The sequence below is a fragment of the Benzoatithermus flavus genome (assembly GCF_037908215.1).
Taxonomy (GTDB): Bacteria; Pseudomonadota; Alphaproteobacteria; order Geminicoccales; family Geminicoccaceae; genus Benzoatithermus; species Benzoatithermus flavus.
This window is the reverse complement of sequence record NZ_JBBLZC010000019.1, coordinates 1-56421: the sequence shown is the minus strand read 5'-3', so window position 1 is coordinate 56421 and position 56421 is coordinate 1. Positions and strand designations below refer to the sequence as shown.

51 protein-coding genes and 3 pseudogenes (1 of these 54 only partly in view) are annotated in these 56421 nt (G+C 68.8%); 35 read left to right on the top strand and 19 right to left on the bottom strand.

The annotated features are described in order from the left end of the window. The 4 genes in view from U1T56_RS17285 to U1T56_RS17270 are tightly spaced (at most 20 nt apart) and all read left to right on the top strand, a layout consistent with a single transcriptional unit that may run on beyond the window. On the top strand, nucleotides 1-521 hold the 3' end of the coding sequence (locus U1T56_RS17285; protein ID WP_418160733.1) for a hypothetical protein. Its footprint begins 682 nt before the window's first position; 521 of the gene's 1203 nt are visible here — the last part of the coding sequence; its start codon lies beyond the left edge, outside the window; the stop codon is at nucleotides 519-521. After that, on the top strand, nucleotides 518-1708 hold the full coding sequence (locus U1T56_RS17280; protein WP_418160732.1) for a glycosyltransferase: 1191 nt from the start codon (nucleotides 518-520) through the stop codon (nucleotides 1706-1708). Before U1T56_RS17285 ends, U1T56_RS17280 begins: the two co-directional genes overlap by 4 nt. Continuing rightward, the gene (locus U1T56_RS17275) at nucleotides 1705-2865 is read left to right on the top strand and encodes a CDP-alcohol phosphatidyltransferase family protein (RefSeq protein ID WP_418160731.1); all 1161 of its coding nucleotides are present in this window, start codon (nucleotides 1705-1707) and stop codon (nucleotides 2863-2865) included. The genes U1T56_RS17280 and U1T56_RS17275 overlap by 4 nt, the downstream gene beginning before the upstream one ends. A gap of 20 nt (nucleotides 2866-2885) precedes the next feature. Further along, complete coding sequence (locus U1T56_RS17270) at nucleotides 2886-3638, top strand: phosphocholine cytidylyltransferase family protein (RefSeq protein WP_418160730.1); 753 nt, start codon at nucleotides 2886-2888, stop codon at nucleotides 3636-3638. Nucleotides 3639-3783: 145 nt separating this feature from the next. Here U1T56_RS17270 and U1T56_RS17265 read toward each other — a convergent pair whose 3' ends face one another. Both U1T56_RS17265 and repA read right to left on the bottom strand, forming a co-directional pair. Then, the gene (locus U1T56_RS17265) at nucleotides 3784-4788 is read right to left on the bottom strand and encodes a ParB/RepB/Spo0J family partition protein (RefSeq protein WP_418160729.1); all 1005 of its coding nucleotides are present in this window, start codon (nucleotides 4786-4788) and stop codon (nucleotides 3784-3786) included. Continuing rightward, nucleotides 4785-6032: a plasmid partitioning protein RepA gene (gene repA, locus U1T56_RS17260; RefSeq protein ID WP_418160728.1), complete on the bottom strand. Its 1248-nt coding sequence runs from the start codon at nucleotides 6030-6032 to the stop codon at nucleotides 4785-4787. Before repA ends, U1T56_RS17265 begins: the two co-directional genes overlap by 4 nt. Before the next feature lie 796 nt (nucleotides 6033-6828). On the opposite strand from repA, the gene U1T56_RS17255 reads away from it, so the two are divergent. From U1T56_RS17255 to U1T56_RS17240, 4 genes are all read left to right on the top strand, one after another. Further along, entirely contained in the window at nucleotides 6829-7971 is a 1143-nt protein-coding gene (locus U1T56_RS17255) for a replication protein RepA (RefSeq protein WP_418160727.1), read from the top strand. A gap of 62 nt (nucleotides 7972-8033) precedes the next feature. Beyond that, complete coding sequence (locus U1T56_RS17250; protein WP_418160726.1) at nucleotides 8034-9023, top strand: magnesium and cobalt transport protein CorA; 990 nt, start codon at nucleotides 8034-8036, stop codon at nucleotides 9021-9023. 37 nt (nucleotides 9024-9060) lie between these two features. Continuing rightward, complete coding sequence (locus tag U1T56_RS17245; RefSeq protein WP_418160725.1) at nucleotides 9061-9594, top strand: hypothetical protein; 534 nt, start codon at nucleotides 9061-9063, stop codon at nucleotides 9592-9594. 56 nt (nucleotides 9595-9650) lie between these two features. Next, entirely contained in the window at nucleotides 9651-10706 is a 1056-nt protein-coding gene (locus U1T56_RS17240) for an AbrB family transcriptional regulator (protein WP_418160769.1), read from the top strand. 9 nt (nucleotides 10707-10715) lie between these two features. Here U1T56_RS17240 and U1T56_RS17235 read toward each other — a convergent pair whose 3' ends face one another. Beyond that, on the bottom strand, nucleotides 10716-11846 hold the full coding sequence (locus tag U1T56_RS17235; protein WP_418160724.1) for an iron-containing alcohol dehydrogenase: 1131 nt from the start codon (nucleotides 11844-11846) through the stop codon (nucleotides 10716-10718). A gap of 55 nt (nucleotides 11847-11901) precedes the next feature. Continuing rightward, nucleotides 11902-12516 carry a DedA family protein gene (locus U1T56_RS17230; RefSeq protein WP_418160723.1) on the bottom strand — a complete coding sequence of 205 codons (615 nt, stop codon included), beginning with the start codon at nucleotides 12514-12516 and terminating at the stop codon, nucleotides 11902-11904. Between the two features lie 118 nt (nucleotides 12517-12634). On the opposite strand from U1T56_RS17230, the gene paaX reads away from it, so the two are divergent. The 5 genes from paaX (at nucleotide 12635) to paaD (ending at nucleotide 16262) form a co-directional block, all read left to right on the top strand. After that, a complete protein-coding gene (paaX, locus tag U1T56_RS17225; protein ID WP_418160722.1) occupies nucleotides 12635-13540 on the top strand; it encodes a phenylacetic acid degradation operon negative regulatory protein PaaX in 906 nt (301 codons plus the stop codon). 120 nt (nucleotides 13541-13660) lie between these two features. Continuing rightward, the gene (gene paaA, locus U1T56_RS17220; protein ID WP_418160721.1) at nucleotides 13661-14647 is read left to right on the top strand and encodes a 1,2-phenylacetyl-CoA epoxidase subunit PaaA; all 987 of its coding nucleotides are present in this window, start codon (nucleotides 13661-13663) and stop codon (nucleotides 14645-14647) included. 31 nt (nucleotides 14648-14678) lie between these two features. Continuing rightward, the gene (gene paaB / locus U1T56_RS17215) at nucleotides 14679-14966 is read left to right on the top strand and encodes a 1,2-phenylacetyl-CoA epoxidase subunit PaaB (RefSeq protein WP_418160720.1); all 288 of its coding nucleotides are present in this window, start codon (nucleotides 14679-14681) and stop codon (nucleotides 14964-14966) included. Nucleotides 14967-14976: 10 nt separating this feature from the next. Beyond that, nucleotides 14977-15750 carry a 1,2-phenylacetyl-CoA epoxidase subunit PaaC gene (gene paaC / locus U1T56_RS17210; protein ID WP_418160719.1) on the top strand — a complete coding sequence of 258 codons (774 nt, stop codon included), beginning with the start codon at nucleotides 14977-14979 and terminating at the stop codon, nucleotides 15748-15750. A 5-nt stretch (nucleotides 15751-15755) separates the two neighbouring features. After that, a complete protein-coding gene (gene paaD / locus U1T56_RS17205) occupies nucleotides 15756-16262 on the top strand; it encodes a 1,2-phenylacetyl-CoA epoxidase subunit PaaD (protein WP_418160718.1) in 507 nt (168 codons plus the stop codon). Here the strand turns inward: paaD and U1T56_RS17200 are convergent. The 4 genes from U1T56_RS17200 to paaG are packed head-to-tail and all read right to left on the bottom strand — an operon-like array spanning nucleotide 16249 to nucleotide 19584. Next, nucleotides 16249-16935, bottom strand: a complete 687-nt coding sequence (locus U1T56_RS17200) for a TetR/AcrR family transcriptional regulator (RefSeq protein WP_418160717.1) — start codon at nucleotides 16933-16935, stop codon at nucleotides 16249-16251. The genes paaD and U1T56_RS17200 overlap by 14 nt on opposite strands. Before the next feature lie 53 nt (nucleotides 16936-16988). Further along, nucleotides 16989-18299, bottom strand: a complete 1311-nt coding sequence (gene paaK / locus U1T56_RS17195) for a phenylacetate--CoA ligase PaaK (protein WP_418160768.1) — start codon at nucleotides 18297-18299, stop codon at nucleotides 16989-16991. Nucleotides 18300-18343: 44 nt separating this feature from the next. After that, nucleotides 18344-18790: a hydroxyphenylacetyl-CoA thioesterase PaaI gene (paaI, locus tag U1T56_RS17190; protein WP_418160716.1), complete on the bottom strand. Its 447-nt coding sequence runs from the start codon at nucleotides 18788-18790 to the stop codon at nucleotides 18344-18346. Then, nucleotides 18787-19584: a 2-(1,2-epoxy-1,2-dihydrophenyl)acetyl-CoA isomerase PaaG gene (gene paaG, locus U1T56_RS17185; protein ID WP_418160715.1), complete on the bottom strand. Its 798-nt coding sequence runs from the start codon at nucleotides 19582-19584 to the stop codon at nucleotides 18787-18789. The genes paaI and paaG overlap by 4 nt, the downstream gene beginning before the upstream one ends. Before the next feature lie 140 nt (nucleotides 19585-19724). Here paaG and paaN point away from each other — a divergent pair, with 140 nt between their 5' ends. From paaN to paaE, 9 genes are all read left to right on the top strand, one after another. Continuing rightward, complete coding sequence (paaN, locus tag U1T56_RS17180) at nucleotides 19725-21392, top strand: phenylacetic acid degradation protein PaaN (protein ID WP_418160714.1); 1668 nt, start codon at nucleotides 19725-19727, stop codon at nucleotides 21390-21392. 67 nt (nucleotides 21393-21459) lie between these two features. Further along, on the top strand, nucleotides 21460-22611 hold the full coding sequence (locus U1T56_RS17175) for an ABC transporter substrate-binding protein (RefSeq protein ID WP_418160767.1): 1152 nt from the start codon (nucleotides 21460-21462) through the stop codon (nucleotides 22609-22611). A gap of 9 nt (nucleotides 22612-22620) precedes the next feature. Further along, nucleotides 22621-23493: a branched-chain amino acid ABC transporter permease gene (locus tag U1T56_RS17170; protein WP_418160713.1), complete on the top strand. Its 873-nt coding sequence runs from the start codon at nucleotides 22621-22623 to the stop codon at nucleotides 23491-23493. Further along, complete coding sequence (locus tag U1T56_RS17165; RefSeq protein ID WP_418160712.1) at nucleotides 23493-24434, top strand: branched-chain amino acid ABC transporter permease; 942 nt, start codon at nucleotides 23493-23495, stop codon at nucleotides 24432-24434. The genes U1T56_RS17170 and U1T56_RS17165 overlap by 1 nt, the downstream gene beginning before the upstream one ends. Further along, a complete protein-coding gene (locus U1T56_RS17160) occupies nucleotides 24431-25219 on the top strand; it encodes an ABC transporter ATP-binding protein (RefSeq protein WP_418160711.1) in 789 nt (262 codons plus the stop codon). Before U1T56_RS17165 ends, U1T56_RS17160 begins: the two co-directional genes overlap by 4 nt. Before the next feature lie 4 nt (nucleotides 25220-25223). After that, entirely contained in the window at nucleotides 25224-25925 is a 702-nt protein-coding gene (locus U1T56_RS17155) for an ABC transporter ATP-binding protein (RefSeq protein ID WP_418160766.1), read from the top strand. Nucleotides 25926-25951: 26 nt separating this feature from the next. Then, on the top strand, nucleotides 25952-28042 hold the full coding sequence (locus U1T56_RS17150) for a 3-hydroxyacyl-CoA dehydrogenase NAD-binding domain-containing protein (RefSeq protein ID WP_418160710.1): 2091 nt from the start codon (nucleotides 25952-25954) through the stop codon (nucleotides 28040-28042). Beyond that, the gene (pcaF, locus tag U1T56_RS17145; RefSeq protein ID WP_418160709.1) at nucleotides 28039-29244 is read left to right on the top strand and encodes a 3-oxoadipyl-CoA thiolase; all 1206 of its coding nucleotides are present in this window, start codon (nucleotides 28039-28041) and stop codon (nucleotides 29242-29244) included. The genes U1T56_RS17150 and pcaF overlap by 4 nt, the downstream gene beginning before the upstream one ends. Nucleotides 29245-29270: 26 nt before the next feature. After that, nucleotides 29271-30350 (top strand): 1,2-phenylacetyl-CoA epoxidase subunit PaaE, encoded by a 1080-nt coding sequence (gene paaE / locus U1T56_RS17140; protein ID WP_418160708.1) that lies wholly within the window; start codon nucleotides 29271-29273, stop codon nucleotides 30348-30350. Here the strand turns inward: paaE and U1T56_RS17135 are convergent. Both U1T56_RS17135 and U1T56_RS17130 read right to left on the bottom strand, forming a co-directional pair. After that, nucleotides 30292-30630, bottom strand: a complete 339-nt coding sequence (locus tag U1T56_RS17135) for an AbrB/MazE/SpoVT family DNA-binding domain-containing protein (RefSeq protein WP_418160707.1) — start codon at nucleotides 30628-30630, stop codon at nucleotides 30292-30294. The two genes, paaE and U1T56_RS17135, sit on opposite strands and share 59 nt — an antisense overlap. Nucleotides 30631-31249: 619 nt before the next feature. Beyond that, entirely contained in the window at nucleotides 31250-32905 is a 1656-nt protein-coding gene (locus tag U1T56_RS17130; RefSeq protein ID WP_418160706.1) for a flagellin N-terminal helical domain-containing protein, read from the bottom strand. Between the two features lie 387 nt (nucleotides 32906-33292). On the opposite strand from U1T56_RS17130, the gene U1T56_RS17125 reads away from it, so the two are divergent. The 3 genes from U1T56_RS17125 to U1T56_RS17115 all read left to right on the top strand — a co-directional run bounded on the left by U1T56_RS17125 (nucleotide 33293) and on the right by U1T56_RS17115 (nucleotide 38458). Then, the gene (locus tag U1T56_RS17125; RefSeq protein ID WP_418160705.1) at nucleotides 33293-33631 is read left to right on the top strand and encodes a nucleotidyltransferase family protein; all 339 of its coding nucleotides are present in this window, start codon (nucleotides 33293-33295) and stop codon (nucleotides 33629-33631) included. Between the two features lie 368 nt (nucleotides 33632-33999). Then, nucleotides 34000-36042: an NAD(+) synthase gene (locus tag U1T56_RS17120; RefSeq protein ID WP_418160704.1), complete on the top strand. Its 2043-nt coding sequence runs from the start codon at nucleotides 34000-34002 to the stop codon at nucleotides 36040-36042. 109 nt (nucleotides 36043-36151) lie between these two features. Continuing rightward, nucleotides 36152-38458: a glycoside hydrolase family 15 protein gene (locus tag U1T56_RS17115; protein ID WP_418160703.1), complete on the top strand. Its 2307-nt coding sequence runs from the start codon at nucleotides 36152-36154 to the stop codon at nucleotides 38456-38458. Here U1T56_RS17115 and U1T56_RS17110 read toward each other — a convergent pair. Genes U1T56_RS17110 through hmgA form a run of 5 tightly spaced genes read right to left on the bottom strand, consistent with a single transcriptional unit; the run spans nucleotide 38434 to nucleotide 43626 of the window. Then, the gene (locus U1T56_RS17110) at nucleotides 38434-38673 is read right to left on the bottom strand and encodes a DUF2783 domain-containing protein (protein WP_418160702.1); all 240 of its coding nucleotides are present in this window, start codon (nucleotides 38671-38673) and stop codon (nucleotides 38434-38436) included. The two genes, U1T56_RS17115 and U1T56_RS17110, sit on opposite strands and share 25 nt — an antisense overlap. Further along, entirely contained in the window at nucleotides 38670-40280 is a 1611-nt protein-coding gene (locus U1T56_RS17105; RefSeq protein ID WP_418160701.1) for an FAD-dependent oxidoreductase, read from the bottom strand. Before U1T56_RS17105 ends, U1T56_RS17110 begins: the two co-directional genes overlap by 4 nt. Nucleotides 40281-40308: 28 nt before the next feature. Next, a complete protein-coding gene (locus U1T56_RS17100; RefSeq protein WP_418160700.1) occupies nucleotides 40309-41271 on the bottom strand; it encodes an MBL fold metallo-hydrolase in 963 nt (320 codons plus the stop codon). Continuing rightward, the gene (locus tag U1T56_RS17095; protein WP_418160699.1) at nucleotides 41268-42302 is read right to left on the bottom strand and encodes a fumarylacetoacetate hydrolase family protein; all 1035 of its coding nucleotides are present in this window, start codon (nucleotides 42300-42302) and stop codon (nucleotides 41268-41270) included. Before U1T56_RS17095 ends, U1T56_RS17100 begins: the two co-directional genes overlap by 4 nt. 13 nt (nucleotides 42303-42315) lie before the next feature. Beyond that, entirely contained in the window at nucleotides 42316-43626 is a 1311-nt protein-coding gene (gene hmgA / locus U1T56_RS17090; protein WP_418160698.1) for a homogentisate 1,2-dioxygenase, read from the bottom strand. Nucleotides 43627-43821: 195 nt separating this feature from the next. Between hmgA and U1T56_RS17085 the strand changes: the two genes are divergently transcribed. Further along, complete coding sequence (locus U1T56_RS17085) at nucleotides 43822-44283, top strand: MarR family winged helix-turn-helix transcriptional regulator (RefSeq protein ID WP_418160697.1); 462 nt, start codon at nucleotides 43822-43824, stop codon at nucleotides 44281-44283. Nucleotides 44284-44758: 475 nt separating this feature from the next. On the opposite strand, the gene U1T56_RS17080 is transcribed toward U1T56_RS17085, so the two are convergent. From U1T56_RS17080 to U1T56_RS17070, 3 genes are all read right to left on the bottom strand, one after another. Further along, the gene (locus U1T56_RS17080; RefSeq protein WP_418160696.1) at nucleotides 44759-45865 is read right to left on the bottom strand and encodes an NADH:flavin oxidoreductase/NADH oxidase; all 1107 of its coding nucleotides are present in this window, start codon (nucleotides 45863-45865) and stop codon (nucleotides 44759-44761) included. Between the two features lie 64 nt (nucleotides 45866-45929). Next, nucleotides 45930-47786: a dihydroxy-acid dehydratase gene (gene ilvD / locus U1T56_RS17075; protein WP_418160695.1), complete on the bottom strand. Its 1857-nt coding sequence runs from the start codon at nucleotides 47784-47786 to the stop codon at nucleotides 45930-45932. 112 nt (nucleotides 47787-47898) lie between these two features. Beyond that, nucleotides 47899-48303, bottom strand: a complete 405-nt coding sequence (locus U1T56_RS17070; RefSeq protein ID WP_418160694.1) for a hypothetical protein — start codon at nucleotides 48301-48303, stop codon at nucleotides 47899-47901. A gap of 629 nt (nucleotides 48304-48932) precedes the next feature. Between U1T56_RS17070 and U1T56_RS17065 the strand changes: the two genes are divergently transcribed. From U1T56_RS17065 to U1T56_RS17045, 5 genes and pseudogenes are all read left to right on the top strand, one after another. Then, the gene (locus U1T56_RS17065; RefSeq protein WP_418160693.1) at nucleotides 48933-49445 is read left to right on the top strand and encodes a helix-turn-helix domain-containing protein; all 513 of its coding nucleotides are present in this window, start codon (nucleotides 48933-48935) and stop codon (nucleotides 49443-49445) included. After that, nucleotides 49403-49770: pseudogene (locus tag U1T56_RS17060) on the top strand (sterol desaturase family protein); the annotation flags it as partial. The gene U1T56_RS17065 and the pseudogene U1T56_RS17060, both read left to right, overlap by 43 nt. Beyond that, nucleotides 49767-50081 (top strand): MocE family 2Fe-2S type ferredoxin, encoded by a 315-nt coding sequence (locus U1T56_RS17055; protein ID WP_418160692.1) that lies wholly within the window; start codon nucleotides 49767-49769, stop codon nucleotides 50079-50081. The pseudogene U1T56_RS17060 and the gene U1T56_RS17055, both read left to right, overlap by 4 nt. A 107-nt stretch (nucleotides 50082-50188) precedes the next feature. Further along, nucleotides 50189-50491: pseudogene (locus tag U1T56_RS17050) on the top strand (substrate-binding domain-containing protein); the annotation flags it as partial. A 49-nt stretch (nucleotides 50492-50540) separates the two neighbouring features. Then, nucleotides 50541-50939: pseudogene (locus U1T56_RS17045) on the top strand (FAD-dependent oxidoreductase); the annotation flags it as partial. 66 nt (nucleotides 50940-51005) lie between these two features. Here U1T56_RS17045 and U1T56_RS17040 read toward each other — a convergent pair. Then, nucleotides 51006-52178: a LacI family DNA-binding transcriptional regulator gene (locus tag U1T56_RS17040; protein ID WP_418160691.1), complete on the bottom strand. Its 1173-nt coding sequence runs from the start codon at nucleotides 52176-52178 to the stop codon at nucleotides 51006-51008. Between the two features lie 431 nt (nucleotides 52179-52609). Here U1T56_RS17040 and U1T56_RS17035 point away from each other — a divergent pair, with 431 nt between their 5' ends. The 4 genes from U1T56_RS17035 to U1T56_RS17020 all read left to right on the top strand — a co-directional run. Beyond that, nucleotides 52610-53548 (top strand): sugar ABC transporter substrate-binding protein, encoded by a 939-nt coding sequence (locus U1T56_RS17035; RefSeq protein ID WP_418160690.1) that lies wholly within the window; start codon nucleotides 52610-52612, stop codon nucleotides 53546-53548. Nucleotides 53549-53631: 83 nt separating this feature from the next. Continuing rightward, nucleotides 53632-54810, top strand: a complete 1179-nt coding sequence (locus U1T56_RS17030; protein ID WP_418160689.1) for a Gfo/Idh/MocA family protein — start codon at nucleotides 53632-53634, stop codon at nucleotides 54808-54810. Nucleotides 54811-54868: 58 nt separating this feature from the next. Further along, complete coding sequence (locus U1T56_RS17025; RefSeq protein WP_418160688.1) at nucleotides 54869-55810, top strand: sugar phosphate isomerase/epimerase family protein; 942 nt, start codon at nucleotides 54869-54871, stop codon at nucleotides 55808-55810. Between the two features lie 429 nt (nucleotides 55811-56239). Continuing rightward, a partial coding sequence (locus tag U1T56_RS17020; RefSeq protein WP_418160687.1) for an ATP-binding cassette domain-containing protein occupies nucleotides 56240-56421 on the top strand: 182 nt, incomplete at its 3' end.

Here is a 56421-nt window from a genome sequence, read left to right as displayed (position 1 = left end):
CCTCCTGGGCGCGGCTGGGCGAGGCCGTGCTCGACTTCTTCCGCCGCAACCCGGCCTGGAACCTGATCTTCGCCCCCCATGTCGTGCTGTTCCGCCGTCATCGCCGGCACGGTGCCAAGCTGCCGCGCTGGGCCCGGACCGCCCCCAACATCCTGATCGACACCGGCAGCGAGCGCTCGGCCGACATGACCTACATGCTCGCCGCCGACATCTATCTCGGTGACGTCAGCAGCCAGGTCTACGAGTTCCTGCTCCGGCCCCGCCCCTGCATCTTCCTCGACGCGCACGGCGTCGCCTGGCGGGACGATCCGAGCTACCTCCATTGGACCATGGGCGACGTCGTGCGCGACGTCGGCCGCGAACTGGGCCCAGCGCTCGAGGCAGCAGCGGCCCGCCACGCCGGCTACCGGCCGCACCAGGAAGAGCTCTTCGCCTACACCTTCCACGAGGAGCCGGGCAGCACCGCGGCCGAGCGCGGTGCCGATGCGATCGCGCGCTTCCTTGCGACGGGCCGAGCATGAACGAGATGTCGGCCGATCGGCCCCTCTACCTCGCGGTCGCGATCTGGGGCCTTACCATAGGCGGCGCCGGCCGGCGCATCCTCACCCTCGTCAACGGCTTCGCCGCGCGCGGCCATGCCGTGGATCTCCTGGTCCTCGAGCCCACGGCCCCGCTCACGGCCGAACTCGCACCCGCGGTCAGGCTCGTGCCGATGGTGCCGCCGCGATGGCTCCTGCCCTTCTGGCCACGCGGGCGGCGTACCCGGATCAGGCTCGCGGCCCCGCTGCTCGCGGCCTATCTCCGCCGCCACCGACCACAGGTGCTGCTCTCGGGTGCGAGCCACATGAGCCTCGCCTGCCTCCTCGCGACCCGACTCAGCGGCAGCAGCGTGCCGCTGGTGCTACGCGCGAGCAGCCATCTCTCGGCCTCCGCCGGTGCCCGTGGCGGCATCGGCGCCCGGCTCACTCGGCTACTCCTTCCCGCTGCCGCTGCCGTGGCCGCGGTCTCGACCGCGGTGGCCGATGACATCCGGCGCCATACTCGGATACCGCCAGATCGCATCGTGGCGCTCCCCAACCCGACCGCGACCCCGGATCTGCCGCTGCGGGCGGCGGCGCCTCTCGATCATCCCTGGGTGGCGCCGGGCGCACCGCCGCTGATCCTGGCCGTGGGCCGGCTCGTGCCCGAGAAGGACTTCGCGACACTCCTGCGCGCCTTCGCGCTTGTCCGCGCCGCTCGGCCGGCACGGCTCGTCATCCTGGGCGAAGGTCGGGAGCGGGCAGCGCTGGAGCGGCTCGCCGCCGAGCTCGGGCTGACGGCCGATCTTCTCATGCCGGGTTACGACCCCAACCCTCTGCGCTGGATGGCGCGCGCCGCGCTTCTGGTGTCGAGCTCACGCTGGGAGGGCATGCCCGGTGTGATCATCGAAGCGCTCGCCGTCGGCTGTCCCGTGGTCGCCACCGACTGCCCCGGCGGCTCGGCCGAGATCCTCGGCAACGGCGTTTGGGGTCGCTTGGCGCCGGTCGCCGACCCACCGGCCCTCGCCGAACAGATGCTAGCCGCGATCGCCGAGCCATCGCCCACCGATCTCATGGTGCGCGCCCGCGCGTTCGATAGCGAGGCCGCGACCCTCCGCTACCTCGCTTTTCTCGAGCGTGTGGCTCGGCCCAAGAGAGAAAGCCCGCACCGGACACAGGAGGAAGCTTGACGCCAGCCACCGATACACCGGCATTCGCCGTGATCCTGGGCGAGGAGGACGGCCGGCTCTGGGGGATGACCACGACCGAGCGGCATCGCCGCCTCTGCACCCGGCTCGGCATCGGACGGGTCGTCTCCTCGGATGGCGGCCCGGCACCGCAGCTTCTGCTGCGACGCGATTTTGCATTCGACGCGAGCCTGCTCAGAGCGCTGTCGAGCCGCCCTGGCACGGTGCTGATGGCACCGGACGCGACGGGGACGGACCGGCCGGTCGCAGCGCACGTCATGGGCGAGGCCGCTTCGCTCGTGAGCGCCATGATCCACGCCGGCCGGCTCGACCCCGCCCGGCTGCCGGCCGGCATCGCCGTCGAGCACCCCGAGACGCTGGGCCCCGGCTTCGATCGCGTCCTGCGCAAGCGAGCGAAGCCCTTCGCCCTGCACGTCACCCCGGCCACGCGCCGGGCGGTGGAGTGGCGCAGCTTCCGCGAGGCCTATAAAGGGGCGACGGACTTCGTCACCAAGTATCTGTGGCCTCTCCCTGCTTTTCATGTCACCCGCTGGTGCGCCGAGCGCCGGCTGACCCCCAACATGGTGACGAGTGTCGGTTTCGTCCTGATGCTGCTCGCGACGGTCCTGTTCTGGCAGGGCCATCTTCTGCTCGGGCTGCTCCCGGCCTGGATCATGACCTTCCTCGACACGGTCGACGGCAAGCTCGCCCGCTGCACGTTCCAATCCTCGCGCTGGGGCGACGTGTTCGACCACGGCGTCGACCTCCTGCATCCGCCATTCTGGTGGCTCGCCTGGTGGCACGGGCTGAGCCTGGTCGAGCCCGCGGCACCGCAAGGCCCGCTGTGGGCAGCGCTCCTCGTCATCCTCGTCGGCTACGTCCTGCTGCGGCTCGAGGAAGGAACGTTCAAGCTGCTGTTCGGCATCCAGACCCATATCTGGCGACCGATCGACTACCACTTCCGCAGCATCACTGCCCGACGCAACCCGAACCTCGCCATCCTGACCGTGGCAACGCTCACGGGCGCGCCGGCCGAGGGCTTCCTCGTCGTCGCCGTCTGGACCGTCGTCTCCGTTCTGTTCCACGCGCTGCGGCTGCTCCAGGCCGGGCTCGCACGGCGGACCGGACCCATTGTCTCCTGGCTCGATGCCGCTGCGTGAACCATCGGAGGAGAGACCGCATGAAGGCCATTATCCTGAGCGCCGGCCAGGGCTCGCGTCTCCTGCCGCTGACCGCGAACCAGCCGAAATGCCTGCTGCGCCTGGGCGAGAGGACGATTCTCGCCACCCAGGTAGAGGAGCTCGCCGCCGTCGGCGTGCGCGAGATCCTGGTGGTGACGGGTTTCTGTGCCGGCGCGGTCGAGCGCGAGCTCGAGCATCTAGCGCGGCCGGGACTCACCTTGCGCACGCTCTTCAACCCGTTCTACGCCGTGGCCGACAATCTCGGGAGCTGCTGGATCGCCCGCAACGAGATGGCCGACCCGTTCCTGCTCGTGAACGGCGATACGGTGTTCGAACGCGCGATCCCGGCCCGGCTCCTCACGGAGGCGACGAGCCCCATCACGCTCACGATCGACCGCAAGGCGGCTTACGATGGCGACGACATGAAGGTCGTGCTCGACGGCACGCGGCTGGTCGAGGTAGGCAAGAATCTCGGCACGGAGCGGATCGATGGCGAATCGATCGGCATGTCGCTCTATCGCGGCCCTGGTCCACGCCTGTTCGTGCAAGCACTCGACGATCTGATGCGCGGGCCTGCCGGCACCCGCTCCTGGTACTTGCGGGCGATCGATCTCCTCGCTCGGCGTGGACGGGTGGGTGTCGTGAGCATCGAGGGGCTGCGCTGGAGCGAGATCGACTTCCCGCACGACCTGCACCGTGCCAGTGCCCTGTTCGCGCAGCCTGCGCGCCGGGCACTCCTGTCGGCGCTCTGAAGCGCCCGATTCGCAAGCCACGAGCCGGATTCCGAGCCGGGTTTTCTCCGGTCCGAGTTTTCTCGAGAAAACCGATCGCCCTCTCCGCTGCCGGCCCGACGACGGCATCCGTCGGGCCGGCGTCATCAAAAGGCGAACCCGCTCCTCAATCGCCTGCGGGCTCGACCGCCACGTCCAGCCCGCATTTCTGGAGCAGTCGCGGCAACTGCTCGAACAGACGGTCGATCGCCTCGGGCGGGATACCGGCGGCGAGACGCAGGATCGGCCTGCCGTCGTGGTCGGCCAGCCGCACCAGCACCTGCCCCGTGCGGCTGCGAATCACCCGGTCCGATGGCCTGCCCGCTCCAGATGCAGCCCCCTGCGGCCGCCCCGCCAGCGCCCGGCGCAGGTGCCGTAGCCTGTCCGCCGGCGGATCGGACGGCCGAATGGCGTCGATGGCGCCGCGCAAGCGCAAGCGCGCCTCCGGCTCGGTGAGCTGGCGAGCGAGCTGCGCGCCGTCGGCGATGGTGAGAATGCGCGGATCACCCAGCGCCTCGACCAGCTCGACCGGCAGCTCGGCGAACTTCAGCAGGCTCGAGAGATGCCCTTTGCTGATGCTCAAGGCCTCCATGAGCTCCTGTCGGGTCATCAGCCCGCTGTCGATCACGCTGCGAATCTGAACGGCGCGCTCGAACGGCGAGATGTCCTCGCGCGTCTCGTTCTCGCGCACCATTGCGACCAGCAGCTCGCGGTCGTCCGCCGCGATCCGCCGTGCCAACACCTTCCGGCCGAGCCTGCGGCACGCCTCGACCCGGCGGTGACCAGCCACGATGTCGTAGCCCGAACCGTCGGACGATGGCCGGACCAGGATCGGCACGAGCTGGCCGCGCTGGAGGATGTCCTGCACCAGCTCGTCGAACGCCGCACCCTGGAACGCCGCGGCGTGGCGGTCGCGAAAGCGGGTCGTCCGCAGCTCGCCCACGTCCAGCTCGAGCAGCACCTGGCCGTTGCGCTGCAGCCGCTCGAGCTCGGCAGCGCTGTCCTGGAACACCGTCTCGATCTGGTTGACGATCGGCACCATCGAGCGCACGGCACCGCTCGCGCCCCGCCGCGCACTGCCCAGGGTGCCGATCGCATCGTCGAGGGCCGCCATCCGTTCCTTTCGGCTCATCGCACGCTCTCCACGATCTGCGGCCGGCCCCAGATGCTCCAGATCACCCGCTCGATCTCGGCGTTGACGTTGTTGAGATATTCGAGCCCGCGCTCGTAGGTGCGGCGGTTCATGTCGGCGGATTCGAGCTCGTAATAACTCTGCTTGAGATTGCCGGCATTGTCCAAGCCTGTCGTCAGCGCCATCCGGTTCTCGAGCAGCGTGTCGGCGAACACGGCCGACATCCACTTCACGAGCTGGCTCTGGTTGGCATCGGCGATGGCGTACTTCGACACGAGCAGACGGACCGCATCGAAGGTCTTGACTCGCCCGCCTTCCGCCTGGGCCAGGGTCGAGAGCGTCTCGTAGACCATGCGGAAGAACCGCCCCGCCGAGGAGAAGTCGAGCATGGAGGGCGGGATCGGGACCAGAAGGAAGTTCGCCGCCATCACCGCGTTGATCGAGAGATAGCTCAGGGAGGGCGGACAGTCGCACACCACCACGTCGTAGCGGTCGTCGATGCTCGGCAGGGCATCGGCCAAAATCCGCCAGAAGCGCAGCTCGCGCTGCTTGATCTGTCGCACCGGCAGCTCGAACTCCGTGCTGTAGAGGCCGAGATTGGCCGGGATCAGGTCGAGCCCGTCCCAATAGGTCGGCCGCACCAGGTCGTGCAGCGAAGCCGTCCGCACCCCATCGTCGAGCGTGAACAGCCGGTAGAGCGTGTCCAGCCGATCGAACTCCTCGTCCGGGACATGGCCGAACATCGACGTGGCGCTCGCCTGGCTGTCGAGGTCGACGAGCAGGACGCGGTAGCCCTGCAACGCCAGATACTGCGCGAGGTGGACGGAATGGGTGGTCTTGGCGGCACCGCCCTTGAAGTTCGCCACCGTCACCACGGCGAGCTTCTCGCCGCGCTCACGCTGACGGCCGACCCGATAACGCGGGTCCTTGGTCGCCGCGAACAGAAGACGCCGGATCTCGTTGACTTCGGCCAGCGTGAAGGCACGACGGTTGTTGCCGCCCACCACGGTACCCTGCGGAAAACCCTTCTGTCGCACGAGGCCCCTGAGGTGGCTCTCGGAAATGCGCAGGAGCCGCGCCGCCTCGGGGGTGGGGAAGAGACGCAGCTTCTTGTGCTGATCGGGATGGGACTGAACCTCGATGATCTTGCGCTGGATCTCGTCGCAGCCATCGGCATGATCCACGAAGATCTGGAGAGCCGCTGCCGTCGTGCCGTCGACGGCCTGCTCGAGTCTAGCCGCCATGGAGCCTCCGCCGTTGAAGATCGGCTGGATTGCCGTGCATTTCGATACTTTCCTAGCGGGATGACGCTCCTGCAGGCGATAGCGTAGCGAAGCCGAGTGTCGAAAAACTGCGTTGAAGTGCCCAAAAAACCTCAATCGTGCTGCCGACGGTGTGCTCGAACGACGAGCTCCGGCCGCAGCGTCACCAGAAGGCGAGCGTTTCGGGTGTGCGGCCGAACGCCTGCCGAGCGACTCTCCTACAAGCCCTGCGCATCAAGTTGCGCCCACCCAACGGCCCTCCTATCGGGATATTTTTTGATTCCGATTCTTATTATCGGTATGTGTCACCAAAAGGCGGGCGCGGCCGTCACCAGAAGGCGGTGGACAACGAGCCAAGCCTTTGATTCCACGCACGCGCCGAAACGTGTTGCCGTCACCAGAGAGCGAATCCGGCGTCACCGGGCGACGGTGGAAAACCGGCGAGCGTCACCAAAAGGCGGTGGACGACGCGATGGTCCGAGCGCTCGCCCGCGGTGCACCGCCCGGAAGCCCGCCAGAGCAGGTGGGCAAGGGGCTCTGGCGTCACCAAATGGCGAATCAGTCCGGCGGCGCACGCAGCGCGGTGAGCTTGCGACCGGGTGACTTCTAAAAAGCCGTCCGATGCGATCCGGCAGGGCGCAGCCCGCCCGCGAGCGGCGCGATCGTGCGGCCCCCACGACCGTCTTCTGCCCGACGGCGTCCGGAGGCCGTCACCAAACGGCGAATGGATCGCCGGCTCGGTTGATGTTAAGTCGGCTTCTAGCACCTGGAGGCGCTCATGAAGCTCCACGACCTGGTCCTTCAGCACGGGCGTGACGCAGCGCGGGAGCTGGTCCCATCCGAACAGCGGCATTTGGTCGATCTCGCGGCCGCGGTCCTGGGTGACGAGAAGCTCAGCCTCGCCTATCTCTACAGCGGCTTCGCCATGACCGGTCTGCCGCACCGCCGGCTCGCTTCCGACGATCAGGTCTGGAAGCGGGACAATGGCCGGTTCAGCCTGATCGTGGAACCGGGCGTCGTGCTCGACGAGCGCGGCGAGCCCGTTCGCTACGGCGTGCCCTACGGCTCGCGCGCGCGCCTGATCCTGCTCTACCTCCAGTCCGAGGCCATCCGCACGAGCTCGCGCGTCATCAGCCTCGGCGCATCGATGCACGACTGGATGGAGAAGCTCGGCGTCAATCCCGGTGGCACGAACTACAAGGCGATCCGCGAACAGGCGCGCCGCCTCTCCGCCTGCACGATGACGGTCGGCTGGCGCGGGCAGGGCGGGGTGAGCGGCTTCAACCGCGCCTCGATCGTCAGCGCCATGATGTTCGTGCCGCGGCGCTCGGACGGCCGGCAGAGCGCCCTCTGGGACGAGACCGCCGAACTCAGCCACGAGTTCTACGAGGCGCTGCGCCAGCATCCCGTGCCGGTGAGCGAGGCCGCGATCCGCTGCATCCAGAACTCCTCGGCCGTGATCGACGTCTATATCTGGCTCTGCTACCGCCTGCGCGATCTCAAGCGGTCGATCGACGTGCCCTGGCCGGCGCTGCATGCCCAGTTCGGCAGCGAGTACAAGACGCTGCGCCAGTTCCGCGCCAAGTTCAAGGAGATGCTCGCCGAGGCGCGCGCCGTCTATCCCGGTGCCGAGGTCGAGGTGACCCATATCGGCGTGCGGCTGCATCCTTCCGTGCCGGCCGTGCAGCCCGTCCTGGTCGGCGAGCAGCGTTCCATCCCGCGCGCGCCTCGCGTCGAGGAAGGGACCGCGCTCCGGCTCAAGGCGGCGACGGTAGCGCGCTTTCGCCAGCTCTATCCGGGTCTCGACTTCGAGCATTTCGAGCAGCGCTGGATCGCGGCGCAGGTGGGAAGGCCCATGCCGCGCGATCCCGATGCGCAGTTTTTGGCCTGGATGGCCGCCTGCCAGCGCCGCAGGGCCTGAGGCCGGAGAGCGGCCAGCGGACCGGGCTCCGGGCAGGACGAGAGCGCAAGGAGGTCGGTCCGATGGGCAAGGTGATCGCCGCTGCCGCCTACAGCGCCGGCCGCAAGGTGGCCGACATCGCCGTGGAAGAGAGCGGCGCCTGGGCCGCGCGGCCCGGCCATTTCGTCTGGATCGGCATCGAGGCGCCCAGCGAGCGCGACCTGCGCCAGCTCCAGGCCCAGTTCGGCCTGCACGAGCTCGCGATCGAGGACGCGCTCAAGGCGCATCAGAGGCCCAAGCTCGAGACCTACGGCGACACCACCTTTCTCGTGCTGCGCACCGCCTTCCTCGAGGAGGGCCACATAGCGCTCGGCGAGACCGAGATTTTCATCGGCCACGGCTACGTGATCTCGGTCCGTCATGGCGCCTCGGCCTCCTACCGCGAGGTCCGGCAGCGCGCCGAAGCTGCGCCCAAGCAGCTTGCCCACGGCGAGGACTACGTGCTCTATGCCCTCGTCGACTTCATCGTCGACAACTATCTCGTCGTCGTCGAGCGGCTCGCGGCAGAGATCGAGGCCCTCGAGGAGCATGTCCTCGAACCTTTGGACGAGGCGAGGATCGCCCGGATCTACGAGCTCAGGCGCGAGCTGCAGAAGCTGCGGCTGGTGGCGGCCCCCGCGGTCGAGGTCTGCCGCCGGCTGGAGCACACCGATCTGCCCGGCATCGACGTCTCGTTCCGGCCCTATTTCCGCGACGTCGTCGACCATGCGAACCGGGCGCTCGAGCAGATCGATGCCTTGCGCGAGATGTTGGGCTTCGCCTTCGAGGCCGCGCTGCTCATGGAATCCTCGCGCCAGAGCATCGAGGCCACGCGCCAGAGCGAGGTCAGCCGGCGCCTCGCCGGCTGGGCCGCGATCCTGGCGGTCCCGACGGCGATCGCCGGCCTCTACGGGATGAACTTCGACCATATGCCGGAGCTGCACTGGCGCTACGGCTATCTCGCCGTGCTGCTGGTCATCGCCGTGACCTGCATCGTTCTGTTCAACCGTTTCCGCCGCGCCGGCTGGATCTAGGATGATGACGAGGGCCGAAGGCAGCAGGAAAGACGGGATGGGCGAGAGTGGCTCGAGGATCAGGATCAACCGGGCGCCGGTGCTGACACTCTGGGCCGCGGTCGTGGCGGAGCGGCTCGGCTTCGACCGCGGGACCGCGCTCACGCTGGGCCAGGCGGTGGCCGGGATGAGCGCTTACGCCAAGGGCGTGTCGCTCGGTATCATCGAGCCTAAGCCCGATCTCGTGCGCGAGCACGGCGAGCGCCTCGCCGAGGGCGAGCGCCTCTACGTGGATCTGCTCGGCCGCCCCGTGCCGGTGGTACGGACGGCGGAAGGTATCCGCGCTTTGAACAAGGGCAAGCCCGGCCGCCCCGCGGCGGTCGAGCGCTATCTCGAGGGTAAGTTCAAGGACCGCCTGGAGGAGGCGCGGGCCGCCATGACCGAGCTCGCCGCGACCTACCCGCCCGAGGAGCTCAACCGGCGCGGCTTCAGGCTCTACGAGTCGTTCCGGCCCGCCGTGCCCGCCGGCGAGCGGGGCTGGGGTGCCGCGGGCGAGCTCGACCTCGACCGGATCCGGGCAGCCAGGGCGTGAAGTGGTGGCGTCTCTTTTCTGGCAGCCGCACGTCGGCAGCCGTCGGCACGGGTCGGCTGCGCACTCTCACGTCGTGGGCCGTTCTCCTTGTCCTGTCGCTGGCGTTGGCGTTCACGCTCCAGCGCGCCGGCCTGCCGGCGGCGTTTCTGCTGGGAGCGCTGCTCGTGGCCATGGCCCTTGCCCTGAAAGGGATCGACCTGCGCCTGCCGCGCTTCTCCTTTCTCGGCGCGCAGGCGCTGATCGGCTGCATGATCGCGGAAGCCGTCACGGGCTCGATCCTGGCGACGGTGGCGCAGGCCTGGGCGGTGATGCTGCTCACCGTCGCCACCACGATCCTCGCCGGCGGCATCGTCGGCTGGGGGTTGACGCGGCTCGAGGTGCTGCCCGGCACCACCGCCGCCTGGGGCTCCTCGCCCGGCGCCGCCTCGGCGATGGTGGCAATGGCGGAGGAGTACGGTGCCGACCCGCGCCTCGTCGCCTTCATGCAGTATCTGCGCGTGGTCGTGGTGGTCCTGAGCGCGTCCCTGGTCTCGCGCCTGCTGCTCGGGCAGGCGGCTCCGGCCATGGTGCCGGCCGGCGAGCCCTGGCTGCCGCCTCTCCTGCCGTTCGTGGCAACCCTCGGCATCGCCGCCATCGGTGCCGTAGCGGGGCGTTGTCTGTGGATTCCGGCCGGGCCTCTGCTGCTGCCGATGGCGATCGGCGCCGTACTCCACGTCGCCGGCATCGTGGCGATCACGCTGCCGCCCTGGCTTCTCGGGATCGCGTACCTCGCCCTCGGCTGGTACGTGGGCCTGCGCTTCGATCTCGAGGTGACGCGCTACGCCGTCCGCGCCATCCCGCGCCTTCTGCTCGCGACCCTGGCCCTGATCGGCCTGTGCGCGCTCTCGGCCTGGCTCCTCACCCGCTTTCTTCCCATCGACGGCCTCACCGCGTTCCTCGCGACCAGTCCGGGCGGGCTCGACTCGGTCGCGATCATCGCCGTCGGCAGCAATGCCGACGTGCCGTTCGTGCTGGCGATCCAGACCTTGCGGCTGTTCCTCGTCGTCCTGGTCGGCCCACCGCTCGCCCGTTTCATCGCACGGACGGCGCCGCGCCGGCATGGGCCGTGCTGACCGGGCGGCCTAAGGCCGCATCGATTCCTCGAGCAAGGCCAGGAAGTCGGCCTCGCTCGCCGGCCGCGGGTTGGTCGCAGCGGAATGGTCGAGGATAGCACCCTTCGCGATCGCCGGCAGGCAGCTTTCCGGCACGCCCATTGCCGCGAGGCCGGCCGGGATGCCGAGGCGCCGTGCGAAGCCCGCGAAGAAGTCGGCGAGCGCGACGCCCTCCGGAAGCCCCAGGAGCCGCTGCATCGTCTCGTACTTCTCCTTCGCGTGCCCGGCGTTGAAGCGCAGCACCGCCGGCAGCAGGACGGCGTTCAACGTGCCGTGGTGCAGGACCGGTTCCTTGAGGCCGCCCAAGGGGTGGGAGAGGGCGTGCACGGCCCCCAACCCTTTCTGGAAGGTGAGCCCGCCTTCGAGGGCGGCCATCATCATCTCCTGCCGGGCGGTCCGGTCCTGGCCATCGGCCACCGCCCGCTCGATCCAGCCCACCGCACGGCGCAGCCCGTCGAGTGCTATCGCTTCCGCGGGCGGGTTGTAGCGCGGCGAGAGATAGGTCTCGATGCAGTGCGTGATGGCATCGAACCCGGTGGCGGCGGTCAGGTGCGGCGGCAGGCCCAGGGTGAGCGCCGGATCGCAGATCGCCACCTTCGGGATCAGGTGCGGGCTGATGAACCCGAGCTTGCGCCCGTCGCGCAGCGTGAGCAGCGCCGCGCGCCCGACCTCGCTGCCGGTACCCGCCGTGGTCGGCACCGCGATCACGGGCGCCACGTTCGCCGTGATCTTCGGGATGCCGCCAAGGATCGCGGCATAAGGCGCGAGCGGCCCCGGATGGGTGGCGAGCAGCGCCACACCCTTGCCGAGGTCGATCGGCGACCCCCCACCCACGGCGATCACCCCGTCGCAGCGCTCCGCCCGATAGAGTGCGAGCGCCTCCTCCACGGCCTCCTCGGTCGGGTTGCCGGGCGTCCCGTCATAGACCACGGCATCCACACCGCAGGCCCGAACCACCTCGGTCGCGATGCCGGATGCCGCCACACCTTTGTCGGTCGCAACGAGCGGCCGGCGCACATCCAGGCCCGCCATCGCCGCAGCGAGCTCGTCCAGCACCCCGAACCCGAACTTGATGTGCGAAAGATAGAAGATGTCCGCCAAAGCCCGCCTCCCTCGCACGAACCGGTGTCTCGTCGCCGATGGCGACCGAGCCTCCTTAGCGGGCGGACCGGCGCAAGAACAGTCCACCGCGCCGACGCAGAAGCCAGATCAGGCCACCGAAGGCCGCGAGCGGGAGCAGAGCGAGCCCGGCCCGGCCGGTCCAGGCTCCCAGCCGTTGGGCCGTGTCGCCGAGGAGATAGCCGGCCAGCACGTGGAGCATGGCCCAGACGATGCCGCTCACGACGTTCCAGAGCAGGAAGGTGCGCCAGCTCATGGCCGAGAGACCGGCAACGAACGGGACGATGCCGCGGATCGGGCCTATCACGCGGCCGATGAAGATGCTCTTGTCGCCGTGCCGCGCGAAGAAGGCCTGGCCCTTCGCGAGGTGGACGGGGTCGAGCCAGCGGCTGCCCGGACGGAAGAGGTGCCGGCCGCGCGTGCCGAGGCCGTAGCTCAGTCCGTCGCCGAGAATAGCGCCCACGGCCGCGAAGCCGATCAGGCTGCCGACCTCGAACATGCCCTGCGAGGCGCCGATCCCGGCGAGAACGAGAAGGGCCGACATCGGCACGACGACACCGGCGAGCGGGATCGCCTGGGCGGTCGCGAGCGCCAGCACGGCCGCGTAGCCCCATGTGCCGAGAAGCTCGCTCGGGGGTGGCAGGAAGCTCAAAGCGGCATCTCCGTTCGATCCTCGAAACTCGGCTTCTGCCCGATCGCCGGCGTTTGGCAAGAACCTTCGGCAAGGGACCGCAGACAGCGATCCGGATCGTTGCTATAGCCCGAACGCCATGGATGCCCCCACCGTACCCTCGTTCTCGACCTCGCTCGCCCGCCTGCTCGCGGAATACCCGCAGCGGGTCTGGTCGCTCGTGATCACCATCTTCGGCGACGCGGTGGCCCCGCGCGGCGGGGAGCTGGCGCTGGCCTCGCTGCTCGCGATCACCGCCGCCTTCGGCATCCAGGATGGTGCGGTGCGTACGGCCCTCTCGCGCCTCGCGAGCGACGGCTGGATCGAGAGCCGCCGTCGCGGCCGCAACAGCTATTACCGTCTCACGGCGACGGGTCAGGCCGAGTTCGAGGTCGCAACGAAGCGGATCTACTTCGCCGAAGCCACGGCCTGGAACGGCGACTGGCATGTGGTGATCCTGAGTCCCGACGGCAACGGGCGCGATCCGACGCGCGAGCGGCTGCAGCGCGAAGGCTATGCGGCATTGACGCCCGGCACCTACGTGCGGCCGCTTCCGGAAGGTCGGGAGCCGGCCGTGGTCCCGGGGGAGGGGGTGCTGCTCTCCTTCCGTGCCCAGGCCGAGGATCTCGCCGCCGCCCGCGTGCTCGCGGCACGACAATGGCCGCTGCCGGAGCTCGCCGCCGCCTACCGGCAGTTCATCGCCCGCTTCGCTCCGCTCGGCGAGGCCGCCTCACTGGCACCGCCCGCGGACCGGCTGACAGCGCTCGTGGCGCGCGTGCTCCTGATCCATGCCTACCGGCGCATCGTCCTGCGCGATCCGCAGCTCCCGCCGGCACTCCTGCCCGAGGACTGGCCGGGACCGGAGGCACGGCGGCTGTGCGGCCGGCTCTACCGCGTGCTGCTGGAGCCCTCGGAACGCTGGCTGGACGAGCACGGCCGCAACGAGAGAGGCCCTCTGCCGCCGCCGGTGCCGAGCTTCTTCGAGCGGTTCCGCGGGTCCGGCTGAACCGGACCGCCCGTGCGGGCGGCTGCGGGCGATAAAATGTTACATGATGCATTGAAAATTGCGCGATCATGTTATATATCGTGGCGCAGAGCAGCGTGCCCCGAGGGAGGCCCGAAAGCCATGTACACGCAGGCGCTCAACACCCGCGATCTCCAGCCGGTGCAGAAGGAGGACCCGGAGCGCCTCGCCCGGTTCCAGGCGAAGATCGACGCCGAGCAGAAGATCGAGCCCAACGACTGGATGCCCGAGGCCTATCGTCGCACCCTGATCCGACAGATCGCCCAGCACGCACACTCCGAGATCGTCGGCATGCTGCCCGAGGGCAACTGGATCACCCGCGCCCCCAGCTTGCGCCGCAAGGCGACCCTGCTTGCCAAGGTCCAGGACGAGGCCGGCCACGGCCTCTATCTCTACGCCGCCGCCGAGACCCTGGGTGTGAGCCGCGAGGAGCTCGTCGACCAGCTTCTGGCCGGCACCGCCAAATATTCCTCGATCTTCAACTATCCCACGCTCACCTGGGCCGACATCGGCGCCATCGGCTGGCTGGTCGACGGGGCCGCGATCATGAACCAGGTGCCGCTGCAACGCTGCTCCTACGGTCCTTACGCCCGCGCCATGGTGCGGATCTGCAAGGAGGAGAGCTTCCACCAGCGGCAGGGCTACGAGATCATGCTGACGCTGTGCCGCGGCACGCTCGAGCAGAAGGCGATGGCGCAGGACGCGCTCGACCGCTTCTGGTGGCCCGCCCTCATGATGTTCGGGCCGTCCGACAAGGACTCGGTCCACACCGCCCAGGCCATGGCGTGGAAGATCAAGCGCTTCACCAACGACGAGCTGCGCCAGAAGTTCGTCGACGCCACCGTGCCCCAGGCGCATTATCTCGGGCTCACGATCCCCGACCCCGATCTCCGCTTCAACGAAGCGACCGGACACTGGGAGTTCGGCGAGATCGACTGGCAGGAGTTCCAGGAGGTGCTGCGCGGCAACGGCCCCTGCAACCGGCAGCGCATGAAGCAGCGCCGGCAGGCGCACACCGAGGGTGCCTGGGTGCGCGAAGCGGCCGCGGCCTACGCCGAGAAGCGCAAGGCGCGGGCCGCTGCGGCCTGAGCCCCGGTACGAGCGATCAGGGAAGACGACCATGAGCGAGAAACCGATGCCTCTTTGGGAGGTATTCGTCCGGGCGCGCAACGGCACGGCACACCGCCATTGCGGCAGCGTGCACGCGCCCGACGCCGAGATGGCGCTTCAGGCCGCGCGCGATCTCTTCACCCGCCGCGGCGAGGGCGTGTCCTTGTGGGTGGTGCCGTCCTCGGCGATCGTGGCCTCGGACCCGGCCGAGAAGGACATGCTGTTCGAGCCGACTGCGTCCAAGATCTACCGCCACCCGACCTTCTACGAAATTCCCGAAGAAGTCGGGCACATGTGAGGCCGCTGCCATGAGCGAGACCGGAAACGGCAGCGAGCTGCCGCTGTTCACCTACACGCTGCGGCTCGCCGACAACGCGCTCGTCCTCGGCCATCGCCTGAGCGAATGGTGCGGCAAGGCGCCGATCCTCGAGGAGGAGATGGCGCTCGCCAACATGGGCCTCGACCTGATCGGGCAGGCGAGGGCGCTCTACACGTACGCCGGCGAGGTCGAGGGCGAGGGCCGCGACGAGGACGCGCTGGCCTATCGGCGCGACGCTTTTGCGTTCCGCAACCTGCTCCTGGTCGAGCAGCCCAACGGTGACTTCGCCTTCACCATGGCGCGGCAATTCCTCTATGCCGCTTTCGCCCATCCTTTCTACCGCGAGCTCGTGGCCTCCAGGGATGCTACGCTCGCCGCCATCGCTGCCAAGGCCGAGAAGGAGCTCGCCTACCATCTCCGCCATGCGGGTGAGTGGCTGGTGCGGCTCGGCGACGGCACGGAGGAGAGCCACCGCCGGGCCCAGGATGCGCTCGACGAGCTCTGGATGTACACGGGCGAGATGTTCGAGGTCGACCAGGTCGAGCGGGCGCTCATCGAGCGTGGCATCGCGGTCGATCCGGCGCGGATCGGGCCCGAGTGGGACGAGACGGTGAGCCACGTGCTCGCCGAGGCCACGCTGCAGCGCCCGCGCGACGGCTGGATGCAGACCGGCGGCCGCAATGGCCGGCACTCGGAGTATCTGGGCTACATCCTGGCCGAGATGCAGTTCCTGCAGCGCGCCTACCCGGACGCCCGCTGGTGAGCGCCATGCCGATCGCGACGGCGGACCGGGAAGAGCTGCAGCGGCGGGCCTGGGCGGCCGCGGCCGCGGTCACCGACCCCGAGATCCCGGTGCTGACGATCGAGGATCTGGGCGTTCTGCGCGCCGTCCGGGTCGAGGACGGCAGGGTCGAGGCCGTGATCACGCCGACATACTCGGGCTGCCCGGCCATGAACGCGATCGCGCTCGAGGTCGAGCTGGCGCTGCGCCGGGCCGGCTTTACGGACGTCGCGGTGACGACCGTGCTGCAGCCGGCCTGGAGCACGGACTGGCTCTCGGAGGAGGGCCGGCGCAAGCTCGCGGCCTACGGCATCGCCCCGCCGGTGGGGCGGGCCGGCGGGCGCCGGGCGCTGTTCGGCGAGACCGAGGTGCTTTGCCCGCGCTGCGGCAGCAGCGACACCGAGCGGATCGCCGAGTTCGGCTCGACCGCCTGCAAGGCGCTCTATCGCTGCCGTGCCTGCAAGGAGCCGTTCGACTACTTCAAGTGCCACTGAGGGCCGGGCGGCGTTCGCTCGGGGCCGCCTTGCGCCGCGGCTGCGCCGCGGCCGCCGGCCGTGCCGCGCCCGCTGCGGATGAATGAAGGCTGCCGGCACCTTCGAGCAGCAGCTTCACCGCGAGATCGGCATAGTCCTTGCGGCTGAGCGGGCCGTTCTCGCGGAACCAGAGATAGTGCCAGTTCAGCATGCCGAACAGCGACATCGTCACCGGCTTCAGCAGCCGGTGGTCCGCGACGAGGCCCGGCACGCAGGCGGCGATCGCCTCGGCGAACCGGGAGACCAGCGCCCGCTCGAGCGCCTTCAGCTCGTCCTGGCGCTCCGGTGCCAGGAGCGAGAGGTGGTTGATCTGGACCTTGTGCTCGGCATCGGCCTCCCGGTAAGCCTCGAGTAGGGCTTCCGCCATGGCGAGAAGGCGTCGCTTCGGCTCCCGCTCGCCCGCTGCCGCCTCGACCGCGCTCAGCAGCTCCTCGAGGTGGGTGCGGATGACGTCGTAGAGCAGCGTCTCCTTGTCCCGGTAGTAATGGTAGAGGAGTGCCTTCGAGACGCCGCAGGCGGCAGCGACCATGTTCATGGAGGCGCGATCATAGCCGTGGGTGGCGAACAGCCTCGCCGACGGCTTCAGAATCGAGCGGCGCTTGTCCTCGTAGTCGCTGGCGCGCGTTTTCGCCATGACGGCTGATGTCCACTTCCAAGCTGCAAAACGAACCGGCCGGGCCGGTTCTATCAATCCTTGGGCCGCCGATCGACGATCCGTTTCGCCTTGCCGGCCGAGCGCTCGATCGAGCCCGGATCGCCGACATGGATGCGAGACGAGATGCCGATATAGCTCTTGACGTGATGCGCGAGTTCGGCGGCCAGCACTTTCCGGCTCGCCTCGTCGGCATGATCGGGCAGCACCTCGACATGGATCGTGAGGCAGTCCAGCCGGCCCTCGCGGGTGAGTTCGATCAGATAGTGCGGAGCGAGGCCCTTGCACTTGAAGATCTGCTCCTCGATCTGGCTCGGGAACACGTTGACCCCACGGACGATCATCATGTCGTCCGAGCGGCCGGTGATCTTCTCGATCCGCCGCATGGTGCGCGCCGTGCCGGGCAGGAGCCGGGTAAGGTCGCGCGTGCGGTAGCGGATGACCGGTAGCGCTTCTTTGGTGAGCGAGGTGAACACGAGCTCGCCCTTCTCCCCCTCGGGCAGGACCTCGCCCGTCACCGGATCGATGATCTCGGGGTAGAAATGATCCTCCCAGACATGGAGACCGTCCTTGGTCTCGATGCACTCGCTGGCGACGCCGGGCCCGATCACCTCGGAAAGGCCGTAGATGTCGACGGCATGCATGTCGAACGCCTCCTCGATCTCCTGGCGCATGGCGTTCGTCCAGGGTTCGGCGCCGAAGATCCCGATCTGGAGCGAGCAGAGCCGCGGGTCCTGACCTTGCGCTTTGAACACGTCCAGGATCGCCAGCATGTAGGAGGGGGTGACCATGATGATCTCGGGGCAGAAGTCCTGGATCATCTGCACCTGCCGTTCGGTCATGCCGCCGCTCATCGGAATGACCGTGCACCCCAGCCGCTCGGCACCGTAATGGGCACCGAGGCCGCCGGTGAACAGGCCGTAGCCATAGGCCACGTGCACCTTCATCCCCGGCCTGCCGCCCGCGGCCCGGATCGAGCGCGCCACGACCTCGGCCCAGGTCTCGATGTCCTTCTTCGTGTAGCCCACCACCGTGGGCTTGCCCGTGGTGCCGGACGAGCCGTGGATGCGCACGACCTGCTCGCGCGGCACGGCGAACATGCCGAAGGGATAGGTGTCGCGCAGATCCTGCTTGGTCGTGAACGGGAACTTGGCGAGATCGGACAGGTCCTTGAGATCGTCCGGATGCACGCCCGCGCTGTCGAACCGCTGCCGGTAGTGCGGCGAGTTGTGGTAGGCGTGGTTCAGGGTCCAGCGCAGCCGCTGGAGCTGCAGGTTCCGGAGCTCGTCGCGCGAGGCGATCTCGATCGGGTCGAGCTCCTCGCGCCTGGGCGCCAGATCGGCGATCCGCTTCGTCGGCATGGTCGACCTCCCCGTTTTCTCTCGGCGGCCTAGCGGGCGCTCTCCTCGACCAGCCGCCCGCCGATGGCGCGCGAATGGCCGCGGAACTCGGCGATGATCTCGCCGCTCGCGTTCGTCACCCGGATGTCGTAGATGCCCGACCGTCCGCTGCGGCTGCGCTCGACCGCGTGCGCGGTGAGGCGATCGCCGAGCCGGCCGGGCTGCAGGAACGTGATCGAGCAGTGCTGTGCCACCACCTTCTCGCCGTAGGTGTTGCAGGCGAAGGCGAAGGCGCTGTCGGCGAGCGTGAAGATGAACCCGCCGTGCATGATGCCGTGGCCGTTCACCATGTCGGGCCGCACGGTCATCGCCATCTTGGCTTCGCCGGGGGCGACGAACTCCAGCTCCATGCCGAGCCCTTGCGAGGCCGCATCCTCGGCCCACATGGCATCCGCGCAGGCGCGGGCGAGCGCTTCCGGGCTCATGCGGTCGCTCATGCCCGCCTCCCGGTGAAGCGGGGTGTCCGCTTCTCCATGAATGCGCGCACGCCTTCCGCGTAATCCGGCGTGCGCCCGGCCTCGCGCTGGAGATCGCGCTCGAGGTCGAGCTGCTGGTCGAGCGTATGGGTGTTGGAGGCGTCGAGCGCCCGGCGGATCAGCACGAGGCCCACCGTGGGCTGGGTCGCGAGATAGGCGGCGAGCTTCTGCGCCTCCTCCATCAGCCGCTCGTCGTCCACGGCCTTCCAGATCATGCCCCAGGCCTCGGCCCGCTCGGCCGATACGGGCTCCGCCAGCATCGCGAGCGCCATGGCGCGCGCACGGCCCACGAGCCGCGGCAGGGTCCAGGTTCCGCCCGAATCCGGGATCAGGCCGATCCTGGCGAAGGCCTGGATGAACTTCGCCGAGCGTCCGGCGAGGACGATGTCGCAGGCGAGCGCGATGTTGGCACCGGCTCCCGCCGCGACGCCGTTGACGGCGCAGACGGTCGGGAAGGGAAGAGCGCGCAGCTTCCGCACCAGCGGGTTGTAGGCGGCCTCGATCGTGGCACCCAGATCGGGCGGCTCTCCGTCTTCCACCTGCATCCGGTCGCCCAGATCCTGCCCGGCGCAGAAGCCCCGGCCCGCGCCGGTGAGCACGAGCGCCCGGCAGTCCGGGTCGGCCTCGGCCGCATCCAGCGCCTCCATCAGGGCGCGATGCATCGCCTCGTTGAAGGCGTTGAGCTTGTCGGGGCGGTTCAGGGTGATGATGCGCCAACCCTGACCGACATCGACGCGCACCGGCGTCTCGTTCATGGCATCTCCCTTCTGCCAGGGGCGACCGGCGAGGCTGGAAATTCCTCTTGCATTGACCGTCCAGTCGGTCAATTATAGCCGCCGGCACCGGAAGTCAACCGGCTTCCGCGGATCAGGACAGACCAAGGAGAGCGGAGCCCGTGGCAGACCTCTTCGCCACCCACAAGCCCGTGCTCGATCAGGCGCTGGCGGCGATCGCCGGCCGGGGCTACTGGGCCGCCTATCCCGAAATGCCCTCGGGCAAGATCTACGGCGAGACCGCGAAGGCCGATGCCGAGGCCGCGTTCCAGGCGCTCCTGAACAAGCCCTTCGCGCTCGACCAGCCCGGCAGCGGTGGCTTCGGTGGCAGAGAGCGCTCGCCCTACGGCCTCGAGCTCGGCATCACCTATCCCAAGGCGAGCGTGCCGCGGCTTCTGGAGGCTGCCCGGAAGGCGGCGCCGGGCTGGGCCGAGGCCACGCCCGAGGCGCGGGTCGGGGTGTGCCTCGAGATCCTGCACCGCCTGAACCGACAGAGCTTCCTGATCGCCCAGGCCGTGATGCACACGAGCGGCCAGGCCTTCGTGATGGCCTTCCAGGCCGGCGGCCCGCACGCGCAGGATCGCGGCCTCGAGGCGGTGGCTTACGCCTACGACGAGATGAAGCGCGTGCCGGTGCGCGCCCGCTGGGAGAAGCCCGCCGGCAAGGGCGAGCCGCTCCGGCTCGACAAGGAGTTCAGGATCGTCCCGCGCGGCATCGCGGTCGTGATCGGCTGCTCCACCTTCCCGACCTGGAATTCCTATCCCGGCCTGTTCGCGAGCCTCGCCACCGGCAATCCCGTCATCGTCAAGCCGCATCCGGGTGCCATCCTGCCTCTGGCGCTCACGGTGAAGATCGGGCGCGAGGTGCTGAAGGAGGCAGGCTTCGATCCGAACGTGCTCCTGCTCGCGGCCGATCTCGCCGACGGGGAGACGCAGGCGCTCGTCACCGATCCTTTGGTCGCGATCATAGACTTCACCGGCGGCCCGGCCTTCGGCCGCTGGCTCGAGGAGAACGCGCGCCAGGCGCAGCTCTTCACGGAGAAGGCGGGGATCAACCCGGTCGTCATCGATTCGACCGACGACTTCGAGGGCATGTGCGCCAACATCGCCTTCTCGCTCAGCCTCTATTCCGGCCAGATGTGCACGGCCCCGCAGAACATCTTCGTGCCCCGGAGCGGCATCGCCACCGACCAGGGCCACAAGACTTTCGAGGAGGTGGGTGCCGGCATCGCCCGCGCGATCGACAGGCTCCTCGGCGACCCCGATCGGGCCGCGGCGGTCTTGGGTGCCATCCAGAGCGATGCCACCTGGGAACGCGTGCAGAAAGAGGCCGCGGCCGGGGAGGTGGTCCATCCCGCGACCCCCGTCGCGATCCCGGGATTCCCGCAAGCGCGGGCGGTGACCCCCCTCGTCCGGAAGGTCGCGGCCGCGGCCGAGGAGACCTATGCGGAAGAGAAGTTCGGGCCGATCAGCTTTCTGATCGCAACCGGAGACACGGCGGAATCGATCCGCCGCGCCGCCGCCGGTGCTTCGGCCAAGGGTGCGATCACGGCCGCGATCTACACGACCGACCCGGACGTGCTCGTGGCCGCCGAGAAGGCCTTTGCCGAGGCCGGCGTGGCGCTCTCGGAGAACCTCACCGGCGGCGTGTTCGTGAACCAGTCGGCCGCCTTCTCCGACTACCACGTCAGCGGCGCCAACCCGGCCGGCAATGCCTGCCTCACCGATGCCGCCTTCGTCGCGAACCGCTTTCGGGTGGCGATGGTCCGCCGCCCCGCGAAAGCCGCCTGAAACTGCCCGCCCAGGCCCTTCCGGCAGGGGAGGGTCGGGCCGACGACAGGGAGGAACACAAGGGATGATGACGAGCCTTTCCCGCCGTTGCCTGCTCGCCGCGACCGCCGCCCTAACCCTTTCATTTTCGGGTGCGGCAAGCGCGGCGGAGCCGATCAGGATCGGCGCCGTCCTCTCGGTGACGGGACCGGCGGCGTTTCTGGGCGATCCCGAGCAGAAGACGCTCGAGCTCTACGTGAAGAGGATCAACGAGGCGGGTGGCGTGCTCGGCCGGCCGCTCCAGCTCGTCGTCTACGACGACGGCGGCGATGCCAGCAAGGCCAAGACCTTCGCCCAGCGCCTGGTCGAGGAGGACGAGGTCGTCGCCATGGTCGGCGGCACCTCCACCGGCACCACCATGGCGATGATCCCGGTGTTCGAGGATGCCGGGATCCCGTTCATCTCGCTCGCCGGCGGCATCGAGATCGTCGAGCCCGTGAACCCGCACGTCTTCAAGATGCCGCACACCGACCGCATGGCGTGCCAGAAGATCTTCGAGGACCTGAAGGCGAGAGGCTTCACCAAGCTCGGCCTGATCTCGGGCACGGGCGGCTTCGGCGCCTCGATGCGCAAGCAGTGCACGGCCGTGGCCCCCGACTACGGCATCACCATCGTGGCCGACGAGACCTACGGCCCCAAGGACACCGACGTCACCCCGCAGCTCACCAAGATCCGAGGCTCGGCCGCCCAGGCCGTGCTGAACGCCGATTTCGGCCAGGGCCCGGCCGTGGTGACGCGCAACTACCGCCAGCTCGGCATCGACCTGCCGCTCTACCAGAGCCACGGTGTGGCCTCGAAGCAGTTCATCGAGCTCGCGGGCGAGGCCGCGAACGGCGCGCGCCTGCCGGCGGCTGCCCTTCTCGTCGCCGACAAGCTGCCCGACGGCGATCCGCAGAAGAAGGTGCTGGTCGACTACAAGACGGCCTTCGAGAACGCCTTCAAGCAGCCGGTCTCGACCTTCGGCGGTCACGCCTATGACGGGATCATGATTCTGAAGAGCGCCATCGAGCGTGCGGGCTCGACCGAGCCGGGCGCCATCCGCGACGCGATCGAGGCCACGAAGGGCTTCGTCGGCACGGCCGGCGTCTTCAACATGACGCCCGAGGACCATATGGGCCTCGATCTCAGCGCGTTTCGGATGCTCGAGATCAAAAACGGCGACTGGGCGCTCGCCGGCTGAGGCGGAGAGATGAGCGAGCTCCTGCAGTTCCTGTTCTCCGGCCTCACCGTGGGTGCGATCTATGCGCTCGTGGCGCTGGGTTTCACCCTCGTCTACCGCGCTTCCGATGTCGTGAACTTCGCGCAAGGCGAGTTCGTGATGCTGGGCGGAATGACCACCGTGTTTCTCGTCCAGCTCGGCCTGCCGATTCCGGCGGCGGCCGTGCTCGCGGTGCTGGCCACGATCGCGGTCGGGCTCCTCCTGCACCGGCTCGCCATCGAGCCGGCGCGGGGTGCAGGCGCGGTGACGCTCGTCATCATCACCATCGGCGCCTCGATCTTCCTGCGGGGTGCCGCCCAGGTCGTGTTCGACAAGCAGCTCCATCAGCTCCCCGCCTTCTCGGGTGATGCGCCCGTCACCGTTCTGGGCGCCACCATCCTGCCGCAGAGCTTCTGGATCCTGGGTGGGACGGCAGCACTCGTCGTCCTGCTCTGGGCGTTCATCAACCGCACCCTCGTCGGCAAGGCCGTGATCGCCACCGCCGGCAACCGGCTGGCGGCACGCCTCGTCGGGATCGACACCGGCCGCATCGTCGGCCTTTCCTTCGCGCTCTCGGCCGCGATCGGAGCCGTGGCCGGCATCCTCGCCGCCCCCATCACCTTCACGAGCTACGACATCGGCACCATGCTGGCCCTCAAGGGCTTCGCCGCCGCCATGCTGGGCGGGATGGGCTCGCCGGTGGGAGCGGTCGCGGGCGGCCTGCTCCTCGGCCTTCTCGAGGCCTTAGGTGCCGGCTATCTCTCCTCGACCTACAAGGACGCGGTCGCGTTCGTCGTGATTCTCGCCGTCCTCTTCGCCATGCCCAACGGCCTGTTCGGCGAGGCCGTGCGGGAGCGCGTGTGATGCCGGCTCTCCTGCGCCGCTACGGCGTGCTCCTCCTGCTCCTCGTGCTCGTGGCGAGCCTGCCCTTGGCTCTGCCGTCCAACTACCACGTCCGGATCGCGACCCTGGTCTGGATCTCGGCCCTCGTGGTCATGGGTCTCAACCTCCTCATGGGCTATGCCGGGCAGGTGAGCCTGGGTCACGCCGGGTTCTTCGGCATCGGCGCCTATGCGGTGGCGATCCTGCCGGCGCATCTGGGCGTGCCGCCGCTCCTGGCCTTCCTTCTGGGTGTCGCCGCCGCGGGTCTGCTCGCCTTCGTGGTCGGCCGGCCGATCCTCCGCCTCAAGGGCTACTATCTCGCGGTCGCCACGCTCGGCTTCGGCATCCTGGTCGCCATGGTCCTGCAGAACGAGATGGTCTGGACCGGCGGACCCGACGGCATGACGGTGCCGCGGCTCGAGCTCATGGGTGTGCGCCTGCGCTCGCCTATGACCTGGTACTGGATCAGCGGCGGCACCCTCCTTCTGGGCATGCTGCTCGCGATTCACCTGATCGAGAGCCCCACGGGCCGGGCCTTGCGCGCGATCCACGATTCCGAGATCGCCGCCCGTGTCGCCGGGATCGATGCGCCACAGGCCAAGCTCGCCGCCTTCGTGATCTCGGCGGTCTATGCCGCCGTCGGCGGCGGCCTTCTCGCCTGGGTCAACGGCCTCGTCACGCCGGACATGGCGGGCTTCCTCCATTCGATCGAGCTCGTCGCCATGGCGGTCCTGGGCGGCCTGGGCTCGCTTCTGGGTTCCGTGCTGGGTGCGGCGGTGTTGGTCTTGCTGCCGCAGCTCCTCACCCTGTTCCACGAGTACGAGCAGCTCGTGCTGGGGCTCGTCATGATGCTGGCGATGATCTTCCTGCGCGCCGGGATCGTGCCTTCCATCGCCGCACGGCTCGGCTGGAGGGCGGCATGAGCATCCTCGAGGTCGAAAACATCGGCATCGCGTTCGGCGGCCTGCGCGCACTCGATCGCGTCGGTTTCGAGGTCGCGGAGGGCGAGATCTTCGCCGTCATCGGCCCGAACGGTGCCGGCAAGACCACGCTCTTCAACATCGTCTCCGGTCTCTACCGGCCGGGGGAGGGCAGGGTTCGCCTTCTGGGCCAGGACGTCACCGGGATCGAGCCGCACCTTCTGGCCGAAAAGGGCCTCTCGCGCACCTTCCAGAACCTGCAGCTCTTCGGCCGGATGACGGCGCTCGAGAACGTCATGGTCGGCCGGCATCTGCGCGAATCCCGCGGGATCCTGCGTCATCTCTTCCTGCGCCGCGCCGTCGAGCACGAGGAACGGGAGAGCCGCGCCCGGGCGCGCGACCTCCTCGCCTTCGTCGGGCTCGACCGGCTCGCCGATCAGCCGGCGAACGCGCTGCCTTATGGGGCGGCGAAGCGGCTCGAGATCGCCCGTGCGCTCGCAAGCGAACCCCGCATCCTGCTCCTCGACGAGCCGGCCGCGGGCTGCAACCCGGCCGAGACCGGCGAGATCGAGGCCCTGATCCGCGAGATCGCGCGCCGCGGCGTCACGGTCGTCCTGGTCGAGCACGACATGCGCCTCGTCATGCGGCTCTCGCACCGGATCCACGTCCTGAACCACGGCCGCACGCTCGCCGAGGGTGCCCCGGCCGAGATCCGCCTGAATCCCGCCGTGATCGAGGCCTATCTCGGCCATCACGGTGCGAAGGAGGCCGCCCGTGCCGTCGCCTGAGCCCCTGCTGCGGGTGGAGAACCTGACCAGTGCCTATGGCCGCATCCAGGCGCTGAAAGGCGTGTCGCTCGAGGTGCGCCGGGGCGAGATCGTCTGCCTCGTCGGCGGCAACGGGGCCGGCAAGACCACGCTCTTGCGCGCCATCTCGGGTGTTCAGCCCGTGACCGGCGGGACCGTCCGGCTCGACGACGACGACATCACTTTCGTCCCGCCGCACGAGCGCGTCGCACGCGGCATCGCCCAGGTGCCGGAAGGGCGGCAGGTCTTCGGCGCGCTCTCGATCGCCGACAATCTCCGCCTCGGCGCTTATCTGCGGAAGGACGACGGCATCGTCGCCGACATGGAGCGCGTCTACGCCATGTTCCCGGTACTCAAGGAGCGCCGGGCCACGCCGGGCGGTGCTCTTTCCGGTGGCCAGCAGCAGATGCTCGCGATCGGCCGCGCGCTGATGAGCCGGCCGCGCCTTCTTCTTCTCGACGAGCCCTCGATGGGCCTCGCCCCGATCATGGTCGACCAGATCTTCGCGGCCATCGAGAGCCTGAAGCAGGACGGTGTGACGGTCTTCCTGGTCGAGCAGAACGCGGCGGCGGCACTCGCCATCGCGGACCGCGGCTACGTCATCGAGACCGGCAGGATCGCCTTCGAGGGACAGGCTGCGGACCTCCTCGCGGACGATCGGGTGCGCGAGGCCTATCTGGGCTTATGAGCGGCGACTTTCGGGACGGGAGCCCCATGACGGCAGTGAGCCTGGAGCAGGACGGCGACATCGCCATCGTCCGCGTGGACAACCCGCCGGTGAACGCGCTCTCGGCGGCGGTGCGCACCGGCCTGCTCGAAGCGGTGCGGACGATCGAAGGCAACGGGCGGATCGAGGGCGCCGTCCTGCTCTGCGCCGGCCGCACCTTCATGGCCGGCGCCGACGTGCGCGAGTTCGGCAAGGAGCTGCCCGGCCCGGACCTGCCCACGGTCGTGCAGGCGATAGCCTCGAGCCCCAAGCCCTGGCTCGCCGCGATCCACGGCACGGCGCTCGGCGGCGGGCTCGAGGTGGCGCTGGGCTGTCACTGGCGCGTGGCGGCACCGGATGCGCGGCTCGGCCTGCCCGAGGTCAAGCTCGGCCTGATCCCCGGTGCCGGCGGCACCCAGCTCCTGCCGCGGATCGTGGGCCTGGAGCGAGCGCTCGACCTCGTCGCCTCCGGCCGACAGATCGAGGCCGCCGAGGCGAGAGAGCTGGACCTCGTCGACGCCCTGATCGAAGGCGATCTGCGCGAGGGCGCCATCGCCTTCCTGCGCGAGCGGCTCGCGGCTGGCGCGATCCCGCCGCGTGCCGCCGAGCGGCCGGTGCCGCCGTTCGACCAAACCGCGGTCGCGAAGCTCGCCGCCGGCATCCGCCGCCGCGCCCGCGGCCTGGAAGCGCCCGTGCAGGCGGCCGAGTCGGTCCTGGCCGCGGCGACCCTGCCGCTCGCGGAAGGGCTCGCCTGCGAGCGCGCCACCTTCCTGCGTTTACGCGAATCCGCCCAGGCCAAGGCGCTGCGCCATCTCTTCTTCGCCGAGCGCGAGGCCGCGAAGGTGCCGGGGCTCGAGGCCGTCGTTCCGCGCGAGATCCGGCACGTGGGCGTGATCGGTGCCGGCACCATGGGCACGGGCATCGCGATCGCCTTCCTCGATGCCGGCTATCCGGTGACGATCGTCGAGACCTCGGCGGAAGCGCTGGCACGCGGACGGGCCCGGATCGAGGAGGCCTACCAAGGGCTCGTGAAGCGGGGCCGGCTCGGACAGGCCGAGGCGGCGGCACGGCTCGCCCGGTTGGAAGGTACGAGCGAACCCGAAGCCCTGGCCGCAGCCGATCTCGTGGTCGAGGCGGTGTTCGAGGACATGGCGGTCAAGAGCGCCCTGTTCGCCCACCTGGGGCGCATTCTGCGCCCGGGTGCCGTCATCGCGACCAACACCTCCTATCTCGACGTCGCTGCACTCGCCCGTGCCAGCAGCCGCCCGCGCGACTTCCTTGGCCTCCATTTCTTCGCCCCCGCCAACGTGATGCGGCTCCTTGAGGTCGTGCGCACCGACAAGGTGGCGCCCGAGGTGCTGGCGACCGGCCTCGCCGTCGCCAGGAAGCTCGGCAAGATCGCGGTGGTGGCCGGCAACGGCGACGGCTTCATCGGCAACCGGATCTGGGCGTTCTATCGCCGTCAGCTCGAATATCTCCTCGAGGACGGCGCCGATCCTTATACGATCGACGCGGCGATGACGGCCTACGGCTTCCCGATGGGGCCGTTCGCCGTGTTCGACCTCTCCGGCCTCGACATCGCTCTCGCCCAGCGCAAGCGTCGCGCCGCCACCCGGCCGGCCGGCGAGCGCTATGTCCGCATCCCCGATATCCTGTGCGAGCTGGGCCGACTCGGGCGGAAGACCGGAGCCGGCTGGTATCGCTACACGGACGGTAGGGCGGAGCCCGATCCCGCCGTGCTCGAGGTGATCGCGGCCGAACGAACCCGGCGCGGCACACCACAGCAGAGCTTCACCGCCGAGGCGATCCAGGCCCACGCCCGCGCCGCCATGGTCAACGAGGCGGCGAGAGTCCTGGCCGAGGGAATCGCGCTTAGGCCCTCCGACATCGATGTCGTGTTGGTCCATGGCTACGGCTTTCCATCCTGGCGCGGCGGACCCCTGTTCGAGGCCGACACCATCGGACTCGACCGGGTGCTCGCCGACGTCGTGGCCATGGCGGCGGTGGGCGGTGTCGGCAGCGAGCCGGCGCCGCTCCTGGTCGAGCTCGCCCGCCGCGGCTCGACCTTCGGCGCATGGGCCGGAAAGGAATCCGCATGACCGACGCTTACATCTGCGACTTCGTCCGCACGCCGATCGGCCGCTACGGCGGTGCCCTCGCAACCGTGCGCACCGACGACCTCGCCGCGCACCCCCTCAGGGTGCTGATGGACCGCCACCCCGGCCTCGACTGGGAGGCGGTCGACGAGATCGTCCTGGGCTGCGCCAACCAGGCGGGCGAGGACAACCGCAACGTCGCCCGTATGGCGGGCCTGCTCGCCGGCCTGCCGGTGAGCGTGCCCGGAACCACCGTCAACCGCCTGTGCGGCTCGGGGCTCGATGCGATCGGCATCGCTGCGCGTGCCATCAAGGCGGGCGAGGCCGAGCTCGTGATCGCGGGCGGAGTCGAGAGCATGAGCCGTGCGCCTTTCGTCATGGGCAAGGCGGAAGCCCCCTTCCAGCGTACGGCCGAGATCTTCGACACCACCATCGGCTGGCGCTTCGTCAACCCGCTCATGCGCCAGCTCCACGGCGTCGATTCCATGCCGGAGACGGCCGAGAACGTCGCCGAGGAGTTCGGTATCAGCCGCGCCGACCAGGACGCCTTCGCGCTGCGCAGCCAGCAGCGCGCCGCGGCCGCCAGGGAACAGGGCTTCTTCGCGCGCGAGATCGCCCCCGTCGACGTGCCGGCGGGCAGGAAGGGTACGGTCCGGGTCGAGCACGACGAGCACCCGCGGCCCGAGACCACGCTCGAGGATCTGGCCCGGCTGAAGACGCCGTTCCGCAACCCCGGCACCGTCACGGCCGGCAACGCGTCCGGCGTCAACGACGGTGCGGCGGCGCTCATCGTCGCCTCCGAGGCCGCGGCCAGAAAGCACGGCCTCACGCCACGTGCGCGCATCGTTGCCATGGCCACGGCCGGCGTGCCGCCCCGGATCATGGGCATCGGCCCGGCACCGGCGACCGAGAAGCTCCTGGAGCGCACCGGCCGACGTCTGGCCAGGATCGACGTCGTCGAGCTCAACGAGGCGTTCGCGAGCCAGGCCCTGGCGACCTTGCGCCGGCTGGGCCTGCCCGACGACGCGCCGCACGTGAATCCGCACGGCGGTGCGATAGCGCTCGGCCATCCTTTGGGCATGTCGGGCGCACGGCTCGCCATGACCGCCGTCAACGCGCTCGAGACCCTGGACCGCCGCACCGCGATCGCCACCATGTGTATCGGCGTGGGCCAGGGCATCGCCATGCTGATCGAACGGGTCTGAACGGAACGACAGGGGGGGAACGACGAATGGCCCGCTTCCACGAGCTCGAGGTCGCCGAGGTCCGCCGCGAGACCGACGAGTGCGTCACCATCCGCTTCGACGTGCCGGACGAGCTCAAGCCCGTCTTCGCCTACCAGCCCGGCCAGCACCTGATCCTCAAGACCGAGCTCAATGGCGAGGAGATCCGGCGGACCTACTCGATCTGCTCGGCGGCACAGGACCAGGAGCTGCGGATCTGCGTCAAGCAGCAGCCGGAAGGGCGCTTTTCCACCTTCGCGAACCGCCTGCTGGCACCTGGCAGCCGGATCGCGGTCATGCCGCCCGCCGGCCGGTTCACGCTGCCGCCCGATCCCTCCGCCGAGCGGACCTACGTGGCGTTCTGCGCCGGCAGCGGCATCACGCCGATCTTCTCGATCCTGAAGACGGCGCTCACGGCCGAGCCCAAGAGCCGCTTCGTCCTCGTCTACGGCAGCCGCACCACGAGCTCGATCATCTTCAGGGAAGAGCTCGAGGACCTGAAGAACCGCTTCCTCACCCGCCTCAGCATCTACCACGTGCTCTCGCGCGAGCCGCAGGACATCGATCTTCTGAACGGCCGGATCGACGCCCGGAAGGTGCGCGCCTTCTGCCGTGCCGTGACCCCGCCCGCTGCGGTCGACGCCTGGTTCCTGTGCGGCCCGGCGCCGATGATCGGCGAGGCGGCGCGCACGCTGGAGGAGCTCGGGGTCGACCGGCGCAGGATCCACTTCGAGTACTTCACGCCCGAGGGCAACGAGCCGCGCCCCAGGCTCGCGGGCACCATCCCTGCCGCGGCGCGCGAGGGTGCGAGCCGGGTCACGGTGGTCCTCGAGGGCAGGCAGGGCGCCTTCGATCTGCCGTTCGACGGCACCAGCATCCTGGACGGTGCCCGCGCCGCCGGCATCGACGCGCCCTATTCCTGCAAGGCCGGCGTGTGCTCGACCTGCCGCGCCAAGGTGGTCGCGGGCAAGGTCGACATGGCGGTGAACTACGCGCTCGAGGACTGGGAGGTCGAGGCCGGTTTCGTCCTCACCTGCCAGAGCCGGCCGTTGAGCCCGGAGGTCGTGGTCGACTACGACGCGAGCTGAGGGATCGCTCGGCACGTGCCGCCTTCACCTCGGCGATGGCCTCCTCGACGATCTGCTCCTCAGGCTTGCCGGCATCCTCGGGTGCCGTCGGGCTCCCGGCCAGGAAGCTCGCGAGCTCGGCCGCGACGGCGCTGCGCTCGACGATGGCCTCGGGCGGCAGCACGATGCCCTCACCCTCCACGCTGGCCTCGAGCAGATCGCCGATCCGCAGGCCGAGGCGCTCGCGCAGGGCCACGGGGATGGTCACCTGGAACTTGTCCTGCGCCGTGACGAGCGCCATCGCAGCATCCAGAGACTGTCGGAAATTCTAACTTTGCGAAAGATGGACGTGTGCGACCGGCAAGGCAAGTGGCCTGTCCCCGGCCGCGAAAAACCGTAGGCAGACGAGTCGGCGGAACCGGTCTCCACCTGCGCCGCGGGTCGTGGTGCCTTGTCGGTACGCTTCAGCGTCTCCAGCGCTACCATGCGCCGACATGGGCGAGAATGGAACTCATCGGCCGGTTCCGACCGAATACGGCCGATCCAGAAGAATTCCATCGGGATCGGAATCGACAAGGAAGACTCGACCGATCCTTTGGACCGATCCGGATGGAATGAGAAGAGACCTTCCGCCGCGGCACGGCCGCTTGCGCGGACTGCCGGATGATCGGTGCTGGAGCGGGTTCCCGCGCATCGGCATCGTCGGCTGCCATGGCCGGCCTTCGAGCCGGCCATCCAGAAGGCAAGGAGCTGGATGACCGGGTCGGAGCCCGGTCATGACCCATGAAGACATGCTTTCGATCCGGCCGGACACTGCGGCAGCCCCGCCGACAGGGAAAGGGCCGGCCCCTCGCGGGACCGGCCCTGCTGGCGTTTCCTCCCTAGGCTCTGACGGCCGTTCGGGAGCTTCCCTCGGCTGGCTAGCCGCGGAAGAGGCCCAAGAGCTGCTGCGGCTGCTGGTTGGCAATGGCGAGCGCCTGGGCGGCGAGCTGCTGCTGCACCTGCAGCGACTGCAACCGGGCGCTCTCCTGGGTCATGTCGGCATCGACCAGGGTGCCGATGCCGGTGTTGAGCGCGTCGGCGAGCTTGCCCAGGAAGTCCTTCTGGGTCGACAGACGCGTCTGCGTGGAGCCCAGCGCCGCCGCCGCATCCAGCGTGGCCTGGGTCATCGTCTCGATGTCCTTGAGCGCCTGCTTGGCGCCCGCGTCGGTGGTCACGTCCAGCGTCGACAGTCCGCCGAGCTTGCCGAAGCCGTCGCCATCGAACCGGGCCGAGACACCGCGGCCCTTGGCGTCCTGGATGTTGAGCTTGCCGGAGTTGCTGTCCCAGGTGACCGTGAAATCGCTGCTGCCGGCCTGTGTGTTCAGCGACGTCTCGATGGCGGTCGCGACGTCGGTCATCGTGCTGTTGTCGGCGAGCCCGCTGAGGTCGACCGCGGTCCAGGCCGAGCCGTCGGACTTCGTGACCGTCACGCTCTTGAACGGGTTCACCATTTCATTGGCGGCGAGGCCACCGGCCGGAAGCGCGTTCCTGAAGGTGATGCCCTTGAGCGATTCGAACGTGTAACTCACCTCGGTAGCGACGGCATCGACCTTGGTCGAGCCACGCGTGATCTCGGTGACCCCATCGAGCTTGCCGCTGCCACCGGGCACGTACACTACATCGCTGATGCCGCGGCCGAGCTTGTCGGTGATGCGGATCTTGCCGTCCTGGACCGTGGCCGTCACCACCGAGCCGGTGCCGTCGCCACCGAACGCTTGGTCGAGATTCTTCTGGATCACGCCCGCCATGGTCGACAGCGAGGTGTCCGTCGGTGCGGTGCCGGGGTTGAACTCGTCGTCGTTGTTGACGAGGTCCATTGGACCGGCGGTACGGGTCGTGCCGGCAGTCGGATCGGCCGCGATCGTGCTGAATTTCACCCCGCCGATGGCAATGTCGAAGGTGCCTGCGTTGCTGACGGACGGGTCGAAGGTAATGGCGACATCGGTAACGGAGTACGTTGCCGCCTTGGCCTGCGTACCGGCCGAGATGTACTCGACCTTGTTGGCGGTAGCCTCGCCGAGTACGAGATCCTGCTTTTGGAAAGAGATCGTGCTGCTCGTCACGTCGTAGCTGGCGCCGTCCGTGGTCGAGCGGTTGAGCGAGCTCAGAATGTCGACGTTGTCGTCGCCCTTGAGATAATTGACGCCGTTGAACGAGGCCGAGCCGGCAATCTGCTTGATCTGTTCCTTGTATTGATCGATGTCGGCCTGGAGCTTCTTGCGGTCGACGGTGCCGTCCTGAGCGGAGACGATCTTCGTCTTCATCGTCTTCAGGAGTTCGCCGATCGACTCTGCCGCGGAGCGGGCGACCGAGACGCCGGATTCGGCGATGCTCAGATTGTCCTGAATGGTCTGGTAGCCGGCGACGTCGGCCTTCATCACGCCCGCCATGGCGTAGACGGCGGCGTTCTGGTCGGCAGTGGCGACCTTGAGGCCGGTGCTGATCCGGCCCTGGGTCACCGCCATGTTCTTGTTGGCCTGGCTGAGGACCTGCAGCGCGGTCATCGCGCCGGTGTTGGTGAGAACAGAAGTCATCGTCTTTTCCGACTCTTGGCGTCGCCTTCTGGCGTGGCATGTGCCGCTGCTTCTCGTTGCAGGGCTTCGATGCGGAAGGATTACTAACGCGGCCGGTTGATTTCGACAAGAGGGGTTTCTCCTCCGGATTGGATTAAATCCATGAAATGTTCCTGCATTCATCAGCCGATCGGTGTCCCCTCGACGAACTCACCCAATTCCTGGATTGAGGATTCCCTGGAAATTCATGCTTCTCCCGTGCATTCCGCCGCCAGACGTGGGCGGTCGCAGCTGCGTCACTCTGCCCCTGATCGTCTGCCTGTCGGAGCCGGTTGCCCTGCGGTGCAGCGCGTGTGGCCTTGCACGCGCGAAGGCTCACCGCCTGCATGTGTCGAGCGGAGGGGAAGCATGGTGCGTTCAGGGAGCCGATCGCAGAAGGCAGACCAGGGGTCGCCGGATCTGGCGACGATCAAGGCCGAGCTCGGCGCCTTCCTGCCCGACCTCAGGCGGCGCTACCCGATCGCCTATCTCGGCATCTTCGGCTCGTGGGTCCAGGGCGAGCAGCGCCCGGACAGCGATGTCGACATCCTGGTCGAGTTCGATGGCGCCGTGGACCTGCTCGACATCGCCGGCCTCGAGGCCGATCTCGAAGACCGTCTGGGCCGCCGGGTGGATCTCGCGCAACGCAACCTCCTGAAGCCGCGCCTGCGGCCGCTCATCCTGGCCGAAGCTCAGGCCGCTGGTTGACGCTCCCTCCAGCCGATCGTCGCGAGCCGTTCGCCCGCCGGGTTTGTGCGCAAGCATCTTCTAGGATAATATTCCAGATCGGTCCGAGGCGGGGCCGCGCGGCAGGAGTAGGCGACCTTGCAATGTGAAATTGCACGAACGATTTCGAGAAACGCAGCAACATCAACAACTAAGCCATTAAGTGTTGGCTCGATCCCGACCGACTCTCCCGCCCTCGTCTCCCCCGCGCAGGCCTTCGGGTGCGGAACGCGGCGTCGCCCGCGCCCGTTCACCCAGCAGCCCCGCGCCTCCCGCCGAACCGTCTTGACGACGGGCGGGCGCGGGTTCTGTCTGCCTGTCTTCGATCCTCGAACCGGTTCGGTCCCGCGATGACGTTTCGCTCCCTCTACCGCCATGGCTTCGCCCGGGTCGCCGTCGCCACCACGCGTTGCGCCATCGCCGATCCGACCGCGAACGCCGCTGCCGTCCTCGAGGTGGCGCGCGGCTGCGCCGCGCAAGGGGCGGCTCTCGTCGTCTTCCCGGAACTCGCCCTTTCCGGCTACGCCATCGACGACCTCCTGCTCCAGGATGCGCTCCAGGCCGAGGTGGTGCGCGCCGTCGAGGCGATCGTGGCGGCCTCAGAGGATCTCCTGCCGCTGCTCCTGGTGGGCGCACCCCTGCGCCACGGCAGCCGGCTCTACAACACGGCCGTCGCGGTGCACCGGGGCCGGCTTCTGGGCGTCGTGCCCAAGGTGCATCTTCCGAACTACCGCGAGTTCTACGAGCATCGCTGGTTCGCCTCGGGCGAGGGCACCGAGGGCGAGACGATCCGGGTCGGCCGCCACGAGGCGCCGTTCGGCCCCGATCTCCTGTTCGCGGCCGAGGACGTGCCGGATCTCGTCGTCCATGCCGAGATCTGCGAGGATTTCTGGGTGCCGGTGCCGCCGAGTGCCGAAGCGGCCCTCGCCGGGGCCACGGTCCTCGCCAACCTCTCGGCCAGCAACATCACGATCGGCAAGGCCGAGACCCGCCGGATCCTGTGCCAGTCGCAGTCGGCGCGCTGCCTTGCCGCCTATCTCTATGCCGCCGCCGGGGCCGGCGAATCGACCACCGATCTCGCCTGGGACGGCCAGGTCGCGATCTTCGAGAACGGTGCGGCGCTGGCCGAGAGCGAGCGTTTTCCTGCGGGCGATCAGGTGGCGGTGGCCGACGTCGATCTCGGCCTTCTGCGCCTGGAGCGCGAGCGTATGGGCACCTTCGACGACAACCGGCGCCGGCACGCGGCGGCGGCATGCTTTCGCCGGGTACCGTTCCGGCTCGACCCGCCCGTGGCCGATCTCGGCCTTCTCCGCCGGGTCGAGCGCTTCCCGTTCGTGCCCGCGGACCCCGCCCGCCTCGCGCAGGACTGCTACGAGGCCTACAACATCCAGGTCTCGGGCCTCGTCCAGCGCCTGCGCGCGACACGGATCGAGCGGATCGTGATCGGCGTCTCGGGCGGCCTCGATTCGACGCAAGCCCTCATCGTCGCCGCGCGCGCCATGGACCGCATGGGCCTGCCGCGGGCCAACGTCCTGGCCTTCACCATGCCGGGCTTCGGCACGAGCGAGCGCACCAAGAGCAACGCGCACCGGCTGATGCAGGCCTTGGGCGTCACGGCACGCGAGCTCGATATCCGCCCGGCCGCGCGCCGGATGCTCGAGGACATCGGCCACGCCTTCGCCCGCGGCGAGCCTTTGCACGACGTCACCTTCGAGAACGTCCAGGCGGGCCTGCGCACCGACTATCTCTTCCGCCTCGCGAACCAGTACGATGCGATCGTCTTGGGCACGGGCGACCTCTCGGAGCTGGCTTTGGGCTGGTGCACCTACGGTGTCGGCGATCAGATGTCCCACTACAACGTCAACGCCGGCGTGCCGAAGACCCTGATCCAGCACCTGATCCGCTGGGTGATCGCGTCCGGCCAGTTCGCGCCCGAGGTCTCGGAAACGCTGGATTCGATCCTGAACACCGAGATCTCGCCCGAGCTCGTGCCGGCGGGGGCGGATCAGCAGATCCAGAGCACCGAGGCCAGGATCGGCCCCTATGCGCTGCAGGACTTCAACCTGTTCTACACGCTGCGCTACGGCTTCAGGCCGTCCAAGATCGCCTTCCTGGCGCTCCATGCCTGGGGCGACGTCGAGAAGGGTGCCTGGCCGCCGGGCTTCCCCGCCGAGCGGCGGCGCGCCTACGGCCTCGCCGAGATCCGCCACTGGCTCGAGGTGTTCCTGTTCCGCTTCTTCACGATCAGCCAGTTCAAGCGCTCGGCCCTGCCGAACGGACCCAAGGTCTCGGCCGGCGGCTCGCTCTCGCCGCGCGGCGACTGGCGGGCACCCTCGGACGGCAACGCCAGGGTCTGGCTCGACGAGCTGCAGCGCGAGGTCCCGGAGGCATGAGCGCCGCTCGGGCCGGCCAGTGCGGGGATGTCTTTGCCGTTCGAGGAGGTAGGAACATCCGAGACGGCCGTTGTTTTCCCTCGAGCGATGCGACCGCCGAAGAGGAAGCATGAGCGGCACGGAGGACGCGCCGGGTGCGCCCGGCATCGCCCCGACCTGGACCTCGAGTGCGAAGGACCTCGTGACCACCGCCGTCGAGGGGGCGGGCCGCTTGTGGGCGACGGTGGGCTTCGGCATCGTCAACGAGGTCTACTGGCCCTCCACGGGCCAGCCGCAGATCCGCGACCTCGGCTTCATCATCGGCTTCGACGACGGGAGCTGGGTCGAGGTCAAGCGGGCGAGGCGCTACGTCCTGAGCACGCCGCGCCCCTACATCCCCCTGCCGCAGATCGTGTACGAGGGCCCCGGCTACCGCCTCGTGCTCGAGATCGTGCCCGACCCGCAGCGCGACGTCCTGCTTATCGCCTGGCGGCTCGAGGCGCGGGGGCGGCTCTACGCCCTCCTCGCCCCGCATCTCGGACTGAGCGGCCTCGACAACACGGCCTGGGTGGAGGGCCCGGAGCTTCTGGCGAGGAAAGGCGACCGGAACCTGTGCCTGCTCGCCGAGCCCGCCTTCAGCCGAGGCAGCGCCGGCTATGTCGGCTTCTCCGACGGCTGGCAGGACTTCGCCCGCCACGGCCGCATGACCTGGGCTTATGCTCGTGCCGAGCAGGGCAACGTGGCGCTCATGGGCGAACTCGCAGGCTCGGCAGGGGTTCTCGCCCTCGGCTTCGCCGACAGCACGGAAGGGGCCCGGCTCCTCGCCCGCTCGAGCCTGTGCAGCGGCTTTCCGGCGGCGCGCGAGGCGTTCGAGCAGAGCTGGGGCATCTGGGGGAGGGGGCTCGAGCTCCGGAACAGCCGGCCCGATCTCGCCCGCATGGCGCAGCTCTCGGCCATGGTGCTGAAGGTGCACGAGGATCGCACCTACCCAGGAGCGGTCGTCGCGAGCCTCAGCATTCCCTGGGGCAACACCACCAACGATCCCGGCGGCTATCATCTCGTCTGGACGCGCGATGCGGTCGAGGCGGGGCTCGGCTTTCTCGCCGTGGGCCACACGCGCGACGCGCTGCGCATGCTCGACTATCTCCTCGCCACCCAGGAGCCCGACGGTCACTGGGCGCAGAACCGGTTCCCGGACGGCAGGCCCTACTGGAACGGCGTCCAGCTCGACGAGACCGGCTTTCCGATCCTGCTCGCGACCAAGCTGCTGGAAGGGCGCCTGATCGAGCGCACGCCCGCAATCGAGGCCATGGTCCGGGGCGCTGCCGCCTTCATCGCGCGGAACGGCCCGTTGAGCCCGCAGGATCGCTGGGAGGAGAGCGCCGGCATCAGCCCGTTCACGCTCGGCATCGAGGTGGCGGCCCTGGTCGCCGCCGCCGACTTCGCCGAAGCCGACGAGGACGCCTACCTTCTCTCGCTCGCCGACTACTGGAACGAGCGGATCGAGGCCTGGACCTTCGTCGAGGCGGGCGGACCTCTGGGCGAGCCCGGCGACGGCGGCTACTACGTGCGGCTGGCGCCCGAAGCCCGCGACGGCGCGCTCGAGATGCCGATCGAGGTCAGGAACCGGGTCGGCCTCACCGTCAAGGCCGCCGCGATGATCGGCCTCGACTTCCTCTACCTCGCCCGCCTGGGGCTGCGGCGTGCCGACGACCCGAGGATGCGCTCCTCGCTCGCGGTCGCCGAGCGGGTGCTGAAGGTGACGACACCCTGCGGCCCCGCCTTTCATCGCTACAATCTCGACGGCTACGGCGAGCACGAGGACGGCAGCGCCTTCGACGGCACGGGCATCGGTCGCGCCTGGCCGCTGCTCACCGGCGAGCGCGGCCACTTCGAGCTGATGGCGGGCGGCGATCCAACGCCCTGGCTCGAGGCCATGGCCTGCATGACCGGTCCGGGCGGGCTGATGCCGGAGCAGGTCTGGGACGCGGCACCCATACCGGAGCGGTTCCTCTATCCCGGCAAGCCCACGGGCAGCGCCATGCCCCTGGTCTGGGCGCACGCCGAGTTCTTGAAGCTGCTGACGGCCAGCGAGCGCGGCGCCCCCCACGAGCGGCTCGAGGCGGTGCGCGCCCGCTACGACGGGCGGATCCCCTCGGCCTCGACCTGGCACTGGCGGCGCACGGCACCCTTCACCCGCCTGCCGCCCCGCCGCGAGCTCCTGATCGAGGCCCCGGTCCCGTTCGTGCTCCATCTCGGCTTCGACGGCTGGCAGCGTATCGAGGACCGGCCTTCGACACCGCTACCCTTCGGGCTCCACGGCATCCGCTTCGGGCGGGACGAGCTCGCGGGGCATACGAGCCTCGAGTTCACCTTCTTCGACCCGGCGAGCGGCCAGTGGTCGAACGAGGATCATCGGCTGGCGCTCGATGCCTGAGCATCCGGTGATTCTTCGGCCGCGAGCGGGGCGCGGGCGAGGGCGAGCGCCTCTTCCAGCACCTTCTCCTCGCCGATGTGGTTGGCGAGGATCAGGACGAGACGCGCGTTCAAAAGCGCGCTGGCCTTCTCGGGCAGGCCCTGATGCGCCGCCACCAGCGCGGCATAGAACCCGTCCGGGTCCTCAAGGTTGGGCGTGGTGATCAGGCTCGTCATCGCGGCAGCTCCCAGCCCAGCGCGCGGCGCATCGCCGCTCCGATCGCGTGCGGCTCGACCGCGCGGAAGCGGGCGCACAAGTGCTGGTCGGGGCGCACGAGCCAGGCCGAGCCCGGCTGCGCGTCGTAGCGCTCGCGGAACAGGCCCGCCTCGTCCAGGGCGTCCCGGCCGATCCGCACCACGTGCAGCCCTTCCGGCACGGCAAAAGGCAGCTCCGCGCCGTCGTAGAGCAGCGTGAAGCCGGGGCCGAGCAGGTTCAGCAGCCACACCGGGCGGCCATCGGGGCGCACCAGCGGCGCATCCGGCAGCGGCCCGCCCAGCCGGGCCGTGCCGCCGAAGGACGCGGTGTCGGGTGTGGAGAGCGGCGTGTCGTAGACCGTGGGCGTGGACAGCCGGCCCGAGTTGACGAGGGCGCGCGCGAAGGGCGTCTCGGCCGCGAGCGACAGCGCCGCATCGCGGATCACGCGCGAGGCGTGCGACTTCGGTGTGATGAAGTCGGTCGAGCGAGTCGAATGCCGGAGGTTCTCGTCCGCCGCCGCCTCGCGCTCGATGCGGTACGTCGCGAGGAGTGCCGCGGGTGCCCGGCCCGCCAATATGGCCGCGAGCTTCCAGGCGAGGTTGTCCGTGTCCTGCACGCCGCTGTTGAAGCCGCGCGCTCCGAACGGTGAGACCAGGTGCGCCGCGTCGCCGGCAAAGATCACGGGGCCATGCACGAAGCTCTGCAGCCGCCGGCACTGGAAGGTGTAAATGCTGATCCACTCGAGCTCGAACGGCCGCTCCTTGCCCAGCATCGCCTCCAGCCTGGGCCGCACCCGCTCGGGCCTGCGCTCCTCGACGGGGTCGGCGTCCCAGCCGAGCTGGAGATCGATGCGCCAGATGTCGTCCGGCTGCTTGTGCAGGAGCGCCGACTGGCCGGGATTGAAGGGCGGGTCGAACCAGAACCAGCGCTCGGCCGGATAGTCGGCCGGCATCTTGACGTCGGCGATCAGGAACCGGTCCTCGAACACCCGGCCCGCGAACGACAGGCCCAGTGCTTGGCGCACGAGCGAGCGCGAGCCGTCGCAGGCGATCAGGTATTCGGCCTCGAGCGCGTAAGGGCCGTCCGGCGTCTCGAGCCGGATGCGCGCGAGCTCGGGCGACACCACCTCGACGCCCGTGCACCTGTTCTGGAAGCGCAGGTCGACAGCCGGCAGCTCCTGGCAGCGCTCGTAGAGGTACTGCTCGAGATAGTATTGCTGCAGGTTGACGAAGGCCGGCATCTTGTGGCCGGCCTCGGGCAGAAGGTCGAACTGGTAGAGCAGCTCTTCCTTGCGGAACACCTTGCCGAGCTGCCAGGTGACGCCCTTCTCGACCGCCCGCTCGCCCACGCCCAGCCGATCCAGGATCTCGAGCGTGCGCTTGGCGTAGCAGATCCCGCGCGAGCCTTCGCCGAAGGCGGCCTTGCCGTCGACCACCACGCACGGCACGCCGCGCACGCCGAGATCGGCAGCGAGCGACAGCCCCACCGGCCCGCCGCCGACGATGACGACCCGGTGGCGCGCCGGCCGGGATGTGTCCTGGTCCTTCGATCGCCGGTAGGGGCGCGAGAAGTTCTTGGCAGCGGACACGTCGAGGCTCCCCGATCCGTCGGCCGGCTCACGCACCCGTTCCCTCGAGCGCCCGCCACATCTCGAGGTCGCGCTCGGCGGTCCAGATCCGGGGATTGTCGATCCCTTGCGCCTCGTCGTAGGCGCGCGAGACGTCGAACGGCATGCAGTGCTCGAAGATCACCCAATGGCCGTACTTCGGCCGCAGCTCGCGCATCGCTCGGTCATAGACCTGCTTGAGCGAATGGCCGTCCGTCACACCTTCCCTGGCGATCCGGAGCACATCCTCGAGGAAGGCCCGGGTCTCGGCGATGCCCTGCTTCACCTGCTCGGGGCTGGTGAGCGCCTCGCCGCGACCCGGCACCACCGCCTGCGGCTGCAGGACCGCGAGCCGGTCCAGCGTCCTTGGCCAGTCGTCGAAGTGCGCATCGCCACAGTAGGGGGTGGCGCCATACTCGACGAGATCGCCCGCGAACAGCACCTTCTCCTTGGGCAGCCAGGCGATCGTGTCGCCACGGGTGTGGCCGCGGCCGGCATGGATGATCTGCACCTCGCGCTTGCCCAGCCAGAGCGTCATCCGGTCGTGGAACACCACGTTGGGCCAGGTCAGGCCGGGGATGGTCTCCTTGGCGCGGAACAGGCGCGGGAAGCGCTGGATCTCGGAATCCATGTCCTGCTGCCCGCGCTCTTGGATCATCGAATAGGTCGCATCGCTGGCGATGACGTTGACCCGCTCCTCGTAGCCGGCGACTCCGAGCACGCGCACGGCATGGTAGTGGGTCAAGAGCACGTGCCGGATCGGCTTGTCGGTCACTTTGCGGATGTGCGTGACCAACTCCTTCGCCATGACCGGCGTGGCACGGGCGTCGATCACCAGGACCGCATCGTCGCCGATCACCACACCCGAGTTCGGGTCGCCCTCGGCGGTGAGCGCGTACACGCCGTCCGCGAGCTCGGTGAAGCTCTCGCGCTTGTCGGTGAGATCGGACTGGCTCGCGAATGCCTTGCTCATCTCTCGTCTCCTGCGCCGGGATCTCGGGCCACGGGCGGCGTGTAGCGGACGACCTCCTGCTCGATGGCGCCGAAGATCGAGCGGCCGGCCGCATCCTTCATCTCGATCCGCACCCGATCGCCGAAGCGGAGCCAGGGCGTTTCCGGCTCACCCCGCCAGATCGTCTCGAGCATACGCCGTTCGGCGATGCAGGAATGGCCGATCCCGCTCGCCTCGTCGCGCGCCGCCCCGTTCGCCACCGTGCCCGAGCCGATGATGGTGCCGGCGCTCAGATACCGCGTCTTCGCGGCATGCTCGATCAGCCGGGTGAAGTCGAAGGTCATGTCCACCCCGGCATCGGGCCGGCCGAACGGCTTGCCGTTGACGAAGGAGAGCAGCGGCAGGCACAGTTTGTAGTCCCGCCAGGCCTTGCCCAGCTCGTCCGGCGTCACCGCCACCGGCGAGAAGGCGCTGGCCGGCTTGCCGTGCACGAAGCCGAAGCCCTTTGCGAGCTCGTCCGGGATCAGGGCGCGCGCGGAGACGTCGTTCACCAGCACGACGAGCCTGATGTGCCGGCCGGCGAGCGAGGCGGGCGTTCCCATCGGCACGTCGTCGGTAACGACCGCCACCTCGGCCTCGAAGTCGAGGCCCCAGTTTTCGCTCGTGGCCTCGATCGGATCGCGCGGGCCCATGAACCGGTCCGAAGCGCCCTGGTACATCAAGGGATCGGTCCAGAACCGCTCCGGCAGCGTCGCACCGCGAGCCTTTCGTACCAGCTCGACGTGGGTGACGTAGGCCGAGCCGTCGAGCCACTGATAGGCGCGTGGCAGCGGTGCGGCGCAGGCCGCCTCGTCGAACGGGAAGGCGCCTTCGGCAGCACCGGCCTCGAGGCGCCCGGCGAGATCGCGCAGCGCCGGCTCGACCTCCGCCCAGCGCTCGAGCGCCGACTGGAGGGTGGGCGCGATCCCGTCCGCCGCGACCGCACGGGCGAGATCGCGCGAGACCACGACCAGACGGCCGTCGCGCCCCGCTTTGAGGCTCGCGAGCTTCATAGGTGTCGGTCTCCTAGCGAGGCTCGCGGCGGCCGGGGGCGAAATGCTTCTTCAGGCCGGCCCAGCAATCGGCGTAGGTTTCCTCGAGCTGCGGCAGCCGCGCCGCCCACCGTGTCACACGCTGCGGGTAGCGGGTCTCGAACATGAAGGCCATGGTGCCTTCCTGCTTGACCGGCTTCAGCTCCTCGTTGCTCGCCTTCTCGAACGCCTCGGTGTCGGGTCCGTGCGGCAGCATCATGTTGTGGAGGCTCATCCCGCCCGGCTTGAAGCCGCCGGGCTTGGCGTCGTAGACGCCGTAGATCAGCCCCATGAACTCCGACATGATGTTGCGGTGGTACCAGGGTGGGCGGAAGGTATTCTCGGCCACCATCCAGCGCTCCGGGAAGATCACGAAGTCGACGTTGGCCGTGCCCGGCGTCTCGGACGGGGCGGTGAGCACGGTGAAGATCGACGGGTCGGCGTGGTCGAACAGGATCGGTCCCACCGGCGAGTAGCGGCGAAGATCGTACTTGTAGGGCGCGTAGTTGCCGTGCCAGGCGACGACGTCGAGCGGCGACTGGCGCACCTCGCAGCACCAGAGTTCGCCGCCCCACTTCATGTAGAGCTCGCCCGACTCCTCCTTGTCCTCGTAGGCCGCGACGGGTGTCAGGAAGTCGCGCGGGTTGGCGAGGCAGTTGGCGCCGATCGGCCCGCGCTCGGGCAGGGTGAAGCCGCCGCCGTAGTTCTCGCAGACATAAGCGCGCGCGGGCCCTGCGGGGATCTCGACCTTGAAGATCACGCCGCGCGGGATGACGCAGATCTCGCCCGGAGCGATCTCGATCACGCCGAACTCGGTGCGAAAGCGCAGGCTACCATTCTGCGCCACGACCAGAAGCTCGCCGTCGGCGTTCGAGAAATATTCGTTCTCCATCGACCGGGTGACGAAGAGGAGGTGCGCTGCCATCCCGATCTGCGTGGCGGCGTCACCCGCGGTCGTCACCGTGCGGAGTCCGGTACGGAAGGTGAGGGGGTCCTCCGGCACCGGCACGGGCGCCCAGCGGAGCTGACCCAGCGCCAGCTCGGCCTCCTCGCGGTCGGGGGCGGTGCGCACGAGGCCCGGGTCGACCTTGCGGAACCGGCTCATGTGGCGCACGCCCGGCCGGATGCGGTAGAGCCACGAACGCTGGTTGGCCGCGCGCGGGGCAGTGAACGGCGTGCCCGAGAGCTGCTCGGCGTAGAGGCCGTAACCGACCTTCTGCGGCGAGTTGCGGCCGACCGGGAGCGCGCCCGGCAGGGTCTCGGTCTCGAAGCTGTTCCCGAAACCCGACATGTAGGCGAGCGGCATGGTCCCTGTCTCCTTCGCGTGTTCCGGCACCATCGACGACCGGCCTGCGCGAGCGCGCGGCAGGTCGGACTTGCACGTCCGGACTCACCCCTGATATCGTTGCGGCTGCAACCTTTTGCGATGGGGTTAGGCGTTGCGCCTTCCGCTGTCAAGTCGGTTGCGGCTGCAACGATCAACGATGTTCGGGACGGCCCGGTGCCACGCCTGCAGCTCTTGAAATTCATGCCGTTCCGTCTGAACCGTTTGGCGGCGGAGGTCAGCGGCGATCTCGCCAAGGTCTATGCCGAGCGGTTCGGGATCGACATCCCGGAATGGCGCGTCCTCGCCACCTTGGCCGTGCGCGAGCCGAGAAGCGCCCAGTTCATCGTCCGCTGCACGCGCACCCACAAGACGCGGATCAGCCGGGCGGTGAGCCGGCTTCTGGAGCTCGGGCTGATCGAGCGTGCCGGCAACGGCGGCGACCGGCGCGAAACCCTGCTGCGGATGACCGAAAAGGGCAGGGCGCTCTACGAGGAGATCGTACCCTTCGTGCTCGAGCGTGAGCGACAGGTACTCTCCTGCCTGAGCGAGGACGAGCGCCGCAGCTTCGATCGGGCGCTGAGCAAGCTCGAGCAGGCGCTGGGCCTCGTTCAGGACCCGGACCAGCTCCACGATTGACGACGGCGCGGATTCCGCCCGCTCTCGAGGCGATAGGCGCATCTTGCACCGCTGATCGCGCGCTGCCCCGCATCGGGCGAGCTCGTCGAGCGTACCGGCGGCATGCTGACCTCGCAGGAGGTGGCGGAGCTGCTCGGTATCGCGCGTCGGGCGGTCGGCAAGCGACGCCGTAGCGACGGGCTTCTGGCGGTGCGTCGGGGCAGTGACTGACGCACCCGTGCTGTCGGTTCGATCGGCACGAGGTCGTCGCCGGCCCGCCCGAACTCTTGGCGGCCCTGAATCAGCCGGATCCCTGGGCAGCTATGTTTCCCGGCACGACAGCCGGTGGCTCTGCGCGGCCCTGTTCGAGCGGCCGGACCTCGGGCTGGAGGCAGGACCGGCCATGCCGCCCGGGAACGACCTCGCGCACGTGGCCTCTATTCTCGCCCGCTACGGCAAGTTCGTGTCGATACCCTGACGCCCTGTCGGAAAAGCCTCAGTCGAGCTCCCGCGATATGGTGGCACCGGGCCAGAGCTCGGGCGCGGCGCGCTCGTACTGGGGTGGCCGCCGTACCTTCGCCCCGAGCTCGAACGCCGCGGCCCAGCCCCAGTGCGGGTTGTCGAGGAAGGCGCGGGCGAGCGCCACGAGATCGGCCTCGCCGTTGGCCACGATCCGCTCCGCCTGCGCCGGTGCCGCGATCAGCCCGACGGCGCAGGTCGTGATGCCGGTCTCACGCTTCACCTTGGCGGCGAAGGGTACTTGATAGCCCGGATCGGCCGGGATGCGCACCTTGGGCACTATCCCGCCCGAGGAGACGGTGACGTAGTCGAATCCGAGCTTCTGCAGCCGGCGCGCGAGCTGGACGGCATCGTCATCGCTCCACCCTCCTTCGATCCAGTCGCTGCCGGTGATGCGAGCGCCGAGAATCCGGTCCTCGGGCCACGCGGCGCGAAGGTCGGCCGCGATCTCGAGCGGAAACCGCATCCGGTTTTCGAGGCTGCCGCCATAGGCGTCGGTCCGTCGGTTGGCGACCGGCGAGAGGAACTCGTGCAGGAGATAGCCGTGTGCGAGGTGCAGCTCGACGAGATCGAAGCCGATCCGCAGCGCCCGCTCGGCGCTCGCGACGAAGGCGGCACGCACGTCCCGCATGTCGTCCGGCGTCATCTCGCGTGGGGTGGGCCAGCCCTCGTCGAACGGGAGCGGCGAGGGGGCGATCGTCTCCCACGCCCCCTCGCTCGGGCCAAGCGCCTTTCCGCCCTGCCAGGGCACATGCGCCGAACCCTTGCGGCCGGCATGGGCGAGCTGCACGCCCAAGGCCGCTGTGCCGTGACGCCGGCAGCTCGCCACGACCCGGCCCAAGGCTTCCTCGCAGGCATCCGAGTAGAGTCCGAGATCGCCCGCCGAGATGCGGCCGCGCGGCTCGACCGCCGTGGCCTCGACGATCAGCATGGCCGCACCGCTGTTGGCGAGGGCACCGTAATGGACGAGATGCCAGTCGCCGGCGCAGCCATCCTCGGCCGAATACTGGCACATCGGCGAGACGAGGATCCGGTTGGCAAGCTCTTTTCCGGCGAGGTGGATCGGGGAGAACAGGCCAGGCATCGCTTCGCTCCGCTCCATGGGGAATGGCTACGACAAGCCTCCTGCTCGTTCCCGGTTCCGGCTTTCAGGCGCGCTCGAGCCGGCCGAGATCCCGAACGGCGCCGCGCGCAGCGCTGGTCGCCAGGGCGGCATAGGCGCGAAGCGCGGTCGAGACCCGGCGCTGCCGCGGGCTCGCCGGCCGCCACGCCGCTTCGCCACGGGTCAGCATCGCCTCGCGCCGCCGGGCCAGCTCCGCATCGGGCACGGCGAGCCGGATGGTGCGGTTCGGGATGTCGATCTCGATCCGATCCCCCTCCTCGACGAGGGCGATCGTGCCGCCCTCGGCGGCCTCCGGCGAGACGTGGCCGATCGAAAGGCCGGAGGTGCCGCCCGAGAAGCGGCCGTCCGTGATCAGCGCGCACGCCTTGCCCAGGCCCTTCGACTTCAGGTAGCTCGTGGGATAGAGCATCTCCTGCATGCCGGGCCCGCCGCGCGGCCCTTCGTAGCGGATCACGACCACGTCGCCCGCCTGCACCTTGCCGCCGAGGATGCCCTCGACCGCGGCGTCCTGGCTCTCGAAGATCCGGGCCGGGCCGGCGAAGGTCAGGATGCTCGCGTCCACGCCCGCGGTCTTCACGATGCAGCCGTCCTCGGCGAGGTTGCCGTAGAGCACGGCGAGGCCGCCGTCCTTGGCGAAGGCGTGCTCGACCGAGCGGATGCAGCCGCGCTCGCGGTCGAGGTCGAGCGCCGCGTAGCGGCGGTCCTGGCTGAAGGCGACCTGGGTGGGCACCCCGCCCGGTGCGGCACGGTAGAAGGTGCGCACCTCCTCGCTGCGGGTCTGCGCCACGTCCCAGTAGCGCAGGGCCTCGCCCAAGGTGGCGCTGTGCACCGTCGGCACGTCGCGGTGGATCAGGCCGGCCCGGTCGAGCTCGCCCAGGATCGCCATGATTCCGCCCGCCCGATGCACGTCCTCCATGTGGACGTTCGCGACCGAAGGGGCAACCTTGCACAGGACCGGCACCTTGCGCGAGAGCCGGTCGATGTCCTGCATCGTGAACGGCACGCCCGCCTCGTGCGCGGCAGCGAGGAGATGAAGCACGGTGTTGGTCGAGCCGCCCATGGCGATGTCGAGCGTCATCGCGTTCTCGAACGCCTTGAAGCTCGCGATGCTGCGCGGCAGGACGGTCTCGTCGTTTTCCTCGTAGTAGCGCTTCGTGATCTCGACGATCAGGCGACCCGCTTCCAGGAACAGGCGCCTCCGGTCGGCATGGGTCGCGAGCACGGAGCCGTTGCCCGGCAGCGCCAGGCCCAGGGCCTCCGTGAGGCAGTTCATCGAGTTCGCGGTGAACATGCCCGAGCAGGAGCCGCAGGTCGGGCAGGCCGAGCGCTCGATGACCTCGACCTCCTCGTCCGTGACCGAGCTGTCGGCCGCGGCTACCATGGCGTCCACGAGGTCGAGCGCCTTCTCCGTGCCGCGCAGCCGGACCTTGCCCGCTTCCATGGGGCCGCCCGAGACGAACACGGCCGGGATGTCGAGCCGGAGTGCCGCCATCAGCATGCCGGGCGTGATCTTGTCGCAGTTCGAGATGCAGACCATGGCGTCCGCACAGTGTGCGTTCACCATGTACTCGACGCTGTCGGCGATCAGCTCGCGCGATGGCAGGCTGTAGAGCATGCCGTCGTGGCCCATGGCGATGCCGTCGTCGACCGCGATGGTGTTGAACTCCTTGGCGACCCCGCCCGCCTCCTGGATGGCGCCGGCCACGAGCTGGCCGAGGTCCTTGAGGTGGACGTGGCCCGGCACGAACTGGGTGAAGGAGTTGACGACCGCGATGATCGGCTTGCCGAAATCCCGATCCGTCATGCCCGTCGCGCGCCACAGGCCGCGGGCACCGGCCATGTTGCGGCCGTGGGTGGTGGTGCGTGACCGGTAGGTCGGCATAGGAGAGATCCTCGATCCTGCAGCTTTTGATGAAGGAGCGGTAGCGGCATAGAATGAATCGCAGGATCGGGGAAGGGCTCGGCGCCCGGTCCTTGCGGGCGCCGAGGCGAGATCAGGCCTCCCGTCCCGGATCGTTCGCGGCCCGACGCACGAGCATCTGCAGATCCCGCACCGTCATCCTGGCCCGGTCCGGCTCGAGGCCGTCCCGCCGCCACAGCATCATCATGATCGGATCCTGCAAGAGCTCGTCGAGACCAGGCTCGGCGTGAAGAGAGGGCTTGGTGCCGACGAAGACGGGCCTGTCGTCGCTCGCGAGCATGTCGGCTGCGATCTTCCTTGCCGGTTCGGCCATCATCGTTCCCTCGTGTGCGGCATGAATTCCCTGAGCAACCCGCAGAACGTGGCGAATGGCACCGGGTTCCAAGGCTTCCGGCGAGCCCCGGATCTCTCGAGAAGACGTGATGCCTCCGGACCGGATGTCCGAGCCTCCCATCTCCGGCGACATCTGCGGGGACAAGCCTTTCCGTGGCCGGCGAGACCGACCCCGGAAAGCCGGCCGCCTTTCGGGGCGGCCGCGAGGAGGCGCGCTGGCGATCGAGGCGGACGACAGCGGCCAGCCCCTGCCGGGGGTTGGAGGAGAGCAGGCACGCCGCGGGGATTGGGCGGGTCGCTTTTCATTGGCTAATATAGATTATGGAAATCAAATGTTGGGCGCAAGTTTGATGTACGGGTTCAAGCGGCGATGCATCGGGCCCGAGCGGCGCGGCCGGCGCCTCGGCGAGCTGGCCGGTGGAGACGCCCTTCGGCTCGAGCCGGGGCCGCAGCTCCCCGATGTGGCGGGCGCGGCGCGGGCAGGCTGGCAGGAGCGTCGCGGTGAACCGGCCCGGCTCGCCACCCGCAGCCCGGCCGACAACGGGACACCGGTGACGCTCGCTTCTGGCCGCGGCAGGGCGACCACGCCATCCTCCTCCACGGCATGCCCTCCGGAGGGATCTCGACCATCACCGAGGATACGCCACCCCCGCCGCAGCCACCGAAGCCGGCTTCAGCTCTCTCAGAGCCATGCCTAAGTGGTCGGAGGCGGAGCCCGGCCATGACCCTGCGCGTGCGTGCAGTGAGCGATGAAGAGAAGGGGCGCTGGCACGGATGGCGCGATCACGTACGCTCGGCGCCGGCCTCGTGCGGCGCGCCCAGATCGTCCTGCATGGCCTTGAAGGCCTGAAGGTGCCGGGGATCAGCGCCCGCATGGACCTGTGCGGCGCGACGGTGCGGCACTGGCTCGAGCGCTTCGACGCCCGCGGCCTATCAGGGCTGGAGGAGGACGTGCGCAGCGGGCGGCCGCCGACCTACTCCGCCGAACAAAGGAGCGCGGTGATCAACGCCGCGCCGACCCGGCCAGCGGCTCTCGGCCTGCCGTTCGCTTGCCGGACGCTGGATCGTCTGGTTGCCTACCTGGGCGAGCAGGGCATCGCCATGCGCCACAGCCGGATCAGCGAGATCCTCCTCCAGGAGGGTCTCGGGTGGCGGCACGAAGAGAGCTGGTTTGGCGAGCGGGTCGACCCTGACTTCACGCGCCAAAGGGGGCCATTGAGCGGCTCTGCACGGCCGCACCGGCGGTGGAACACCTGCTCTACTTCGGCACCGCCTTCTACCACCTGATCATCCCCTCGAACCCGGTCATCGCCCTCTACCAGCTCCATTACGCCTCCTTCGGCGCGATCCCCGGCCATGTCGGCTTCGACGAGATCGAGGTGGGCGAGAACGGTGTCGTCGACAGCCACGCCTACGCGCACTGCCTGCACCGCAAATATTTCGAGGTGAATTACGGCGACGTGCTCATTTCACTCGACAGGTGGTTCGGCCCTGGCGCGATGGCTCGCCCGAAGGCGAGGCGCGGATGCAGGAGCGCTACCGCAAGCGCAAGGAGAAGATCGCCCGGCAGCAGGCCCGCAAGGCCGTCACGCAGGAGATGGCTGCGTCATGAGCGGGTGGGTGACGGCGTGCCGGCTCGAGGACATCGAGCAGGAAGGTGTGCTCCGCTTCGACCACGGCTCCAGGACGTTCGCGGTCTATCGCGGGCCGGATGACAGCGTCTGGTGCACCGACGTCCTCTGCACCCATGAAGCGGTGCACCTCGCCGACGGCCTGGTGATGGACTTCGAGATCGAGTGCCCCAAGCATGCCGGGGCGTTCGACTACCGCACCGGCGAAGCGGTGCGACTGCCGCCGTGCGTGAACCTGCGGACCTGCCCCGCCGAGGTGGTCGACGGCGAGGTCCGGATCGCCATCGGCTGACCCTTCGCCGGGCCTTCGGGCTCGGCCGTCGGCAGCGGCGCCCCATCGGGGCGCCCCCGGCAGAGGAACGCGGGCGGGTCGGCGCCCGATCAGGAGAAGGGCTTATCGTGAGAACGACCCTGCTCGCCGCGGGCTTCGCGGCGCTGCTCGCCAGCCAGGCCGACGCCACGACGATCGGCGTCAGCATGCAGAGCTTCGGCGACAACTTCCAGACGCTCCTGCGCAACGGCCTCGCCGCCCGTGCCGCGAAGCTCGAGGGCGTCGACGTGCAGTTCGAAGACTCGCAGCGCGACGTCGGCCAGCAGCTCAGCCAGGTGCAGAACTTCATCGCCTCCGGCGTGGACGCGATCATCGTGACGCTCGCGGACACCTCCGCCGCACCTGCCATCACCAGCGCAGCCGAGGCGGCCAGCTGCGACCCTTGCCGCTGCCCGGGGCCGACGGGCCGACCGTCACCCGCTGCGCACGCTGGACGATGCGGTCCGGATTCGCATGGCTCTCGGACCCGGCAGGCATCTCGCGGTAATTGGCGGCGGGTTCATCGGCCTCGAGCTCGCCGCCTCGGCTCGAAAGCTCGCCGTCGAGGTCGTGGTGGTCGAGGCGCCGCCACGCCTCCTGACCCGCGGCGTGCCCGCCGAGGTCGCCACGGTGCTCCACGAGCGCCACGTCGCCGAGGGGGTGAGCTTCCATTTCGGCGCACGGATCGCCAGGATCACCGACACCGGGGTGGTGCTTTCGGACGGTACCGTCATCCGCGCCGACCTCGTGGCCGTCGGTATCGGCGCCATACCGAACACGGAGCTTGCCGTCACAGCCGGTCTCGCCGTCGACAACGGCATCGCGGTCGACGCCACGCTCGCCGCTTGCCAGATCGGTCTGCCAAGCAGAGCTCCTGGGGCGAGGCGCCAGCCATGGCCGCTATGGTCAGATATTCTCTACCGTGTAGATGTCGAACGGCAGCGTGATCTGGGTAGCCGGCTCGCGCCCGGCTGCTTCGATCGCGCGGAGCATGGCGCCGATCGTCGTCTCGGCCAGCAGCCTCAACGGATGCGAGAGGATGAGCTTCACGATGCCGTCGATCAGGCCGGCGCGGGTCTCCTCCATCAGCTCTTGGCCGATGGTGACGAGCCCGCGCGGGACAGCATCGCCCTGGTCCCGCAGCGCCTGCATCACGCCCCTGATCCCACCGCCCGCCACGTAGAGCCCGACCAGATCCGAGTGGCGCTTCAAAAGATCGAGCGTGTTCTCGTAGGCATAGCGCGCGTCCTCGAGGCTCGTCAGCGTCTCGAGCAGATGGAACTCCGGTGCATGCTCGCGGAAGTAGGTCCGGAAGCTCATCTCGGCGATCTCCTGGCAGAGATAGCGATGGCTGCCGACGAAGATGGCGACCTTGCCCGGGCGCTTGCCGATGTTCGAGATTGCCCAGGCTGCCGTGCGCCCGAGCTTGCGGTTGTCGAGTCCGACATAGCCGGCCCGGCTCTGCGCGGTCAGGTCCGAGATCAGAGCCACGACCGGGACCCCGGCAGCGTGCAGCCGGTCGATCGCTCCGGTGACGAGCGGGTGGTCTGCGGTCACCACGGCGATCGCATCCACGTGCTTGCCGAGTTTCAGCAGACGGGCGGAAACCGAGCCAGGGGTCAGGTCATCCAAGAACTCGACCACTGCCCGGCCGCGGATCGCTGGCGACGTCTTCGTCGCCTCGGTCAGGGCCTCGCCCAGGCGCCGGTAGAACGTGCGCGACGGTTGCTGGAGCAGAAAGCCGAGCGTCCGCTCTGGCCTGTCCGCACCGAGCCGCTGTCGGAGGATGCCGGTAGCGTGAAACCCGATCGCCTCTGCCGCCGTCAGCACGCGCTCGGCGGTTGCCGGACGCACGGGGTTGCGCCCGTTGAGCACCCGATCGACGGTGGAAACGCTGACTCCGGCCGCCCGCGCCAGATCCGCTATGGTGGGTCGCCCCATGTACCGCGCTCCTGAGCGATGCTCGCAGCAGCTTGTCATCGGTTCTGACAGCGCCCGAGAGAAAAATCCACAAAGATTGAGAGAGTCTACCACCGCGGTGGCCTTTGGGCCAGCAAGCGAGAGGCGCTGCGGGTCCAAGGACAAGCTGGCGTCGGGGTCGGCACGCCCCTTGCTGCCAACGGCGCCACCATGACCCCGACAGCTCAGCCATCGTGTGCGCCACAAGGGACGGGAGCGAAATCGGGCATCGTCAGCTTGGCGGCAGGAAGGCCGATGAGGCAATGGTCGTGAATGCGTCGGCCGTTGCCCGGTCGGGTGTCAGCTACGCGCGAGCCACGTGCTACGGACGGTAGGGCGGCACCATCCTCTTCTGAAAGATTCTCTCACCCATGGTTTTCCATGGCTGATAGTTTTTGATAGATAATATGTCATCCCCTCAAGAGTCAATTGAAGTAATGCCGCAAGCTGCTAGGATGCTGACGTCACGAGAGCACCGAGCCGCTCTCCAGATCGTGCCAAGAGACCCAAGAGGGGTCGATCACCCCCACCATCGGACAGGGAGCATCTCGATGAAGCGCTTGCTCGCAGGCGGCGTTGCCGCTGTCGGCATGGCCACGCTCATGGCCTCCTCCGCCATGGCCAAGCCGGTCAACATCGGCGTGACGCTGTCGCGCGCCGAGCACCTCTTCCTGATCAGGATCCGCGACGCCATCCAGGACGAGGCCAACAAGGTCGGCGACGTCAACGTCCAGTTCGAGGACGCGCAGGGCGATGTCGGCCGTCAGCTCAACCAGGTGCAGAACTTCATCGCCCAGGGGGTCGACGCCATCATCGTCAACGCAGCCGACACCTCCGCCACCCAGGGCATCACCAGGCTCGTGACGCAGGCCGGCATTCCCCTGGTCTACGTCAACCTGGGCCCGGATCCCAGCGAGAAGCTGCCCGCGAACGTCGTCACGGTGGTCTCCGATCACACCGTCTCGGGCCGGCTCGAGATGGAAGGCCTCGTCAAGTGCATGCACGGCAAGGGCAACCTCGCCATCATGCTGGGCGAGCTCGCGAGCAACGCCACCGACCAGCGCACCGCCGGTGTCAAGGAGGTCGCGGCCAAGTACCCGGAGATCAAGGTCGTGCTCGAGCAGACGGCCAACTACCAGCGCAACCAAGCGATCGATCTCATGACCAACTGGATCACCACCGGCCAGAAGATCGATGCGGTCGCCGCCAACAATGACGAGATGGCGATCGGGGCGATCTTCGCCCTGCAGCAGGCCGGGATCCCGATGGACAAGGTCTGTATCGGCGGAATCGACGCCACTCCCGATGCGCTCGACCAGATGCAGAAGGGCAACCTCGACGTGACGGTGTTTCAGGACGCCAAGGGCCAGGGCAAAGGCGCGATCGATGCTGCCCTCAAGCTGATCGAGGGCGAGAAGGTCGAGAGCTTCGTCATGATCCCATACGAGCTCGTCACGCCCGAGAACATGAAGGACTACCTCAACCGCTGAGCCGGCGAAGTGCCGCCGGCGGAAGCAGGCGGTCGGTCCCGCCTGGATGAAACAGGCGCGAAGAATTGCCGAAGGGTCAACCGATGTTGAACGGTGAACGGAAGATTGCCCGTCCGCTGCGCTGGGCCATGGTCGGTGGCGGCCGGCTCAGCCAGGTCGGCTACAAGCATCGTTGCGGTGCGCTGCGGGACAACACGGCCTTCCAGCTGGTCGCCGGCGCGTTCGATCTCGATCCCGAGCGCGGCCGTGACTTCGGCGTCAACATCGGCGTCGACCCGAGCCGCTGCTACCCGAATTACCAGACCATGTTCCGCGAGGAGGCCAGACGGGAGGACGGTATCGAGGTCGTCTCCATCGCCACGCCGAACGCGACCCACTTCGAGATCGCCTGGGCAGCGCTGAATGCCGGTCTGGACGTGATCTGCGAGAAGCCGCTGTTTTTCACGAGCGACGAGGTCCGCAAGGTCAAGGCGCTGGCCGAGGAGAAGGGGCTGATCGTCGGCGTCACCTATGGCTTCTCGGGCCATCCGCTCCTGATGCAGATGCGGGCGATGATCGCCCATGGCGAGATCGGTGATGTGCGCATCGTCGACCTCCAGTACACGCACGGCTTCAACGCCACCGACGCGGTCGACAAGGTCAGCGATGCCCAGAAGTGGCGGGTCGACCCCAAGATCGCAGGGCCGACCTTCGTGCTCGGCGATATCTCGACCCATACCTACTACATATCGCAGCTCGTCATGCCGCACATGAAGATCCGCGAGCTCTTGTGCGACCGGCAGAGCTTCATCCCGTCCAGAGCACCGCTCGAGGACAACGCCTTCGTTCTCATGCACTACGAGAACGGAGCCGTGGGCCGGCTGTGGGCCTCGTCGGTCAATGCCGGCTGCATGGACAGCCAGCGCATCCGGATCGTCGGCTCCAAGGCCAGCCTCGTCTGGTCGGATTCGAATCCCAGCGAGCTGCGCTACGAGGTGCAGGGCCAGCCGAACCAAACGCTCTACCGTGGCATGCCGTACCTGGACCCCAGCGCCAACGCCATCGAGCGCCTCGGCGCGCTTCACACCGAGGGCCTGACCGAGTCCTGGGCCAACATCTACCTCAAGTTCGCGATCGCCATCGACGCGAAGCGCCGTGGCGACGAAAAGACCCTGGCCGAGCTGGTCTATCCCGACATCGAAGCCGGGCTCGAGGGCGTGCGCTGGCTGGAGAACTGCGTGAAATCGGCCAGCAACGGGTCGATCTGGGTGCCGTTCGAGTAGCCCGCCTCCGCGCCAGAGCATCCCGGCCCATCAGCCTACAGCAAGGTAGAGATCGGATATGAGGCTTTCCCTTTGCACCGACTGCCTCGGCCACCTGCCGTTCGAGCCGATGCTCGACAAGGTCGCCGGGATGGGTGTCCAGGGCGTCGAGATGGCCGGCGGCGGCTGGTCATCCGCACCGCACCTGGGTACCGACGAGTTGCTGGCCGACGCCGGCAAGCGCCGGGCCGTCCTGCACGCCCTGGAAAGCCGCAGCATGGAGATCGCGGCGCTGAACGTCTCGGGCAATCCCTTGGATCCGGGCGAGCTGGGCGCGAAGCACAGGGCCGACACCGAGAAGACCATCGAGCTGGCGGGTCTTCTGGGTGTCAAGAAGATCGTGATGATGAGCGGTCTGCCGCCGGCCAGTCCCGAGGACCGCATCCCGAACTGGATCACCTACACCGTCAGTTGGCCAGCGACGCTGAAGGACTGTCTCGACTACCAGTGGAACGAGGTGGCCATCCCCTACTGGCACGAGCTCGTCGCCAGGGCCAGAGCGTGTGGGGTCGAGAAGTTCGCGCTGGAGAACTTCAGCTCGATGCTGGTGTGGAATCCGGAAACGCTGTTCCGGCTGCGCGATGCGGTCGGCCCGATGGTCGGCCTGAACCTGGACCCGAGCCACCTGATCTGGATGGGCGCCGATCCGATCGCCGCGGCGCGTGCGCTGGGCCCGGCGATCCACCACGTGCACGGCAAGGACGTGCGCCTCGAACGTGGACTGGTCGATGTCAATGGGCTTTTGGAAACCAAGCCGGTCGAGGATGTCGCCAGCCGGGCCTGGAACTATGTCGCGGTCGGCTGCGGCAGGGATCTGCAGTGGTGGAAGGAATTCTTTTCCGTCGTGCGGATGATGGGCTACAACGACTGGGTCTCGCTGGAGATGGAAGATCTGACGATGTCGGTCGAGGCCGGCATCAAGACCTCCATCGATGCGCTGAAGCAGACCATCAGCCAGTGAGCCGCTTCGGGTCAAGTTCCTCTACCGTGCGCCGCACATCGTCGACCCGCCAAGAAGGTGACGGTGCACCAGCACCTGGACATCGGCCAGGGCGAGGTCGACCGGGACGTGTTCTTCGAGACCCTACACGAGGTCGGGTTCGACGGCATCATGACCGCGTGCGTGTTCGCCTGGGAGGAGCGGCGGAGGACGGCTCGCGCCTCATGCGCCAGGAGATCCGGCGCTACCTCGACCAATACTGGGCAGCGTCGTCCTAGTATCCAGTAATATCATCGACCGTGTAGTTCCTGGAGAATAAAGCTGCAGCACTCGGGATTGGTACGTTGTTGATCGGTGAGGATGCCGCTTCCACTCCTTGCCGAGGCTCTGGCCGCCTCACCAGGTAGCAGGGGATGGCTGCACTGCCGGGTTGGATCGGGGAGACCAGCGATGACAAGCATGACGAAAGCAGCCACGGCCGGCGCACCGTTTCCGGCCTGCTATCTCGAGGCGGAGGGGATCACCAAGCGCTATCCCGGGGTGGTGGCGCTGGATGGGGTTCAGCTCGAGATCCGCCCCGGCACCGTCCACGCCCTCATGGGCGAGAACGGCGCCGGCAAGTCGACGCTGAT

Coding starts and splice junctions, on each gene's coding strand:
- U1T56_RS17280 (WP_418160732.1), top strand. CDS start 518: ATGAACGAGATGTCGGCCGATCGGCCCCTCTACCTCGCGGTCGCGATC.
- U1T56_RS17270 (WP_418160730.1), top strand. CDS start 2,886: ATGAAGGCCATTATCCTGAGCGCCGGCCAGGGCTCGCGTCTCCTGCCG.
- U1T56_RS17265 (WP_418160729.1), bottom strand. CDS start 4,788: ATGAGCCGAAAGGAACGGATGGCGGCCCTCGACGATGCGATCGGCACC.
- repA (WP_418160728.1), bottom strand. CDS start 6,032: ATGGCGGCTAGACTCGAGCAGGCCGTCGACGGCACGACGGCAGCGGCT.
- U1T56_RS17255 (WP_418160727.1), top strand. CDS start 6,829: ATGAAGCTCCACGACCTGGTCCTTCAGCACGGGCGTGACGCAGCGCGG.
- U1T56_RS17250 (WP_418160726.1), top strand. CDS start 8,034: ATGGGCAAGGTGATCGCCGCTGCCGCCTACAGCGCCGGCCGCAAGGTG.
- U1T56_RS17245 (WP_418160725.1), top strand. CDS start 9,061: ATGGGCGAGAGTGGCTCGAGGATCAGGATCAACCGGGCGCCGGTGCTG.
- paaX (WP_418160722.1), top strand. CDS start 12,635: ATGGATGCCCCCACCGTACCCTCGTTCTCGACCTCGCTCGCCCGCCTG.
- paaA (WP_418160721.1), top strand. CDS start 13,661: ATGTACACGCAGGCGCTCAACACCCGCGATCTCCAGCCGGTGCAGAAG.
- paaB (WP_418160720.1), top strand. CDS start 14,679: ATGAGCGAGAAACCGATGCCTCTTTGGGAGGTATTCGTCCGGGCGCGC.
- paaC (WP_418160719.1), top strand. CDS start 14,977: ATGAGCGAGACCGGAAACGGCAGCGAGCTGCCGCTGTTCACCTACACG.
- paaD (WP_418160718.1), top strand. CDS start 15,756: ATGCCGATCGCGACGGCGGACCGGGAAGAGCTGCAGCGGCGGGCCTGG.
- U1T56_RS17200 (WP_418160717.1), bottom strand. CDS start 16,935: ATGGCGAAAACGCGCGCCAGCGACTACGAGGACAAGCGCCGCTCGATT.
- paaI (WP_418160716.1), bottom strand. CDS start 18,790: ATGAGCGACCGCATGAGCCCGGAAGCGCTCGCCCGCGCCTGCGCGGAT.
- paaG (WP_418160715.1), bottom strand. CDS start 19,584: ATGAACGAGACGCCGGTGCGCGTCGATGTCGGTCAGGGTTGGCGCATC.
- U1T56_RS17175 (WP_418160767.1), top strand. CDS start 21,460: ATGACGAGCCTTTCCCGCCGTTGCCTGCTCGCCGCGACCGCCGCCCTA.
- U1T56_RS17170 (WP_418160713.1), top strand. CDS start 22,621: ATGAGCGAGCTCCTGCAGTTCCTGTTCTCCGGCCTCACCGTGGGTGCG.
- U1T56_RS17165 (WP_418160712.1), top strand. CDS start 23,493: ATGCCGGCTCTCCTGCGCCGCTACGGCGTGCTCCTCCTGCTCCTCGTG.
- U1T56_RS17160 (WP_418160711.1), top strand. CDS start 24,431: ATGAGCATCCTCGAGGTCGAAAACATCGGCATCGCGTTCGGCGGCCTG.
- U1T56_RS17150 (WP_418160710.1), top strand. CDS start 25,952: ATGACGGCAGTGAGCCTGGAGCAGGACGGCGACATCGCCATCGTCCGC.
- pcaF (WP_418160709.1), top strand. CDS start 28,039: ATGACCGACGCTTACATCTGCGACTTCGTCCGCACGCCGATCGGCCGC.
- paaE (WP_418160708.1), top strand. CDS start 29,271: ATGGCCCGCTTCCACGAGCTCGAGGTCGCCGAGGTCCGCCGCGAGACC.
- U1T56_RS17135 (WP_418160707.1), bottom strand. CDS start 30,630: ATGGCGCTCGTCACGGCGCAGGACAAGTTCCAGGTGACCATCCCCGTG.
- U1T56_RS17130 (WP_418160706.1), bottom strand. CDS start 32,905: ATGACTTCTGTTCTCACCAACACCGGCGCGATGACCGCGCTGCAGGTC.
- U1T56_RS17125 (WP_418160705.1), top strand. CDS start 33,293: ATGGTGCGTTCAGGGAGCCGATCGCAGAAGGCAGACCAGGGGTCGCCG.
- U1T56_RS17120 (WP_418160704.1), top strand. CDS start 34,000: ATGACGTTTCGCTCCCTCTACCGCCATGGCTTCGCCCGGGTCGCCGTC.
- U1T56_RS17115 (WP_418160703.1), top strand. CDS start 36,152: ATGAGCGGCACGGAGGACGCGCCGGGTGCGCCCGGCATCGCCCCGACC.
- U1T56_RS17110 (WP_418160702.1), bottom strand. CDS start 38,673: ATGACGAGCCTGATCACCACGCCCAACCTTGAGGACCCGGACGGGTTC.
- U1T56_RS17100 (WP_418160700.1), bottom strand. CDS start 41,271: ATGAGCAAGGCATTCGCGAGCCAGTCCGATCTCACCGACAAGCGCGAG.
- U1T56_RS17095 (WP_418160699.1), bottom strand. CDS start 42,302: ATGAAGCTCGCGAGCCTCAAAGCGGGGCGCGACGGCCGTCTGGTCGTG.
- hmgA (WP_418160698.1), bottom strand. CDS start 43,626: ATGCCGCTCGCCTACATGTCGGGTTTCGGGAACAGCTTCGAGACCGAG.
- U1T56_RS17080 (WP_418160696.1), bottom strand. CDS start 45,865: ATGCCTGGCCTGTTCTCCCCGATCCACCTCGCCGGAAAAGAGCTTGCC.
- ilvD (WP_418160695.1), bottom strand. CDS start 47,786: ATGCCGACCTACCGGTCACGCACCACCACCCACGGCCGCAACATGGCC.
- U1T56_RS17065 (WP_418160693.1), top strand. CDS start 48,933: ATGGCGCGATCACGTACGCTCGGCGCCGGCCTCGTGCGGCGCGCCCAG.
- U1T56_RS17055 (WP_418160692.1), top strand. CDS start 49,767: ATGAGCGGGTGGGTGACGGCGTGCCGGCTCGAGGACATCGAGCAGGAA.
- U1T56_RS17035 (WP_418160690.1), top strand. CDS start 52,610: ATGAAGCGCTTGCTCGCAGGCGGCGTTGCCGCTGTCGGCATGGCCACG.
- U1T56_RS17030 (WP_418160689.1), top strand. CDS start 53,632: ATGTTGAACGGTGAACGGAAGATTGCCCGTCCGCTGCGCTGGGCCATG.
- U1T56_RS17025 (WP_418160688.1), top strand. CDS start 54,869: ATGAGGCTTTCCCTTTGCACCGACTGCCTCGGCCACCTGCCGTTCGAG.